Annotated in this window: 45 protein-coding genes and 1 pseudogene (1 of these 46 running past the window's edge); 20 read left to right on the top strand and 26 right to left on the bottom strand. The window is 61.8% G+C overall.

All coding sequences use genetic code 11. From position 1 onward, the window contains the following. The 4 genes from AC07YV_RS14345 to AC07YV_RS14330 form a co-directional block, all read right to left on the bottom strand. Positions 1 to 610, bottom strand: partial view of an SDR family NAD(P)-dependent oxidoreductase gene (locus AC07YV_RS14345; RefSeq protein WP_102700382.1) — the 5' portion only. 224 nt of this gene lie to the left of the window's left edge; 610 of the gene's 834 nt are visible here — the first part of the coding sequence; its start codon is at positions 608 to 610; its stop codon lies off the left edge, out of view. Positions 611 to 1121: 511 nt separating this feature from the next. Further along, a complete protein-coding gene (locus AC07YV_RS14340; protein ID WP_102700381.1) occupies positions 1122 to 1595 on the bottom strand; it encodes an FAS1-like dehydratase domain-containing protein in 474 nt (157 codons plus the stop codon). Between the two features lie 9 nt (positions 1596 to 1604). Further along, the gene (locus tag AC07YV_RS14335) at positions 1605 to 2771 is read right to left on the bottom strand and encodes an acyl-CoA dehydrogenase family protein (RefSeq protein ID WP_102700380.1); all 1167 of its coding nucleotides are present in this window, start codon (positions 2769 to 2771) and stop codon (positions 1605 to 1607) included. Positions 2772 to 2837: 66 nt separating this feature from the next. Continuing rightward, positions 2838 to 3953 carry a CaiB/BaiF CoA transferase family protein gene (locus AC07YV_RS14330; protein ID WP_102700379.1) on the bottom strand — a complete coding sequence of 372 codons (1116 nt, stop codon included), beginning with the start codon at positions 3951 to 3953 and terminating at the stop codon, positions 2838 to 2840. A gap of 473 nt (positions 3954 to 4426) precedes the next feature. Between AC07YV_RS14330 and AC07YV_RS14325 the strand changes: the two genes are divergently transcribed. After that, positions 4427 to 7096: a winged helix-turn-helix domain-containing protein gene (locus AC07YV_RS14325; protein WP_102700378.1), complete on the top strand. Its 2670-nt coding sequence runs from the start codon at positions 4427 to 4429 to the stop codon at positions 7094 to 7096. Between the two features lie 116 nt (positions 7097 to 7212). Here AC07YV_RS14325 and AC07YV_RS14320 read toward each other — a convergent pair whose 3' ends face one another. From AC07YV_RS14320 to AC07YV_RS14225, 20 genes and pseudogenes are all read right to left on the bottom strand, one after another. Next, entirely contained in the window at positions 7213 to 7893 is a 681-nt protein-coding gene (locus tag AC07YV_RS14320) for a nitroreductase (protein ID WP_102700376.1), read from the bottom strand. Beyond that, complete coding sequence (locus AC07YV_RS14315) at positions 7890 to 8897, bottom strand: MBL fold metallo-hydrolase (protein WP_102700375.1); 1008 nt, start codon at positions 8895 to 8897, stop codon at positions 7890 to 7892. The genes AC07YV_RS14320 and AC07YV_RS14315 overlap by 4 nt, the downstream gene beginning before the upstream one ends. A 167-nt stretch (positions 8898 to 9064) precedes the next feature. Beyond that, positions 9065 to 10006, bottom strand: a complete 942-nt coding sequence (locus AC07YV_RS14310) for an electron transfer flavoprotein subunit alpha/FixB family protein (protein ID WP_102700374.1) — start codon at positions 10004 to 10006, stop codon at positions 9065 to 9067. Between the two features lie 16 nt (positions 10007 to 10022). After that, on the bottom strand, positions 10023 to 10772 hold the full coding sequence (locus tag AC07YV_RS14305; protein ID WP_102700373.1) for an electron transfer flavoprotein subunit beta/FixA family protein: 750 nt from the start codon (positions 10770 to 10772) through the stop codon (positions 10023 to 10025). A gap of 326 nt (positions 10773 to 11098) precedes the next feature. Continuing rightward, the gene (locus AC07YV_RS14300; protein ID WP_102700372.1) at positions 11099 to 12241 is read right to left on the bottom strand and encodes an acyl-CoA dehydrogenase family protein; all 1143 of its coding nucleotides are present in this window, start codon (positions 12239 to 12241) and stop codon (positions 11099 to 11101) included. A gap of 12 nt (positions 12242 to 12253) precedes the next feature. After that, positions 12254 to 13447: an acyl-CoA dehydrogenase family protein gene (locus AC07YV_RS14295; protein WP_102700371.1), complete on the bottom strand. Its 1194-nt coding sequence runs from the start codon at positions 13445 to 13447 to the stop codon at positions 12254 to 12256. Between the two features lie 132 nt (positions 13448 to 13579). Beyond that, entirely contained in the window at positions 13580 to 14662 is a 1083-nt protein-coding gene (locus AC07YV_RS14290; protein WP_102700370.1) for a Zn-dependent alcohol dehydrogenase, read from the bottom strand. Positions 14663 to 14690: 28 nt separating this feature from the next. Beyond that, positions 14691 to 16043, bottom strand: a complete 1353-nt coding sequence (locus tag AC07YV_RS14285; protein ID WP_102700369.1) for a coniferyl aldehyde dehydrogenase — start codon at positions 16041 to 16043, stop codon at positions 14691 to 14693. Between the two features lie 130 nt (positions 16044 to 16173). Then, positions 16174 to 18423 carry a LuxR C-terminal-related transcriptional regulator gene (locus AC07YV_RS14280; RefSeq protein ID WP_102700368.1) on the bottom strand — a complete coding sequence of 750 codons (2250 nt, stop codon included), beginning with the start codon at positions 18421 to 18423 and terminating at the stop codon, positions 16174 to 16176. A 136-nt stretch (positions 18424 to 18559) separates the two neighbouring features. After that, complete coding sequence (locus AC07YV_RS14275; RefSeq protein ID WP_102700367.1) at positions 18560 to 19927, bottom strand: DUF1329 domain-containing protein; 1368 nt, start codon at positions 19925 to 19927, stop codon at positions 18560 to 18562. Positions 19928 to 19953: 26 nt separating this feature from the next. Continuing rightward, positions 19954 to 21786, bottom strand: coding sequence for a DUF1302 domain-containing protein (locus AC07YV_RS14270; protein ID WP_102700366.1), 1833 nt, complete (start codon positions 21784 to 21786; stop codon positions 19954 to 19956). 158 nt (positions 21787 to 21944) lie between these two features. Further along, positions 21945 to 22733 carry a crotonase/enoyl-CoA hydratase family protein gene (locus AC07YV_RS14265; RefSeq protein ID WP_102700365.1) on the bottom strand — a complete coding sequence of 263 codons (789 nt, stop codon included), beginning with the start codon at positions 22731 to 22733 and terminating at the stop codon, positions 21945 to 21947. Positions 22734 to 22742: 9 nt separating this feature from the next. Next, positions 22743 to 23744 carry an acyl-CoA dehydrogenase family protein gene (locus AC07YV_RS14260; protein WP_102700364.1) on the bottom strand — a complete coding sequence of 334 codons (1002 nt, stop codon included), beginning with the start codon at positions 23742 to 23744 and terminating at the stop codon, positions 22743 to 22745. Between the two features lie 24 nt (positions 23745 to 23768). Further along, a complete protein-coding gene (locus AC07YV_RS14255) occupies positions 23769 to 24926 on the bottom strand; it encodes an acyl-CoA dehydrogenase family protein (protein ID WP_102700363.1) in 1158 nt (385 codons plus the stop codon). After that, a complete protein-coding gene (locus tag AC07YV_RS14250) occupies positions 24923 to 26131 on the bottom strand; it encodes a lipid-transfer protein (RefSeq protein WP_102700362.1) in 1209 nt (402 codons plus the stop codon). Before AC07YV_RS14250 ends, AC07YV_RS14255 begins: the two co-directional genes overlap by 4 nt. Before the next feature lie 31 nt (positions 26132 to 26162). Beyond that, positions 26163 to 27302 (bottom strand): acyl-CoA dehydrogenase family protein, encoded by a 1140-nt coding sequence (locus AC07YV_RS14245; RefSeq protein ID WP_102700361.1) that lies wholly within the window; start codon positions 27300 to 27302, stop codon positions 26163 to 26165. 230 nt (positions 27303 to 27532) lie between these two features. Further along, positions 27533 to 29056 (bottom strand): long-chain-fatty-acid--CoA ligase, encoded by a 1524-nt coding sequence (locus AC07YV_RS14240; protein WP_102700360.1) that lies wholly within the window; start codon positions 29054 to 29056, stop codon positions 27533 to 27535. A 64-nt stretch (positions 29057 to 29120) separates the two neighbouring features. Then, positions 29121 to 30680 (bottom strand): annotated as a pseudogene (locus AC07YV_RS14235) (acyl-CoA synthetase); the annotation flags it as partial. Between the two features lie 50 nt (positions 30681 to 30730). Continuing rightward, a complete protein-coding gene (locus tag AC07YV_RS14230; RefSeq protein WP_102700358.1) occupies positions 30731 to 31534 on the bottom strand; it encodes an enoyl-CoA hydratase/isomerase family protein in 804 nt (267 codons plus the stop codon). 51 nt (positions 31535 to 31585) lie between these two features. Beyond that, a complete protein-coding gene (locus AC07YV_RS14225) occupies positions 31586 to 32740 on the bottom strand; it encodes a CaiB/BaiF CoA transferase family protein (protein ID WP_102700357.1) in 1155 nt (384 codons plus the stop codon). A gap of 196 nt (positions 32741 to 32936) precedes the next feature. Between AC07YV_RS14225 and AC07YV_RS14220 the strand changes: the two genes are divergently transcribed. From AC07YV_RS14220 to AC07YV_RS14160, 13 genes are all read left to right on the top strand, one after another. Next, positions 32937 to 35765, top strand: a complete 2829-nt coding sequence (locus AC07YV_RS14220; protein ID WP_102700356.1) for a winged helix-turn-helix domain-containing protein — start codon at positions 32937 to 32939, stop codon at positions 35763 to 35765. Positions 35766 to 35989: 224 nt separating this feature from the next. After that, positions 35990 to 37147: an acyl-CoA dehydrogenase family protein gene (locus AC07YV_RS14215; RefSeq protein ID WP_494990315.1), complete on the top strand. Its 1158-nt coding sequence runs from the start codon at positions 35990 to 35992 to the stop codon at positions 37145 to 37147. Positions 37148 to 37174: 27 nt separating this feature from the next. Continuing rightward, positions 37175 to 38359, top strand: a complete 1185-nt coding sequence (locus AC07YV_RS14210; protein WP_102700354.1) for a lipid-transfer protein — start codon at positions 37175 to 37177, stop codon at positions 38357 to 38359. Positions 38360 to 38388: 29 nt separating this feature from the next. Beyond that, entirely contained in the window at positions 38389 to 38829 is a 441-nt protein-coding gene (locus AC07YV_RS14205; protein WP_102700353.1) for a MaoC family dehydratase N-terminal domain-containing protein, read from the top strand. A gap of 14 nt (positions 38830 to 38843) precedes the next feature. Further along, on the top strand, positions 38844 to 39260 hold the full coding sequence (locus AC07YV_RS14200) for a MaoC family dehydratase (protein WP_102700352.1): 417 nt from the start codon (positions 38844 to 38846) through the stop codon (positions 39258 to 39260). Positions 39261 to 39290: 30 nt separating this feature from the next. Further along, positions 39291 to 40115: an SDR family NAD(P)-dependent oxidoreductase gene (locus AC07YV_RS14195; protein WP_102700351.1), complete on the top strand. Its 825-nt coding sequence runs from the start codon at positions 39291 to 39293 to the stop codon at positions 40113 to 40115. Positions 40116 to 40296: 181 nt separating this feature from the next. Beyond that, entirely contained in the window at positions 40297 to 40944 is a 648-nt protein-coding gene (locus AC07YV_RS14190) for a TetR/AcrR family transcriptional regulator (protein WP_102700350.1), read from the top strand. After that, the gene (locus AC07YV_RS14185) at positions 40941 to 41573 is read left to right on the top strand and encodes an SDR family NAD(P)-dependent oxidoreductase (protein ID WP_102700349.1); all 633 of its coding nucleotides are present in this window, start codon (positions 40941 to 40943) and stop codon (positions 41571 to 41573) included. Before AC07YV_RS14190 ends, AC07YV_RS14185 begins: the two co-directional genes overlap by 4 nt. A gap of 84 nt (positions 41574 to 41657) precedes the next feature. Further along, positions 41658 to 43238 (top strand): arylsulfatase, encoded by a 1581-nt coding sequence (locus tag AC07YV_RS14180; protein WP_494990314.1) that lies wholly within the window; start codon positions 41658 to 41660, stop codon positions 43236 to 43238. A gap of 151 nt (positions 43239 to 43389) precedes the next feature. Then, on the top strand, positions 43390 to 43560 hold the full coding sequence (locus AC07YV_RS14175; RefSeq protein ID WP_158248446.1) for a hypothetical protein: 171 nt from the start codon (positions 43390 to 43392) through the stop codon (positions 43558 to 43560). 239 nt (positions 43561 to 43799) lie between these two features. Then, positions 43800 to 44708 carry a peptidyl-prolyl cis-trans isomerase gene (locus AC07YV_RS14170; RefSeq protein ID WP_102700017.1) on the top strand — a complete coding sequence of 303 codons (909 nt, stop codon included), beginning with the start codon at positions 43800 to 43802 and terminating at the stop codon, positions 44706 to 44708. Further along, entirely contained in the window at positions 44708 to 45706 is a 999-nt protein-coding gene (locus AC07YV_RS14165; protein WP_102700016.1) for a HupE/UreJ family protein, read from the top strand. The genes AC07YV_RS14170 and AC07YV_RS14165 overlap by 1 nt, the downstream gene beginning before the upstream one ends. Before the next feature lie 39 nt (positions 45707 to 45745). Beyond that, positions 45746 to 47962: a DUF3604 domain-containing protein gene (locus AC07YV_RS14160; RefSeq protein WP_102700015.1), complete on the top strand. Its 2217-nt coding sequence runs from the start codon at positions 45746 to 45748 to the stop codon at positions 47960 to 47962. Between the two features lie 90 nt (positions 47963 to 48052). On the opposite strand, the gene AC07YV_RS14155 is transcribed toward AC07YV_RS14160, so the two are convergent. Then, positions 48053 to 49954 carry a potassium transporter Kup gene (locus tag AC07YV_RS14155; RefSeq protein ID WP_102700014.1) on the bottom strand — a complete coding sequence of 634 codons (1902 nt, stop codon included), beginning with the start codon at positions 49952 to 49954 and terminating at the stop codon, positions 48053 to 48055. Positions 49955 to 50136: 182 nt separating this feature from the next. Further along, positions 50137 to 51012, bottom strand: coding sequence for a LysR substrate-binding domain-containing protein (locus AC07YV_RS14150; protein WP_102700013.1), 876 nt, complete (start codon positions 51010 to 51012; stop codon positions 50137 to 50139). Positions 51013 to 51135: 123 nt separating this feature from the next. Here AC07YV_RS14150 and AC07YV_RS14145 point away from each other — a divergent pair, with 123 nt between their 5' ends. The 6 genes from AC07YV_RS14145 to AC07YV_RS14120 all read left to right on the top strand — a co-directional run. Further along, the gene (locus tag AC07YV_RS14145; RefSeq protein ID WP_102700012.1) at positions 51136 to 51486 is read left to right on the top strand and encodes a RidA family protein; all 351 of its coding nucleotides are present in this window, start codon (positions 51136 to 51138) and stop codon (positions 51484 to 51486) included. Between the two features lie 47 nt (positions 51487 to 51533). Then, positions 51534 to 52925: an FAD-dependent oxidoreductase gene (locus AC07YV_RS14140; RefSeq protein WP_102700011.1), complete on the top strand. Its 1392-nt coding sequence runs from the start codon at positions 51534 to 51536 to the stop codon at positions 52923 to 52925. A gap of 254 nt (positions 52926 to 53179) precedes the next feature. Beyond that, on the top strand, positions 53180 to 54346 hold the full coding sequence (locus AC07YV_RS14135) for a 2-aminoethylphosphonate--pyruvate transaminase (protein ID WP_102700010.1): 1167 nt from the start codon (positions 53180 to 53182) through the stop codon (positions 54344 to 54346). Positions 54347 to 54618: 272 nt separating this feature from the next. Then, positions 54619 to 55959: an MFS transporter gene (locus tag AC07YV_RS14130; RefSeq protein WP_102700009.1), complete on the top strand. Its 1341-nt coding sequence runs from the start codon at positions 54619 to 54621 to the stop codon at positions 55957 to 55959. 39 nt (positions 55960 to 55998) lie between these two features. Further along, positions 55999 to 56826, top strand: coding sequence for a phosphonoacetaldehyde hydrolase (gene phnX / locus AC07YV_RS14125; protein WP_007970212.1), 828 nt, complete (start codon positions 55999 to 56001; stop codon positions 56824 to 56826). A gap of 75 nt (positions 56827 to 56901) precedes the next feature. Continuing rightward, positions 56902 to 57671, top strand: a 770-nt coding sequence (locus AC07YV_RS14120) for an aldehyde dehydrogenase family protein (RefSeq protein ID WP_494990313.1), incomplete at its 3' end; no start/stop codon positions are given.

The following is a 57671-nucleotide window of genomic DNA, read 5'->3' as shown; positions in this document are numbered from 1 at the left end:
GCTGGGTCAGGCGGGTTTCAATGAAACCGAAAGCCACGGCGTTGACGTTGACTTTCAGACGGCCCCACTCCTTGGCCAGCGTCTTGGTCAGGCCCAGGATCCCGGACTTGGCCGATGAATAGTTGCTCTGCCCGGCATTGCCGCCCGCAGCACCGGAAGAAATATTGACGATCTTGCGGAACACTTCGCGGCCTTCGGCAGCCTCTTTCTTGGCCATGGCGCTGATGACCGGTTGAGCGGCGCGCAGAATGCGGAACGGCGCGGTCAAGTGGCAGTCGATGATCGCGTACCACTGTTCGTCGCTCATTTTCTGGATCACGTTGTCCCAGGTGTAGCCGGCGTTGTTGACGAGGATGTCGATGCCGCCGAAGTTGTCCACCGCCGTCTTGACGAAACGGTCGGCAAAATCCGGAGCCGTCACGCTACCGACGCAGGCCACCGCCTGGCCACCCGCAGCGCGGATCGCCGCAACCACTTCTTCAGCCGGTGCGGCATCCAGATCGTTGACCACCACATGAGCGCCTTCAGCGGCCAGTTGCTCTGCCACGCAGCGGCCGATGCCACGACCGGAGCCCGTTACCAGGGCGACTTTACCTTGCAGTTTTTTCATCATTTCCCACCTTGTTTTTTGTTTTCGATTGACCGTGCCGGGCTTGCCGGTTCACGGCGATTTCAGCTTCGCCGGCCCGCTACGGGCAAGCGTTGTGGAGTCTCATCCTAGGGACGCGGACCTTGGGCAGCGACCGCCGAAAGTAGGAACTGACGGAGCAAACGCAAGGCGCTCAAAGGAAGGATTCAAGGGAGTAGCGCCGGAACCAGGCCTGCACGCTGGCAGGCGGGCGTTCACCCGGCTGCCTGGCTTAGCGACAAAAACAACAGGAGAACCGCTCGATGTCGACAGTGGAACTGGCCTTGGCCGAGCTGCAGCAAAACCTGCAAGCAGGGGCTGTATTGTTGAGGGGGCCGGGGATGATTTCTGCCCGGGGGGGCGATGTTTGATCGGCCGATGTTGCCGCCGTCGATGGCATCAGCATGACGCGGGGTTCAGTCTGGTGGGCATGCTTGAAGTGAGCGCCGCAATCCTCCACACAGGAGGACTACGGCGTCGGGTGGAGTATCACTCAGTGCGCACGCACGCGCATCATCCGCAGCGGGGTGTAGGTCAGGACCGTCTCGCCACGCTGGTTGATCACCGCATTGCGCGTGCGTACCAGGCCACGGTCGGGCCTTGAAGTGATGCGGTGCTCGATCACTTCACATTCGACATGCAGCGTGTCGCCGACAAAGGTCGGGCCTTGCATGTCCAGTTCGGCATTCAGGAAAGCCATGCCACTGGCCTGGAACGAAGGCGCGACCAGCCCCTCGGCGAAGGTGTACACCAGCCCTCCGGGTACCACACGGCCGGTAATGCCCATTCGCGCGCGATCGGCGGGATCGGCGTTGGTGAACAGTTCTTCGGTGAGCCAGGTCAGGTTGGCGAAGTTGACCAGGTCGGTCTCTGTCACCGTGCGTTTGCGACTGTGGAAGCGCGTCCCCAGCGGCAGGTCGTCACAATAGATACCGACCTCGATCGAGACCGTATTATTGTCGGGCATGTTGGACCCTCAATATGACTTGGGCATGCCGAGGACTTTTTCGGCGATAAAGCACAGGATCATTTCCCGGCTGATGGGCGCGATGCGCGGGATCAGCGACTCGCGCAGATAACGCTCCACGTGATACTCCTTGGCGTAACCGTATCCACCATGGGTCATGACCGCTGTCTCGCAGGCCTTGTAGCCAGCCTCGGCCGCCAGGTATTTCGCCGCGCCCGCCTCGACCCCGCACGCCTCGCCCCGGTCGAATTTGCCGGCGGCATGAAAGGCCATCAGGTTCGCAGCTTCCAGTTCCATCCAGCGCTCGGCCAATGGGTGCTGGATCGCCTGGTTCTTGCCGATGGGGCGATCGAAGACTTCCCGTTCCAGCGCGTATTGAGTGGCGCGTGACAGTGCGACACGGCCCAGGCCGATGGCCTCGCCGGCGACCAGAATGCGCTCGGCATTCATCCCGTGCAGGATGTAGCGAAAGCCCTGGCCTTCTTCACCGATGCGGTCCTGCACCGGGACGCGCAAACCGTCGATGAATACCTGGTTGGTGTCGATGGCCTTGCGGCCCATTTTTTCGATTTCATGGACTTCGATGAAACGACGGTCGAAGTCGGTGTAGAACAGGCTCAGGCCTTCGGTTTTGTGCTTGACCTGATCGAGCGGCGTGGTGCGTGCCAGGATCAGCATCTTTTCGGCGATGCTGGCGGTGGAAATAAAGGTTTTCACGCCATGCAGTACGTAATGGTCACCCTCGCGGACAGCGCGAGTCTTCAATTGCGTCGTGTTCAAACCGGTGTTCGGTTCAGTCACTGCGAAACAGCACCGGTCCTTGCCGGCGATCAGCGGCGGCAGCATGCGTTGTTTCTGTTCTTCGCTGCCGAACACCACCACCGGGTTCAGGCCGAAGATGTTCATGTGAACCGCCGATGCACCGCTCATGCCCGCGCCGGATTCGGCAATGGCCTGCATCATCACGGTGGCTTCGGCGATACCCAATCCAGAGCCGCCGTAGGCCTCGGGGATGCAGATGCCCAGCCAGCCATCCTTGGCCAGCGCCTGATGAAAGTCAGTAGGGAAACCGCCGGTGCGGTCCTTTTCCAGCCAATAATCCGCATCGAAACGCTCGCAGATCTTGAGGATGGCATTACGAATTTCACGGTGTTCCGGGGACAGGTCCATGGTCATGCTGGATTTACTCACTCGATAGAAGGAACCCCGAGAGCGGGTCGCAGCCGCAAAGTCAGGGCAGTCTCAGGCTTTCCAGGCGGCCTCGGGATCGCCATCGCGCAGGGCGGCCATCACCTGTTCAGTGTCCGCACCGCGGGTCGGGACTTTGCCGGGCGTCACGCGCTGGCCGTCGAAGCGTGGTGCAGGCGAAACCTGCAACAGGCCGTCACGTTCGAAATAGATGCCGCGGGCTACGTTGTGCGGATGGGTGGAGGCTTCACGAGGGCTCAGCACCGGGGCGAAGCAAACGTCGGTGCCTTCTAGCAGATCACACCAGTATTGACGGGGGCGGCTGGCGAAGATGTCAGCAAAGTCGTTGCGCAGGGTTGCCCATTGCGCCATGTCCCATTGCCTGGCAAAACGCGGTTCGTCCTGCAGGCCGAGCTTTTCCAGCAGCAGCGCGTAGAACTGTGGCTCCATCGAGCCCAGGGCGATGTAATGGTCGTCGGCACAGCGGTAAGTGCCGTAGAAGTGCGAACCGTCGTGCACGCTCTTGCCGCGTTGCTCCTTGAGCAATCCCCTGCCAGTGAGGGCCATCATCAACTGCATCATGTGCGCCGAGCCATCGACGATCGATGCGTCGACTACGGTACCCTTGCCCGTGTTGCGGGCGTTGAGAATGCCCGAGAGCAGGCCAACAGCCAGATACAGTGCGCCGCCACCGATGTCACCGATCAGCGTGATGGGCGAAGACGGTGCTTCACCGTCGGTGCCGCTGTGGTAGAGCGCACCGGACAGCGCAATGTAATTGTTGTCATGGCCAGCGGCCTGAGCCATTGGCCCTTCCTGGCCCCAGCCGGTCATGCGCCCATAGACCAGTCGCGGGTTGCGAGCCAGGCAGACATCCGGTCCCAGGCCCAGCCGCTCCATGACCCCCGGACGCATGCCTTCGATCAGCGCATCGGCGCTCTCCAGCAATTTCAGTACGGTCTCTCGACCTTCCGGGGTTTTCAGGTCGGCCACTACCGAGCGCTTGCCTCGATTGAACGGGTTGGCCGCCGCGTTGGCCTGACCGGTAATCGAGGTCGAGGCTTCGCGCTCGACGGCGATCACGTCCGCCCCAAGGTCGGCCATGTGCATCGCGCAAAACGGGCCGGGGCCAATGCCGCATATTTCTACAATTCTGATACCGCTGAGCATGGTGATTCCTCGTCGTGACACGGCGATCTGCTGCCTGATGACCCGTTGGCGCAAGGCTGCGCGGCATCGGGTCATTTCACGCTAACAAAGGAATCCTCCCCTTCTCGCCTCCCCGCACCGGGGGGCGCTCTAAACCATTTCGAGTACAACCACCCCCACCCAGTGCAGGGGGGCGTTGAGACGAGCGCGCACCGTTATCGTCGAAAGTCGTATCGCTCGATAAAACCAACAAAAGAGAGACACCCATGAACAACGCCTCACTTCCACGCGGGTTCCTGCAGGTCGGATCAGCGTCCACTTCCTGGCTGGCCGCGGCGCAAAGCGCGATATCTCCGGCAAAGGAGATGGTCAAGACGGCCAACCGACGCGCCGCCTGACCGATTTCCCGTGTTGCCCTTGCGCCAGGGTCTCGCCCCGGTGCCGGGGCTGCTGCTCGACGAGCAGCGTCATTGATCAAAGTGGAGGACATTCCAATGCCTGCCAGCAAGACGATCAGCGCGCCTTTGGCCAGTTACGCTGTTGATGCTCACGCCCTGTCACCCAAGTACACCAGTGCCCATGAGTCCGAGAGCCATTTGTTGCGCAGCGGACTGCTCGAACAGATGGATAACGCCAAGTCCGCCAAACTGATCCTGATTCGCGCCGCCGCCGGCTTCGGTAAAACAACGTTGCTGCAACAGTACCGCCAGCGCTGTCTCACAGCGGGCAAGCGCGTGCTGTGGCTGAACCTGGAAAGCGCTGACAATGATCTGCAACGTTTCACCTCGTTGCTGACCAATGGCCTCAAGCCTTTGCTGGAGCCGCGTGGTGTTGCCAATCAACAGAGCCAGGACTTGTCGGGGATGGTTTCATCCTGCGAGATACCCTTGATTATCTGTCTCGACGAATTCGAAGTGATCCATGACGTCGAGGTGCTCGACTGTGTCCAGCACCTGATTGACGTTCTACCGGCCAACTGTGCGCTGGCCATCACCTCGCGGTCGACACCCGGCCTTGGCCTGGGCCGTATTCGCGCACGCGGACATATGCTGGACATCAAGCCTGGCGACCTGCGTTTTTCTCTGGAGGAGTCCACCCGATTTCTGCGTGAAAAACGCAAGATTGCCTTGCGGGACAAGGAAATCAGCATGCTCCACCGTTGTACCGAAGGCTGGATTACCGGTCTCTACCTGGCCAGTCTGTCCTTGCAGGGGCGCGATGACCATGAAGCGTTTATCGCGTCCTTCTCCGGATCGAACCTGGAGCTGGCCGAATACCTCACCGAAGACATTCTCGCCAGGCAGTCCGAGGAGTGCCGCGACTTCCTGATGCATACGAGCATCACCGGGCAGCTTTGCGCTTCCCTGTGCAATGCGCTGACCGGACGCAATGACAGCCAGGCAATGATCGAGCAACTGGAACGTACCAACCTGTTTTTGCAATCGGTCGACAGCCAACAGCAGTGGTATCGCTACCACTCGCTTTTTGCCAGTTTTTTGCGCGATGCCCTGGACCGCCTGCACCCAGGCAAGGTCAGGCAACTGCATGCAATCGCGGCGCAATGGTTTCTTGAGGCCGATCAGCCCATCCGTGCCATCGAACACTTGTTCAGCGCAGATCTTGTCGAGGAGGCCATTACTCAGTTAGCCACTCACCTCGACAGTTTGATCGACAGTGGCCGCGTTTTATTGCTGTTACGATGGCTGGATCGCGCGCCTGAATCTGTTCGTGACCGTTACCCGCATCTCAACCAGGCCTATGCGTGGCTGCTCGCGCTCAGCAATCGCCTGCAAGAAGCCAGACAAGTCGCAGAAAGACTGGAGCGATTGGCCGGCCCGGCTTTTGGCTACGTTCCTCAAGTCATTCACTGCCTGCAGTTGAGCATCAGCGATCAGGTCGATGAGTGCTGTGCGGTGGGCCGGCAAGTGCTGAGCCAAATCCCCCCAGGCGACGTTCACCTGCACGGCGCACTCGTCCACTGTGTCGCCATGAACCTGCTTTCCAGCGGGTGTCATGAACAAGTACAGGCGCTGCTTTCAGCGATGTTGCAGCGGGACAAGCGCCTCAACCCCTCTTTTTTGGGGTACACCCTCAACTTCGTTGCCGGCATCCAGGATATGATCCAGGCTCGCCCAGGCAGCGCCCTCAGCCGCTTCCAGGCCATGCGTGACGCGCCAAGGAAAGAATACCCAGGACAATCCCAGGACACTCGGGTAGCGCTGGACGTCATGTTCGCGGTGCTGCATTACGAAGCTGGCCAGCTGGATGAGTCCTCGCAGTTGCTGACCAATGCCCTGCCCTTCACCCGGTATTTCAGCTCGCCGGATATTCTGATCGCCAGCCATGTCCTGTCAGCGCGAATCGCTTACCTGCGCGGTGATCGCTCAACCTGGCAGCGCTGCCTGGTGGATCTGGAGCAACTGGGTCGGGAGGCCACCTCAGAACGGATTGGCTGCTCGGTATGGCTGGAGCGCTCACGCGTGGCCATCGTGGAAAACCGGTTGGACATGGCGGAGCAGGCGCTGCACTCGGCAGAACAAATGAGCGAGTGGGACCGCCCTGACCTGGTGAAATTCGCCAGCGACGTCGACACGCCCAGTATCGCCCGCCAACGGCTGCGCATTGCCCGGGGCGAATATGCACTGGCAGCCCGGTGCCTGCGCCAGGCCATCGACGATGCCCGTCGATATCAGCACCATCGCCGTGAACTGAAGCTGACCCTGCTGTTGGCATTGGCCCTGGACGGAATGGGCGACCAACAACAGGCATTCGACACCCTGCAGTTGGCGTTGCGAGCGGCCAGTCATGAGGGATTGCGGCGCACACTGGAGGACGAGGGTGAGTCGCTGATGCAGTTGCTGATTCGCTGGTCGAAAAGCCCTCAGGCCGCCAAAGCGGTGGGCATCGAACCCGGCTTCATCGAGTCGCTGGTCAGCCAGTACGACGTGTCTCGTGTCTCCCCGGCCCGCCAACTGCTGACGGATCGGGAGTTTCAGGTCCTGCAGCTGCTGGCCGTGGGGCACCGCAACAAAACCATCGCCGAGAAAATCTTCCTGTCGGAACTGACGGTCAAGTCGCACCTGCAAAAACTCTACGCCAAGCTCGAAGTCAGCGGGCGGACCGAGGCGCTGGCCAATGCCCGGACACGCGGGTTGATTGCCTGAACCCGCCCCCCGTAGGAGCGAGCCTGCTCGCGAAGAACGTCAGGACAACGCGCCCATTCAGACAGCCCGCGTCATCGTTGACGACCATCGCGAGCAGGCTCGCTCCTACGGGGATGTCAGCTGTCATGCCAGCGCAGCGTCTCCTGCGCGGGTGCTCGTGTCGTGTAGAAGCCATTGGCAGGTGAATCGGGGTCGGCATAGCCAAAGGAAACACCGCACACCACAAGCCGATCCTCGTCGATGCCGAAATGTCGCCGCACGAACGCCGAGTGACTGGCCAGCGCGGCCTGCGCAATGATCCCGAGGCCAAGTGCCTCGGCGGCCAGCAGCAAGTTGGCCACGTAGCCGCCGCAATCCACTGCGCCATAAGTACCCAGGGCGCGATCACTGGTAATGATCGCGACATGGGGTGCGTCAAACAGTGAAAAGTTGCGCAAGGTCTGTTGCTGGCTGGCAACCCGGTCACCCGGCGCGATGCCGATGCTTTCATACAGTTGTCGTGCGCATTCACGTCGACGCTGCTGATACACGCCCTGGTATTGATCGGGGAAAGGCAAGTCCGGTGCCGGCGCGCCCGCCTGCAGTTCGTTGACGTAAGCGGCGCGGAAGCGCTCGGTGGCGGCACCCCGGGTCACGATGACCTGCCATGGCTGGGTGTTGCACCATGACGCAGAACGCTGCGCCAGGGCGAACAGGCGCATGATCAGTGCGTGATCGACAGGTTGTGGAAGAAATGCACGGCAGCTGCGACGGCGCTGCAACAACCGCTCAAGCGTCTCAATCGCGGTCGGGTTCATGATCCTGTCTCCATTGATGCAAGCTGATACCAGGCCACGCCCATTGAATCCTCCTTCACCACGACCCTTCCCCGTTCGATCAGCCAGTTCAGATTGGCCAATGCCTCACCAGTGGCCAGCGACAGGAGGTCGTCATCGATCTTGCGCGCAAACAGCACGGGAAACACATCGACGACTCGCCTGGGTGCTTCAGCGAGCAAAACCTCCAGTCGATCCAGAGCACGACGGTGACTGCGGTCAAGGTGATCGAGTCGGGCATGCAAACGCTGGAAGGGATCGTCGTGGGCAGGCAGCACCAGCACATCATCGGGGACCTGCTGGCGGATCTTTTCCAGAGACTGCAGCCAGTCCTCCAGCGGATCGGCACGGGGCTCGGTGGCCTGTACAGAGACGTTCGAGGAGATGCGCGGCAAGACCTGATCGCCGGAAATCAACAGCCTCAAGTCCGGGCAGTAGAAACAGGCGTGTTCAGGTGAATGGCCGGAGCCGGTGATCACCTGCCATTGATGCTCGCCAATGCGCAGCGTCTGGCCGTCGCGCAGACGGCAGTACTGTTGCGGCAGCGGATGAATGATTCTTCCATAGCGGCCATAGCGACGACGGTAATCCTCCAGCGCAGCAGCGTCCCAACCGGCGCGGTGGTAGAAGTTCACATGTTCGATGGGCGCCTCGCGCCCTTCTTCGGCGACCAGTACCTGGCAGGTCATGTATTCACCGAGCGTCATCCACAGATCACATCCGTATTCACGGGTCAGCCAACCCGCCGTGCCGACGTGATCCGGGTGCATGTGAGTGACCAGGACTCGACTGAGTCCTGCGCCCCCCAGTGGAGCATCGGTGCCGATCAGCCTGCGCCAGGCTTGCAGGGTCGCCTGGGTGTGCATGCCGGTGTCAAAAATCGCCCAGCCCTGTGCATCGCGTACCGCCCACAGGTTGATGTGCGACAGCGAGAGTGGCAACGGCATGCGCAGCCACAACACGCCCGGGACAATCTCCTTGGCCATGCCGGGTGCCGGGGGCTCGCCGCAGGGGTACACCAGTGGTATCCGTGATGGCGGGCGTGGAAGGGTTCCTTTGTTCAAGGTTTCGCGCCCTCAGTCAATGGTCGGGCGGGAATGACCAGTAACAGCACCCGCCACTCCCGGCCCCGGTTATCGGTGTGAACGGTGATTTACAGAGCAGCCTGCAATTGAGGTACGGCCTCGAACAGGTCCGCTACCAGACCGTAATCGGCCACCTGGAAGATCGGCGCTTCTTCGTCCTTGTTGATCGCAACGATCACTTTGGAGTCTTTCATGCCGGCCAGGTGCTGGATCGCGCCGGAGATACCGACCGCGATGTACAGCTGTGGAGCCACGATCTTGCCGGTTTGGCCGACCTGCATGTCGTTGGGCACAAAGCCGGCATCGACCGCGGCGCGTGAAGCCCCTACCCCGGCGCCCAGCTTGTCGGCCAGGGCGTACAGGTATTTGAAGTTGTCGCCGTTCTGCATGCCACGACCACCTGAAACGACGATCTTGGCAGCGGTCAGTTCCGGACGATCGGATTTCGCCAGTTGCTCGCTGACGAAGGAGGAGGTTCCTGCGTCGAACCCGTCGGCGATGACTTCGACCGTCGCCGAACCACCAACAGCGGCAACCGGATCGAAACCGGTGGCACGCACGGTGATCACTTTCACTGCAGCGTTCGATTGCACGGTAGCGATGGCGTTACCGGCGTAGATCGGACGCTTGAACGTATCGGTGCTTTCTACCGAAATGATCTCGGAGATCTGGTCGACGTCCAGCAACGCCGCGACCCGTGGCAGGGTGTTCTTGCCGTTGGACGTGGCAGGCGCCAGGACGTGGCTGTAGATCGTGGTCTGCTCTATCACCAATCGTGCTACCAACGGCGCGACATTTTCCGGCAGTTGATGAGCAAAAGTGGCGTTGTCGGCCACCAGCACTTTCGCCACGCCAGCGATTCTGGCAGCGGCTTCAGCCACGGCGTCAACGCCAAGACCCGCAACCAGCACGTGGATGTCACTGCCTATCTTTGCGGCGGCAGCTACGGTGTTCAGCGTGGCCGGGGCCAGCACTTTGTTGTCGTGTTCGGCGATTACCAAGATAGTCATGATTCGGCTCCTTAACTCAAAGCACCTTCGCTTCGTTTTTCAGTTTCTCGACCAGTTCAGCCACCGACTTGACCTTGATACCCGCGCTGCGTGCGACGGGCGCTTCGACTTTCAAGGTTGTGTTGGTGGAGGCGGTGGAAACGCCCAAAGCGTCCGCAGTCAGCACTTCGAGAGGCTTCTTCTTGGCTTTCATGATGTTTGGCAGAGACGCGTAGCGCGGCTCGTTCAAACGCAGGTCGGTGGTGACGATGGCCGGCAGTTTCAGGGAAACTGTCTGCGCGCCGCCGTCGATTTCGCGAGTCACGGCCACGCTGTCGCCGCTGATTTCGACTTTCGAAGCGAACGTGCCCTGACCGTAGCCGCTCAATGCAGCGAGCATCTGGCCGGTCTGGTTGTTGTCGCTGTCGATGGCTTGTTTGCCAAGGATCACCAGCCGGGGCTGTTCCTTGTCGACAACGGCCTTCAACAGCTTGGCTACGGCCAGGGAAGTCAGGTCTTCGGCGATTTCTACGAGGATGGCGCGGTCGGCACCCAGGGCCAGCGCGGTGCGCAGTTGCTCTTGAGCGGTGGACGGGCCGACGGAGACGACGATGATTTCAGTCGCAATACCTTTTTCTTTCAGGCGTACGGCTTCTTCCACGGCGATCTCGCAGAACGGGTTCATCGACATCTTGACGTTGGCCAGGTCGACGCCGGAATTGTCCGCGCTGACGCGAACCTTGACGTTGAAGTCGACCACGCGCTTGACGGCTACGAGGACTTTCATTGGTCAGTGCTCCCGATCTCACGGCGGCACTGCGCGGCAGGTTTCTGGCCGCAGGAGGCTGCACCGGCATGTTTTGTCAGAACGACGTGTGGAACTGCCGTACTTGGGTGTTCGATGGGGCTCATCAGTGTGGCTCCTATTGTTCTGTAGACCCATTTTTTCATCTTATGTAGACCCTGATAGCCCCCCAAGGCAGGTGGGTTCTATCGAAAGAGCGGGTCTGCGGCATCCAGAGCATGGGAATCCGTCGACGACCAAACCACCGATAAAGGCCGATATCAGGTCTCTTGAACCTGGTGTGCCGGACTCTTCGCGAGCACAGCGAATCACGCCACCTGCATCAACTTCGCAAACGCCTGCAAATGGTGATCGTCATCGCCAAACTGACGCGCCACCATCAGCAAATGCCTGGCGTGGTGCGACAGCATGTACTCCCAGGTCAGGCCGATACCGCCGTGCAACTGGATACCCTGGTCGGCGACAAAGCGGCTGGCGCGACTGACGATGAACTTGGCGGCGGCGAGGATACGGCTGCGTTCGTCACTGTCCGCCTGGTCGGCCACGCAGGCAGCGAGCAGTGTCATGGACGTGGCCTGGTCCAGCTCGATGCGCATGTCCACCATACGGTGTTGCAGCACCTGGAACTTGCCGATGGGCTGACCGAACTGCTGGCGGGTTTTCAGGTAGTCGAGGGTCAACGCGCACGCCGCTTCCATGCTGCCGACGGCCTCGGCGCATTGCGCGGCGATGCAACGGCCCTGCTGATAACGCAGCGCCGGCAAGGCCTGCCCCACTGCGCCGAGTACCGCACTGCTTTTGACGAACACGTCGTCCAGGTACAGCTCGCAGGCCATCCGCCCATCCTGGGTGGCGAAGTCGCGTCGACCGACGCCGCTGTCTTGCGGGTCGACCAGAAACAGCGTGATGCCCTTCTCGTCCCGACCCCCGTGGCTGGTGCGCGCCGAGACAAGAATCAGCCCGGCGCTCTGACCGCCGATGATCACCGACTTGCGGCCATTGAGCTTCCAGCCGCCGCTGACCGCCTCGGCGGTCGTCTGAACGTCGTGCAACTGGTAGTGACTCTGCGGCTCATCGAGGGCCACGGCCAGTTGCAGGCTGGCGCTGCCGACCTGCGGCAACAGCGTGTCTTTCTGGGCGGTGGTGCCCAACTGGTCGACCAGGCCACCGGCGAAAATCACCGAATGCAGGAAAGGCTCCAGGCACAGGCCGCGGCCCAGCTCGGTCATGATCAGCATGTTCTCCACACCGCTGCCGCCATAGCCGCCATAGGCTTCGGCAAAGGGCACGGCGCAGAGGCCGAGGTCGCCCAGTTGCTGCATGAGCGGGTCGCTGAAGCCGTGTCTGCTCTGGCGATATTGCTCGCGCCGCTCGAAACCATACACGTCACGCACCAGGCGCGCGGCGGTTTCCTGCAGCATCAGTTGTTCTTCTGTCAGTTTGAAATCCATGATCGGGGCGCCTTACAGTTCGAGGATCATTTTCGCGATGATGTTCTTCTGGATTTCGTTGGCGCCGCCATAAATCGAGGCCTTGCGCGCATCCAGGTACTGGTAGGTGGCCGCGCTGCTGTAGTCGGTGTACAGCAAGGGTTCGCTGCCGTAACCCAGTTCATCTTCAATGAACGGCAATGCGTACGGCCCCACGGCCTTGCTGATCAGGTAGGTGATCGCCTGCCGGATCTCGGTACCCTTGATCTTCAGGAACGAGCTTTCGGCACCGGGTACTTCGCCGTTTTGTGTCGCCGCCAGGGTTCGCAGGTTGCTCATTTCGGCCGCCATCAACTGCATCTCGACTTCAGCGATCTGCGTGCGGAACAACGGGTCGTCGATCAATGGCCGACCATCGCGGACTTCCTGGCTGGCAATGCGCTTGAGCCGGGTGAGCAATGCCTTGTTCTGCGCAATCCCGCCGATGCTGGTGCGCTCGTGGGTCAGCAGGTACTTGGCGCAGGTCCAGCCCTCGTTCTCCTGCCCGACCCGATTCGCCACAGGCACCCGCACGTTGTCGAAGAACACTTCGTTGACTTCATGCTCGCCGTCGAGGGTGATGATCGGCCGCACGGTGATGCCGGGGGTTTTCATGTCGATCAGCAGGAACGAAATGCCCCGTTGCTGACGCGCCTCGGGGTCGGTGCGCACCAGGCAGAACATCCAGTCGGCGAAATGCGCCAGCGTGGTCCAGGTTTTCTGGCCGTTGACCACATAGTCATCGCCCTCGCGCACCGCACGGGTTTTCAAGGACGACAGGTCAGAACCGGCACCCGGTTCGGAGTAACCCTGGCACCACCAGTCTTCACAGGAAAGAATCCGCGGCAGGAAGTGTGCTTTCTGCTCGGCGGTGCCGAACTTGATGATCACCGGGGCAACCATTTTCAAACCGAAGGAAGATACTTTCGGCGCCCCGGCCGCAAAGCATTCCTCGTCAAAGATGTGCTTTTGCACATCGCTCCAACCGGTACCGCCGAACTCGACCGGCCAGCCCGGTGCGAGCCAGCCTTGCCGGTTGAGTGTGCGCATCCATTGCACCTGATGCGCTTTGCTCAGGCGCTTGCCCAGGGCAATCCGCTCGGACAGTTCGCCCGGCAAATTGTCGTGCAGGAAGGCCCGAACATCCTGGCGAAAGGCTTGTTCGTGCACCGAGAATTCAATGTCCATCCATCCACTCCCAAAGCATTGGGGCATGCCCACAAACATTGTGGGAGCGAGCCTGCTCGCGAATACGGTTTTAATTCCAACGAAGATGTTGGCTGACATACCGCTTTCGCGAGCAGGCTCGCTCCCACAGGGTTATTCGAAAACAATCACCGAACGCGCCAGTTCACCGCGACGCAGTTCGTCGAACGCCTCGTTGATCTGGTCCAGACGGATGCGCTGGGAAATCATTTCATCGAGCTTGAGCTTGCCGGTCATGTAGAAGTCGACCAGGCGCGGCATGTCGACCGGGAAGCGGTTGGAACCCATCAACGAACCCTGGATACGGCGTTCGTGCAGCAGTTGCAGCGGGTCCAGCTCGATTTTCAGGCCGGGCTTGAGCATGCCGATCACGGTGGCGGTACCGCCGCGCGCCAACATGGCAAAGGCTTGCTCGGCGGTCTGCTTGAGGCCGATGCATTCGAAGGCGTGGTGCACACCGCCACGGGTCAGTTCCATCACTTGCTTGGCGGCATCGCCGTCCCGGCCGTTGATCAGGTCAGTGGCACCGAATTGTTTGGCCAGTTCCAGTTTCGAGTCGAGCATGTCGATGGCGATGATCCGCCCTGCCCCGGCCAGTGCTGCGCCGTTGATGGCCGCCAGGCCGATGCCACCGCAACCGATCACGGCCACGGTCTCGCCCGGCCGCACCTTGGCAGTGTTGAACACCGCGCCGGTGCCGGTGGTCACCGCGCAACCGAGCAATGCGGCGCGGTCCAGCGGCATGTCGCGACGGATCGCCACACAGGCGTTTTCGTGCACCAGCATCTGCTCGGCGAACCCGGACAGGTTGACAAATTGCGGCATTGGTTTGTGTACGTAGGTCAGGCGCGGCTCTTCGTCCTGGTCACGTTTGGTTTCCGGCGACACGCAACGCGCCAAATGGCCGGTCACGCAGTGCTCGCAATGGCCGCAGAACACCGTCAGGCAGGTGACCACATGATCGCCCGGCTTGACCGAACGCACTTCGGATCCGACCTGTTCGACCACACCGGCAGCTTCATGACCCAGCACCATCGGGCCGGGATACGGAAACGAGCCGTCGATGACGTGCAGGTCCGAGTGGCACACCCCCACGGCCTTGGTGCGGATCAACACTTCACGCGGGCCCGGTTTGCTGATGCCCACCTCTTCAATGACCAGCGGGGCTCCAACCTGATGGAATACGGCAGCTTTCATGGCAGTTCTCTCGACAATGATGTGGGGTTCAGGCCAGGGTGGCCGCTGTACGCAAAACGGCTTTGGCATGGCTGAAGGTGCGGAAACCGTCGATGCCGTGATAGGCCCCCATGCCGCTCTGGCCGACGCCGCCGAATGGCAGGCCTTCGGTGCTGGCATGGCTCATCACGCCGTTGAGGGTCACGCCGCCGGAGCAGGTACGGCTGAGCACCAGGGCTTCTTCGGCGGCATCGTTGCCGAAGTAGTACAAGGCCAGCGGACGCGGCCGCGCATTGATCTGGGCGATGACTTCGCTGAGGGTTTCGTAGGGTTTGATCGGCAGCAGCGGACCGAAGATTTCGTCCTGCATCACCTGCAGATCGTCGCCGGGATTGCGCAGCAGCGTCGGTACGATCTTGTTCAGCGGCGACTGGCTGAAATCTTCAGCGCCGGCATTCAGTTCGATCAGCTCGACACCGGCGGCGCGGGCCTCGCTCAGGTAACCCTGCAAACGCTCGAAATGACGGGTGTTGATGATGGAGGTGTAGTCGGGGTTGTCCTTGAGCGTCGGGAAGAACTTCGACACCACGGCTTTGGCCACGGCGATGAAAGCCTCTACCGACTCCTGCGGGACAAACACGTAGTCCGGAGCCACGCACAACTGACCGGCATTGAGCAGTTTGCCGATCACGACCTTGGCCACCGCCTCGTTGAAGTTTGCCGAACGCGAGATGATCGTTGGCGACTTGCCGCCCAGCTCCAGGGTCACCGGCACCAGGTTCTCCGCCGCTGCCCGTAGCACATGCTTGCCGATGCTGGTGGCACCGGTGAACAGCAAATGGTCGAACGGCTGGCCGCAGAACGCCTGCCCGACGTCGGCACCGCCCAGGACCACCGCCACTTCGTCTTCGGCGTAGACCGAACGGATCAGCCGCGCGATCAGCGCCGACGTATGCGGGGTGAATTCCGACGGTTTGATCATCACCCGGTTGCCCGCCGCCAATGCGCCGGCCAGCCCGCTGAACACCATGTAGCCAGGGACGTTCCAGGCCGTGACGATGCCCACGACACCTAGCGGCTGGTATTGCACCCAGGCTTCGCCGGTGCGGGCCTGACGCTGTTCCGGGTGCATCCATTCGGCCAGTTCGGCTTTGGTCTGCTGCAGTGTCGCCAGTGGCGACAGCACTTCACTGCCCTTGGAGAAACCCGGGCTGCGATGACCGAAATCGGCGGTCAGGGCCTCGATGATGTCCTGTTCGTGATTGACCAGCAAACCGATGGCCCGGTCGAGCAATTCACAGCGCTCTTCAAGGGTATAGGGTTCGCGGTCCAGGAAGGCTGCGCGTTGTTTTTCCAGGATCGTGCGGATGTCACAGCTCGTCGAACTCTCGATGGCGCTCATCTCTACCTCTCTTGTTTTGTCAGGCCGCGGCCACGGCCGGGCGGCAATGCACAGGGTCTGGCTGCATGGTTGATCATCGCGGGCGCCGCGCCGCCACCCGGATCAGGTGGGTGGCGTGACGGCGATGGATTCAGGCGAGGATGCCCAAGGCCTTGGCGCTGTTGATGGCCTGGGTGCGACGGCAGGCGCCGAGCTTGACGTTGATGTTCTTGGCGTGGGTTTTTACGGTGTTTTCCGAGATGAACAAGCGGCTGCCCACTTCGCGTACCGACATGCCCTCGGCCAGCAACTTGAGCACCGACACCTCGCGGGGGGTCAGGTCATCCTGGTAATCCGGCACACCACTAGAGAGACGAGTGACCGACGCCTGGCCAGTTTCCGCTGGCTGTTCACGGGCCAGAATGCGGTTTTTCTGCCGGGCAATCGGTGCCTGATACAAGGCGCTGTCGATCTTGCCCCACTGCATGCGCCGCTCGGCCTCATGCAGCAGCAGATGAGCCTGTTCCGGGTCGTGGTTGCGCGAGGCAATCTCCGCGAGCAGCAGATAGGCATTGAGTACAAAGGGTGCGCAGCAATCGCGGACCTGTAGCAACCCCGCCTGGATCACCACTTCGGCTTCGCTGCAATGGCCTTGTTGCAGCAGCAATTCGCCGCGCAGGAACAGCAGCCGACCGAGCAACGGATAGGGCTGCGACGGGACCGGGGCCAACCGGTCCAGCTCAGTGCGCAACAGTGCCTGGGCAAAGCCCGTTTGTCCCCTGAGCATCATCAGGCGGACCCGGTCGGCATTGACCAGCACTTCCGATTCATGACTGCCCTGGCGCCGGGCCAGCTCCAGCGACTGATCGAGCAAGGTTTGCGCTTGTTCAAGATCGCCGGTATCCATGGCAACGCGCGCCAGGATGCAATGGCACAACAGCACCGACAACCAGTCCTCGCCCGCCAGATAATCAAGGGCTGCACGGCAATGCAGGCGTGCCGGCCCGGTATGTCCGCGCAAGGCCTGCAAGGTGCCAAACAACGCCTGCCAGTTCGCCAGCAGGCGTTGATTGCGTACCGGGTCGGCCAACGGTAAAAAATGCCCCAGACGCGCCAGGCACTCGGCGGCTTCATCCAGCCGCCCACTGAACAGCAAAGCCTTGGCGCACAGATAGATCAGACGCGGGCTGCTGTGCAGCAACTGCGGCTCGATGCGCTCGCGCCAGTCCATCAGTTTGTTCAAGTGCCGTCCACTGAGGATCCAGCTCAGCCACAGACGCTCCATGTAATTGGCGGCCACTTCAGGTTGATCGGCACACAGTGCCTGCTCCACGGCGTCGTCGACATGCCCGAGCACGCTGAGCAGCTGACAGGCCCGCAGGCGCAGTCGGTTCAACGGCGCACCGCTCAAGTGGCTTTGCAGGGCTTGCGCCACCGCGGGTAGCAGGCGGAACCAGCCGGGTTGTTGCTCGAGCGGGAACACAAAGGCCTGGCATTCCAACAGGCTGTTGAACACCCGGGCCGCTTGCCGGCCTTCCCATAATTGTTCGCAGAAATCCGCACTGACGCGGGACAAATGTGCCAGCCCGCCCATCACTTCACGCTGCTCGTCACTCAAGCGCGACAATAGTTCACGCTCCAGGTATTGGCCGAGCAATGGCGATGGCTGGGCGTGGTCCAGCGAAAGCGACAGACGAACACCGGCGCACCACCCGCCGGTCTCATGCCAGAGCTTTCCCCTGGCCAGCGCATCGGTGTGTGGCGCCAGGGCGTCAATCAGCGATTCGAACTCATCGGGGCGCAGGGCCAGTTGCCGGGCACCGAACTCCAGCAACTGGCCGGTCAGCATCAGACGCGGCAGGTTCCAGTCCGGACGCTGGCGGCAGGTGACCAGCACCTGCAGTTGCCGGTTGTTGAGGGACAGGAGTCGGTCGAACCAGTGGTTCAGGTCTACGGGCATCTCGACGGGAAGATCGTCGAACACCAGGCGGATCGGGGGGGATTCGTTCCTGTGTTCTGCCGACAGGAAGTCGTTGGCTGCACGGGCCTCTTCGCGGGCAAGCCCGCTCCCACAGTTGACCGCGTTGCCCTGTGGGAGCGGGCTTGCTCGCGAAAGCGATAGGTCAGTCGCCGGATTACTGGAATCAAGAAACGCCAATACCCCATCCGGCGCAGTATCCACCGGCAACCCAAGCGCCCCCGCCAACTTCGCAATAAAGCGCTCCAGCGTCTGCCGCTGTCCGCCCAAAGCCATCCAGACCACCGCCCCCGGCGGCGCAATGCCTTGCAAGTACTGCTGCACCAAGGACGTTTTTCCATACCCGGCAGGCGCACAAAGCAGTTGCAAGCGGCACGGCTTGCCCTCAAGTGCATCGATCAGATGCGGCCGTGGCACAAACATGGCGGACCTCGCTGATGGGGAGTAAGCACCATCATTGAGCCCGACGCCGGATAACGCGCCACCCGCATCAGGTGGTAGGCGCAGTACAACGCACAACGCCCTGCGAACAGGGCGTTGTCTGAAGCGGGACAAAGGGTCAGCGAATGCCGTCGTTGCGCAGCGCAGCCGGGGTGAAGTCGGTCATCTTCGCGGTCATGCCGTACGTCGTTGCATGCCTGGACTGGTTGGTCATTGCCAGGACGTTGTAGCGACCGGCGATCAGGTCGTAGATGCCGAGCATGGAGAAGTTCGACGCACCGCGCTCGTAATCATTGACCGCATAACCCTCCGCCACTCGCCACAGCTGGCCGCGGCCGTCGTAGTGATCGACCTCGGCCAGTTGCCAGGTGTCCTCGTCGAAGTACATATCGCGCTTGGCATAAACGTGGCGTTGACCGGGCTTGAGCGTGGCCTGCACGTGCCACACGCGGTGCAACTCGTAACGGGTCAGGTCCTGATTGATGTGCCCCGGCTTGATGATGTCGTCGTACTTGACCTTCGGCGACTGCAACTTGTAGTTGTTGTACGGGATGTACAGTTCCTGTTTGCCCACCAGTTTCCAGTCATAACGATCCGGCGCGCCGTTCATCATGTCCGTGTTGTCGGCGGTGCGCATGCCGTCGGAACCGTTGCCCGGGCCGTCATACGCCACTTGCGGTGCACGGCGCACACGGCGCTGCCCGGCGTTGTAGACCCATGCCAGGCGCGGCTCCTTGACCTGGTCGATGGTCTCGTGGATCAGCACCACGCTGCCGGCCATGCGCGACGGCGCGGTGATTTCCTGTTTGTAGTAGTACAAAACGTTATCGGCCTGCGCGGCATCGACGCCTTCCATCAACTGCGGAAAGGCCAGTTTGTCTTCGTACTCGACGATGGAATAGGAACCGTTGGTTTGCGGTGCCGCCTGGGCCGCGATACGTTCCATGTTGCCGCCGCGATAGCGGTTGGTGTGGTTCCAGTACACCTCCACACCGCTCTTTGGAATCGGGAACGGGTAATAGCGGGTCTGGGTGAAGTTCACCAGGCCGTTGCCATCGGGGGTCAGTTCGGTGGTCACCGCACTCTTTTTGGCGAGGTCATAGATGTCCTGTGGCGACGCCGCCGTGCGTTGGGTCTTGTACACCGGGATCCTGTAGCTGTCCGGATAACGCTTGAACATCGCCAGCTGGCCCGGGGTCAACTTGTCCTTGTACTGCTCGACGTTGGCTGCCGTGATCACGAATTGCGGTTTTTCACTGGCAAACGGATCGCCAAGAAATCCATTGTCGAGCGGCGCCGCGCCGGGTTTCAAACCACCGGTCCAGGCAGGAATGCTGCCATTGGCATTGCCCTCTTTCTGTGCTCCCAACGGCGTCAGGGTGGTGCCCAGCTGAGCCGCTTCCTGCGGGGTGACAGCGGCCATGACCCCAGTGGCCAGCAACGACAGACTCAGTGCGCCGGCGCGCAGAATTAAACGTGCGTTCATGTTCAGTTTCCTCTGGCAGGGTTGCATCAGAAATTCACGCCGAAGCTCAGCGCGGCGTAGTCGCGGTCGACGTTGGTATTGAAATCGCCACCAAAGTAGTTGGTGTAACTCAGGCTGGCGGTGTAGGTGTTCAGGTAGTCGGCATCGACACCGAGGCTGACCGCCTTGGAACCTTCATCGAAGTTCGGGCCGTAACCCTGGACGTCGTGGGACCAGGCGATGTTCGGCGACAGGTTGATACCGGCGATCACGTTCGGGTAATCGAGCTTGCCGCGCAGGCGATAGCCCCAGCTGCTGCTGGTGTAGAAGCCATCGTTGTTGCATTCCTGCGCCGGGTTGCTGGCCGTTGCAGTGCCGGCGGCGGTGCCGCGACAGGTGGCCGCGCCTGCGACGCCCGGCAGTTCACCGGAACCGAAGGCCGGGCTGCGACCGAAGCGCAGGTCCGTACCGTCCGCCTTGCCCAGGCCGTTGATCTTGTTGTAACCCACCTCGCCCACCAGGGTCAGGCGACTGGCACCGAACACCTGATCGAAGAACTGCGTCGCGGTCACCTGCGCCTGGGTCACGGGCATGCGCTTGTAGCCATTGACCTCGCCACCCAGGGTGCGTCCGGCGAAACCGGTGGTGATCAGGGGTGATGTGGCGCCGAAGGTCGCCGCAGACAACAGGTCGGCGGTGTTCAGTTGCAGCGGCATGTTCGGCCGGTAGCTGAGTTCCCCTCCCAGCGAAACGCCCGCGACGTTGGTCTGGAAGCTCAAGCCATACAGGCGAATGTCTTCCGGATAATCGACGAAGTAGCGGACACTGCGCGCCGAAGCCACGCCCCCGGCCGGGTTGCTCATCTGGTTGATGCTCAGGTACGGGTTGCGGCTGTGATAGTTCATCGCATAGGCGCCGAACTCGGTGTCGTTCGCTTCCGGCACGTACCAGCGCAGGGCCAGGCCATACTGGCCGCTGTCGCGTGCATCGTTGTCGTTGAGGCGCGGGATAAAGGCATCATCGGTGCCTGCGGCAATGGCCGCCAGACCACCGGTGTTCTTCGCCACCCCCGGTGGCAGGTCGAGGCCGGCGATCACCAGGCGGTCGTCACAGCCTTGCGGTACGCCGTCATTGCCAAAGAACGTGCCGCAGTTGTCCACCACCGACTTGTCCCATTGCAGCTGGTAAAACGCTTCGGCGGTGATGTTATCGGCCAGGCCCTGGGACACGTAGAGCAGGTTGACCGGAATCAAGCCTTCCTTCACTTCCGCACCGGGACGACGCAAGGCGGCGACGTCGATCGGGTTGATGCTGTTGATCGAGTTGCCGATGAACGTACTCTCGCCCCAGCTCACCACTTGCTTACCCAGGCGCACGTTGCCGACCTGATCGCCAATCGTGTAGTTGTGGTAGACGAAGCTGTCGAGAAACATCGCGCCGGAGGACTTGGCCGCGCGATCACGCCCCGAGTCGTCGATGTCATAGAACGGGCGGCTCTCGTCCATCAGCTCGAAGTCGTACCAGTATTTACCGCGCACGAAGGCGCCGCTGTCACCGTACTTCAGCTCCAGGTCATGCACGCCCTTGAAGATCTTCGAGAAGGTTTCACCCTTCTTGAAATTCAAGCGGTTGTCGTCGGTGGTCCGGGACGCGGACTGACCACCGGTAACGCCCTGTGAGTTGAAGTTGGAGATGAATTGCTTGTCTGGATCAGCCGTCGACCAGCTCGCCCCTATCGACAGCGACGAATCGAAATTGCCCTGAATTTCCCCGATGTTGAAATCAACAGCGTGAGCCTGATTGCTCGCGCAAGTGGCAACCATTACAGCGACGGCCAGCAGACTCGGCTGGAAGACTCCGCGCATTGTTTTTGTTGTCATGCGGTTTCTCCGGTTAAGGATTTAGTGTTGGGGAGCCCATGCTAGTGGGGCTCCGGCCCGTCCCTCACACCCGAACGGGTGATTTGAAGGGGTGTTGGTCGCGAGGTTTCGCGCGGTGTAACAACCTGGCGTTCGCCGGGCGTTACGCTCGGTGACATTCACCCGGTAAAGCTCGGCACGCGCTTGTCGATAAAGGCCGCCACGGCTTCGCGGTGGTCGGCGGTCTGGTGCGACAGCACCTGGAACGTCGCGGACATTTCCAGCAGCGTATCGAGTCGGGTATGCAAGGCTTCGCGCAGCAAGCGCTTGGCCAGACGCACGGCGTGCGGCGGGTTGGCGGCAATCGACGCGGCGATTTCCCGTGCCGTGTCCAGCAACTGTTCGGCAGGAACAACGCGGGACACCAGATTCCATTGCTCGGCCTGGCGAGCGTCGATCATTTGCCCGGTCAGGGTCAGTTCGGTGGCGCGGGACAGACCGATGATCCGTGGCAACAGCCAGGCACCGCCGTCCCCCGGAATGATCCCCAACTTGACGAAGCTCTCGGCAAACTTCGCCTGCCCGGACGCCACGCGGATGTCGCACATACAGGCCAGATCCAGCCCCGCGCCGATGGCCGGGCCATTGACCGCGGCGATCACCGGGACTTCCAGATTGAACAGCGCCAGGGGCAGGCGCTGAATGCCGGTGCGATATTCCTGACGCAATTGCATGCCCGACATTTGCCCATAGCGGTCCATGTCGCGCACGTTGCCGCCGGAGCAAAACGCTGTGCCGGCGCCAGTGATGATCACTGCACGCACGTTGCTGTCGCGCTCAATGCGCTCGATGGCTTCGAGGAACTCCGGCACGGCACTGTTGCCCGTCAACGGATTGCGTCGCTCGGGGTCATTCATCGTCAGGGTGACGACATGACCGTCCTGTTCGTACTTCAAAAACGGCTTCATGGGTGATCCTCAAGCGGTGGGAGACGGGGTGACGTGACGCACGAATTCGCAGGCCGTGACATTCGGCTGCGTCAGCAACGCCTGGCCGACTATCCCGTTCCAGTAAGTTTCCGAACCTTCGCTGACACGCCACTCGTGCAAGCGCCGGGTGAACAGTTGCAGGTCCAGTTCTTCGGTCACGCCAATGGCGCCGAACAATGCATGGGCGATGGCCGTGACTTGAGGCACCGCCATGCTGGTCCGCGCCTTGGCAATGGCCGTCGCCATCAGCGGCGGCACCTGCAAATCGCCGGCAAACGCCAGCTCAGCGGCGATGCGCGAAGCGGCAACCTGCTCCGCCATCACGCTGAGCTGGTGCTGCACCGCCTGGAACTTGCCAATGGCCTTGCCGAACTGCACGCGGTCGTTGCAGTACGCCAGCGTCATGGCGAGTGCCTGCTCCATGGCTCCGGCGATGGCGGCGGCGTGGATGGCGGCGTTGAACACCCGTACTTCCTCGCCGTTATTGCCGATGGCGCTACCGAGTGAGTCCTGCGACCAGTACAAGGTGGCGCATTGACTGCCGTGAACGCCCGTGGGCTGGCGGCGCGCCAGGCTGCAATCGAGCAGCAACAACTCGCCTTCCAGGTTGACCAGGGCGAAATCGGCCATCAAGCCAAACGCCACACGCGGCACGCACAACAGGCCATCGGGCTGGCGATGGGCTGTACCGGCCAGGGTCAACATGCCAGCCGGTGGCGCGCCCGGGCAGCCACGCAGCAACGCGCGAGCGGCCATGCTTTGCGCCGCCGGGACCGGCAGCGCGCAGCGACCGAAGGCGACAAAAATCGGCAGCAGTGCATTCAGCGCAAGGCCCGCTCCACCGGCGACTTCCGGCGTCAGCAATTCGAGAAAACCGCTGTCTTCCAGGGCGCTCCACAACGTCGCGGCGCTGTCTGCGCTTTCCACGGCACGGACCCGCGCCGGCGTGCACAAGTCGCTGAGGATCTTTTCAATGGCTTCAGTGAACATGACGTATTTCCTGTTGGAGGTGCATCAGCGCAGGCCCAGGCCGCGGGCGATCATGCCGCGCAGGATTTCCCGGGTGCCGCCGCGCAACGAGAAGGTCGGCGCGACCTGGTTCAGATAAGCGACCGTGCTGTAGAGCGCCTCATCGACCGGTACATCCGGATGGGCGCTGATCGCCCCGGCAATCGCCGTCGGGATCGCCTGCTCGAATTCGGTGCCGATGTCCTTGACCAGTGCGGCTTCCACCACCGGGCTTTCACCCCGTGCGAGCAACGCGGTCAGTGCCAGCGACAGGTTGCGCAGGCAGGTGAGCTGGCTGAGAAAACTACCGAGCAACGCAGTCTCCTGGGCCGTCGCGCCTGTGCGCCGCAGCGTCTCGGCCCACAGGTCGAGCAACACGATGCTGGAGTAGAAACGTTCCGGCCCGCTGCGCTCGAACGCCAGTTCGGCGTTGACCTGTTTCCAGCCACTGCCCTCCTCGCCCACCAACGCGTCTTCGCCGAGCAAGACGTCGTCGAAGGCCACTTCGGAGAAATGCGCGTCACCGGCCAGGTCAACGATGGGACGCACGCTGATGCCTGGCTGCCTGAGGTCGATGATGAATTGCGACAGCCCGTTTTGACGGTCCTCGGGCGCACCACTGGTGCGCACCAGGGCGATCATGTAGTCGGCGTGATGGGCGTTGGTGGTCCAGATCTTGCGCCCGCTCAGGCGCCAACCTTCGGGGCAACGGGTGGCACGGCTGCGCACGCTGGCCAGGTCCGATCCCGAGTTCGGTTCGCTCATGCCGATGCAGAAAAACGCCTGGCCGGCGCAGATGCGCGGCAGGAAGAAATCCTTCTGTGCATCGCTGCCGAACTTCAGGATCAACGGCCCGCTCTGGCGGTCGGCAATCCAGTGTGCCGCCACCGGAGCACCGGCAGACAGCAGTTCCTCCACCAGCACGAAGCGACTGAACGCATCCAGCCCGGCACCGCCGTAAGCGGCTGGCAAGGTCAGGCCGACCCAGCCGCGCTGCGCCAGTTGCCGACTGAAACCTGCATCGAAGCCGGTCCAGCTGCGCGCTCGCACATCCGCCGAAACCCTTGGCAGATGCTCGGCCAGAAAAGCTTTGACCTCTGTACGAAAGGCTTCTGCGTGTGGCGGTAGCGCGGTCAGGCGAAAGGCGTCGAGCAAGCTGCTCACTGGGCACCTCCACTGACTTTACCGTACAACGTCACCACGCATGCGCCGCCCAGCCCGAGGTTATGGGCCATGGCCAGGCGCGCCCCGTCGACCTGACGCTGCTCGGCGTTGCCGCGCAATTGCTGGGTCAGCTCGTAGCACTGCGCCAAACCGGTCGCGCCCAATGGATGCCCCTTGGAAAGCAGACCGCCGGACGGATTGATCACGATCTGCCCGCCGTAGGTGTTGTCGCCATCCATCACGAACTTCTCGGCCCCGCCCTCGGGGCAGAAACCCAGCGACTCGTAGCAGATCACTTCGTTCTGGGCGAAGCAGTCGTGCAGTTCACAGACGTCGATGTCCTGTGGACCGACGCCAGCCTTCTCGTACACCTGGCCCACGGCAGCGTGGGTCATGTGGGTGCCGACCCAATCGAGCATCGACGGTTTTTCGAAGTTGAAGGATTCTGGCGTGTCGGTGGTCATGGACTGGGCGACGATTTCCACGTCACGGCGCAGGCCATGTTTTTTGGCAAAACGCTCGGACACCAGGATCGCCGCCGCGCCGCCGCAGGTCGGCGGGCAGGCCATCAGGCGGGTCATGACGCCTGGCAGAATCACCGGGTCGTTCATCACGTCTTCGACGCTGAGCACCTTGCGAAACAATGCGAGCGGGTTGTTGGCGGCATGACGGCTGGCCTTGGCGCGCACAGCGGCAAAGGTTTCCATTTTCATACCGTATTTCTGAATGTACTCGCGCCCGGCACCACCGAAGGTACGGATGGCCTGAGCCATGCCATCCATATCGGCGGTGAGACCACGCAGGATCGGCAGGAAACGTTCGCGGGTCGGCGGGCGGTCGTCCCAATGGGACTTCAACGCACCGGCCTGCATCTGTTCGAAACCCACCGCCAGTACGCAGTCGGCCGAGCCGGACTCGATGGCCTTGCGCGCCAGGTACAACGCGGTGGAACCGGTCGAGCAGTTGTTGTTGACGTTGACCACCGGGATCCCGGTCATGCCGACTTCGTACAGCACGGTCTGGCCGCAGGTGGAGTCGCCATAGACGTAACCGGCGTAAGCCTCCTGGACCAGGCTGTAATCGATCGCCGCATCGGCCAGGGCGCGACGCACCGCTTCGGCCCCCATCTGCACATAGGTCGGGCTGTCGCTGGGCTTGCGGAACGGGATCATGCCGACGCCGGCAACCAGTACTTTTTCGCTCATGGTGTCACCTGAAAAAATGCGGGGAAAGGAATCACAACTGGCGCGCGATGAGTTCGCGCAGCACTTCACTGGTGCCACCGAAGATGCGCGTCACGCGCATGTCGACGAAGGCGCGGGCGATCGGGTACTCCATCATGTAGCCGTAGCCGCCATGCAGCTGGACCATGTCGTCGATGCACTTCCACAGCGTCTCGGTGGCGAACAGCTTGGCCAGCGCTGACTCCTGCACCGTCAGGCGACGGCGTATGTGTTCGCCGATGTAGTGGTCGATCATCAGACGTACGGCGGTGGCCTGGGCCTTGATGTCGGCGAGCTTGAATTTGGTGTTCTGGAAGTCCCAGACGGTCTGGTTGAAGGCCTTGCGGTCCTTCACGTACTCGACGGTCTGCTCCAGCAGGCGCTCGAGTTTGGCGGCGCTGTACAGCGCGATCACCAGGCGCTCCTGTGGCAGCTCTTCCATCAGGTGCATGAAGCCCTTGTTTTCCTCACCGAGCAGGTTGCCCACTGGCACACGCACGTTGTCGAAGAAAAGTTCTGCGGTGTCGGCGGCATGCTGGCCGACTTTTTCCAGCTTGCGCCCGCGACGGAAACCTTCACGGTTGCACTCGACCATGATCAGGCTGCAACCCTTGGCCCCGGCGCTCGGGTCGGTCTTGCACACCACCACGACCATGTCGCAGGTCAGGCCGTTGCTGATGAAGGTCTTGCTGCCGTTGATCACCCATTCGTCGCCGTCACGCACGGCGGTGGTACGGATTGCCTTGAGGTCGGAGCCGGTGCCCGGCTCGGTCATGGCGATGGCCAGCACGGTTTCACCGGTGCAAATTTTCGGCAGCCATTTGTGTTTCTGCTCTTCGGTGCCCAGACGCACGATGTAAGGCGCGGTAATGTCGGAGTGAACCCCCAGGCTCCAGCCCGAAACACCGGCGCGATACAACTCTTCGATCAACACCGCCGAATGCCCGAAATCACCGCCACCGCCGCCGTACTCGGTCGGTACGGTGAGGCACAGCAGGTTATGGCGACCGGCCTTGAGCCAGGTCTCCCGGTCGACCTGGCCCGCGGCATCCCACTGCGCCTGCTTGGGCAGGCATTCACGCTCGAAGAAACGGCGCGCGGTTTCACGCAGCATTTCGTGGTCTTCACGGTAGACAGTACGGTTGATGTGCATCGGGATCTCCAGTGGGTTGCCAGGCGAGGCTTACGCCTGGTTCGTGGAACCACTGTATTGGCGGGGGGCGGGTCGTGAAGCCACCCGGATCGGGTAGCGATCAGCGCCGGCTTCAATAAGCCCCAGGCACAAAAAAACCCTGTAGGAGCTGCCGAAGGCTGCGATCTTTTGATCTTGATTTTTTAAAAGATCGCAGCCTGCGGCAGCTCCTACAGGGGCGGTTACGGGGGTTATTGGCGCAGTTCGCGCTTGAGGACTTTGCCGGCGGCCGACAGCGGCAGTTCGTCGTGGAACTCAACGGTTTTCGGGCATTTGTAGGGGGCGATGAACTCGCGGCAGTACCTGCGCAATTGCTCGGCATCGACCTGGGTACCGGGTTTGCGCACCACCACCGCGTGCACCGCCTCGCCCCACTGTTCATGGGGAACGCCGATCACCGCGCACAGCGCCACGGCCGGGTGCCGCGCCAGGACGTTTTCGACTTCCGCCGAGTAAACATTTTCGCCACCGCTGACGATCATGTCCTTCAAGCGGTCGACGATGAACAGGTATCCCTGCTCATCCATCCACGCGGCATCGCCGGTGTACAACCAGCCATCTCGCAATGCCTTGGCCGTTTCCTCGGGCTTGTTCCAGTAACCCTGCATGATGTTCGGCCCGCGCACGATGATCTGGCCCACCGTGCCACGCGCAACTTCCTGACCTTGCGGGTCGACGATCTTCACGTTGACCCCCAACCCGCCGCGCCCGACTGAACGCGACAGGCCACTCTTGCGTGCCTGCGGCGTGTGATTGCACGGCAGATTGCTCGACACTACCGGACAGGCTTCGGTGAGCCCGTAGGAATGAGAAAGCTCGAGATCCGGAAGCCGGACCAACACCTGTTCCACCATTTCGCCCGCGCTGGGTGATGCACCGTAGGTCAGGCGTTTCAGGCTACTGAGGTCATGACGATCGAAGTCCGGATGGGCCAGCAGCGCGAGGATCATGGTCGGCACCAGCAGCGTCTCGGTGATCCGTTCCCGCTCGATCACCTGCAGCACTTGAGCCGAGTCGAAACTCGACAGCAGCACATGGCTTTCACCGGCCATGAACTGAATCAGTGCCCGAGCCATGCCCGCGACGTGGAACAGCGGTGCCACGTGCAACAGTCGACCTTCACGGATCGGCGGCATGTCGACCATGCGCGGCATGCACGCCGACCACAGGTTCAAGTGCGACTGCATCACGCCCTTGGGAAACCCGGTGGTGCCGCCGGTGTACATGATGCAGGCGAGGTCTTCACCACCACGCCCGGCGTCTTCGACCGGCGCTGCCTGGGCAATCAGTTGCTCGAAACCCAGCATGCCCACCGGCACTTCGCCCTCGCCTGCATAGATAAACCGTGGCGCATGGCGGGCACTCCTGCGGATCTGCTCGGCCAGTGGTGCAAAGTGTTCATCGACGATAAGGATGCCGGTACTGCAATCGTCCAGCGAATAGACGATCTCCGGCACGCTCCAGCGGATGTTCACCGGGTTGAGCACCCCACCGCCCCACCACACGCCCATGATGTATTCCAGGTAGCGGTCGGAATTGAGCGCCAGCATGCCGACCCGGTCGCCGGCCGCCATGCCCAGTTTCTGCAAGGCCCCCGCCAGACGTGCGACGCGGTCGCCAAACTCGCGATAGGTGTGGCGCCGTGGACCGAAAATCGTCGCAATGTGCTCCGGGTTCTGTTGCAACGTCCGTTGCAGGCATTGGGTCATGTACATGACGTCATGCCTTTCCACGGTGTGAATACCCCGTTGGTGCCCACCACGCCTGTGATCGACGCCATCAGCTCACACTCCTGTCCTTGCCACGCCAGAACGGCTCGCGCAGATCACGCTTGAGTACCTTGCCGGCGCCGGACATTGGCAACGCCGTACGGAACTCCACGGATTTGGGGGTCTTGTAGCTGGCGATCTGGCGACGGCAATGTTCGATGATCTGGGCGCTCGCAACGTCGTTATCCGGCTTGAGCACCACCACCGCGTGCACGGCTTCGCCCCACTGCGGGCAAGGAATGCCGATCACCGCGCAGGCGGCGACGGCAGGGTGGCTGGCGATGGCGCTTTCCACTTCGCCGGAATACACGTTCTCGCCACCGCTGACGATCATGTCCTTGAAGCGATCGACGATGTAGATAAAGCCATCCTTGTCCATGTAGGCACCGTCGCCGGTGTGCATCCAGCCGCCGCGCAAGGCCTTGGCGGTTTCTTCGGGGTTGTTCCAGTAGCCGAGCATGATGTTCGGACCACGCACGACCACTTCGCCCACGGTGCCGCGTGGCACTTCGTTGTCATTTTCGTCGACGATGCGCACCGTAACGCCCAGCCCTGGCCGCCCGGCCGAACGCAGGCGACCATTGGCAATGCCTTCGGCGCTGTGGTTTTCCGGGCCATTGGCGCAAACCGGCGGCGCCGCTTCGGTCATGCCGTACCCTTGGGTGAACTCGACATTCGGCAACGCCTTGAGCGCCAGCTCCAGCAAGGGCACGGCAATCGGCGAGGCGCCGTAAGTGAGACTGCGCAGGCAGCTCAGGTCATGTCTGGCGAATTCCGGGTGCATGATCAATACCTGAAGCATGGTCGGCACGATCAGGATGTCGGTGATGCGCTCGCGCTCGATGGTACGCATCACGTCCAGGGCATCGAAGGCCGGGACGAAAATGCTCGGCAGACCCAGCAGCGAGATCAGGATCACCCGCGACAGCGCCGCCAGGTGGAACATCGGCGCGATGTGCAGGGTCAGGGCATCCGCCGGCACCGGCACATCGGCCGCACGGGCCACGGCAGCGGTCCACAGGTTCATGTGCGACTGCATCACGCCCTTCGGCCGGCCGGTCGTGCCGCCGGTGTACATGATGCTCGCCAGGTCATCACCGCCGCGAAAGGCGTCGTCCACCGGCGTAGCGTCACGAATCAGTTGCTCATAGGGCAGCATGCCCTGCGGCAATGGACCGTCGCCGATGTGAATCAGCAATGGCCGTACCTTGGCGCTGCCGGCGATGTCTTCGGCCATGGGCAGGAAGGTGTCGTCGATCAGCAGGATGCGCGTGTCACAGTCGTCCAGCGAATAGACGATTTCCGCCACGCTCCAGCGAATATTCACCGGGTTGACCACGCCGCCGCCCCACCAGGTCGCCAGGAAATACTCAAGGAACCGGTCGGAGTTCAGGCCCAGCAGGCCGACGCGGTCGCCGGTCTGCATCCCCAGTTGCTGCAAGGCCCCGGCCAGACGAGCCACCCGCTCGACCAGTTCGGCATAGGTGCGGCGGCGGTCGCGAAAGACCGTCGCCACGGCATGGGGACGTTGCTGCAACACACGGTGCAGGCCTTGGGTCAAATACATGGGGTTCTCCTGTGAATTATTGTTGTCAGGTCAGGACGAATGCGCCTGTCGCGTCAGGTGCCGGTGTACTTCGGTGAGCGCTGCTCGACTTGGGCCAGGCGCCCTTCGGCGTGATCTTCGCTGTCGCGCAGCAAACCCCAGTGCAGATGGGCCTGGGTGACGAAATCCCGGGGTGCGAGGTGGGCGGTCTGCAAGGCCAGGCGCTTGATCGACTGCACCGCCAGCGGGCCATTGGCGGCAATGCGTCCGGCCAGGTCCAGCGCCGCTGGCAGCAGACGGTCCTTGGGCAGCAGCTCTATGATCAAACCGATGTCCAAGGCTTCCTGCGCACCGATCGACTCCCCGGTCAGGGCCATTTTCATCGCGTGTGCCGCCGGGATCGCACGCAGCAGGTACTGCACGCCACCGGCCGCCGGAATGGTCGCCTCGCACACTTCAGGCAAGCCGAACGTAGCGCCGGCCGAAGCGATGCGCAGATCGCATTGCAGCGCCAGCTCAAGACCGCCTCCCAGGCAGGCACCATTGATGGCGGCAACCACCGGTTTCCAGATGTCCAGGTCGCTGAGGTCGAACAGTCGGCTGTAGCCGCCCTCCTCGGCTTCGGTCTCGCGACTCTTGAGGGCGCCGGCGACGAAACCCGAAGCGGCCAGCAGCGACTCCTTGTGGCTCGCGCCGCTGCAAAATGCACGCTCACCGGCACCGGTCAGGACGATGACCCGCACCTGTTCGTCATCCTGGCAGGCGCCCAGGGTCTTGCGCAGGTGCATCAAATCGCTGAGGGTCAGCGCGTTGTTCGACTGTTGCGCATCGAGCGTGACAAGTGCCACGTGATCGATGATCTTGAACTGAATGGCCATGGGTGACTCCTGCGTTGCGCGGATCTATATGTTTTTTCGGGGCGAACGCGCTCAGGCGCGCCACCCCAGACCCAACTCACGCAAGCGCTCGATGGCCGGCATATCGAAGCCCCAGTCGCGCAGTGCGTCGCCGCCGTGTTCGCCACGCTCGGGTGCGGGCAGCGGTTGCGCCGATGGCGTGCCAAGGAAACGCGGAGCCGGGACCGGCTGCACCACCCCGTCGACCTCGATGAAGCTGCCACGGGCAACGCCGTGGGGATGGCGGGCGGCTTCGACAAGCCCCAGCACCGGTGCAACGCAAGCGTCGCTGCCTTCGAACGCGGCCACCCACTGCTCGCGGGTGCGGCCGAGGAACGCAGCGGTGAAGGCCTCACGCAGCCGCGGCCAGCCAGCCCGGTCGTGCTGATTGGGCAGGCCGGCGTTGGAGAGTCCGAGAATTTCCAGCATCTGTGCATAGAAGCGCGACTCGATCGGCCCGATTGCCATGTGCTGGCCGTCGCGGGTTTCGTAGGTGTCGTACCAGGGCGCGCCGCCGTCGAGCAGGTTGCTGCCGCGCTGCTCTTTCCAGTGCCCGCCGGCGAGCAGACCCCAGATCACCGAGCCCAGTTGCGCCGCACCTTCGGTCATGGCCGCGTCGACCACCTGGCCGGCGCCGCCGCGCTGCACATTGACCAGTGCCGCCAGCACGCCCATCGCCAGCAGCATGCCGCCACCGCCGTAGTCGCCCACCAGGTTCAGCGGCGGCACCGGTCGCCCACCGGCCGGGCCGATGCTCGACAACACACCTGACAAGGCGATGTAGTTCAGGTCATGGCCGGCGCGGTCGGCCATCGGGCCGGTCTGGCCCCAACCGGTCATCCGCGCATAGACCAGGCGCGGATTGCGTTCGAGCGCGATGTCAGGGCCAAGCCCCAGGCGCTCCATCGTGCCGGGGCGAAACCCTTCAATCACCACATCGGCACGTTCGATCAGTTCCAGTGCAGCGGCGACACTGTCCGGGCGCTTCAAGTCGAGGGTGACCGAACGACGATTGCGCCCGGTAATGTCGGCACGCTTGCCTTCCAGCTTCGGCCCCAGGTCACTGGCCTTCTGCGGGCGGTCGATGCGCACCACGTCGGCGCCCATATCGGCCAACAGCATGGTGCCAAACGGCGCCGGCCCGATTGCCTCAAACTCCACCACCCGAATGCCACTCAGTACACCCATTGCCAACGCTCCCCTGTTCTGACGGAGCGCCACAGCACCCCTATTGTTGTGCCTTCCAGTAGATCAATCCGTTGATCGGCAACCACCCCCCACATCGGGTGGTGGTCGCCAAAGACAGGGTCATGCCACCCATGCTCTGGGTTACACTCGATGAGATCCAACGCACTCACAAAACAAGAAAGAATCGGACAGCCCCATGGATAAACACCGCAAGTCCAATGCATCGGACACCCATGCCAGCCAGGCCTTCAATCCGGTTCAGTCCCCGATCGTCAGCACCAAACTGATTCCGCCGCGCAGCACCGGGCGCCTGATTTCCCGCGAACGCCTGCAGGATCAAATGCTCAAGGCCCGACGCCTGCGCTGCATCGTGCTCAAGGGGCCGGCCGGCTGCGGCAAGACCTCGACCCTGATCGCCTGGCGCCAGGCGCTGTTGCCGTTGGGGTTCGACGTGGCGTGGCTGACGTTGTCGGCGGATGACAACGAACTGACGCGCGTTCTTGACTATCTGCTGGCGAGCCTCGGCCAGATCGACCCGGCGCTGGTGCGGGACGCGACTCAACTGGAAGGTCGCGGCATCGACAGCGAGGCCGTGGAGCGCACCGTCATCACCCTGGTGCGCAGCATTGCCAGCCGTGGCCGTGAACTGGTGCTGGTACTCGACGACCTGCACCACCTGACCGACGTGGGCATTCACCAGGCCCTGCAATGGCTGATCGACTACGCCCCGGCCAACCTGCACCTGGCGCTGGTATCGCGCAGTGCCGTGCCGTTGTCCCTGGCGCGTTTGCGCAGCCAGGAACTGGTGCTCGAGTTGAACCTGCGGGACTTGCGCTTCACGGCGGTCGAGTCCGAACAGTTCCTCAAGGCGCAGCTGGGCGAGATCAATGCCCGCGACGCCAGGATGATGCATGAGCTGACCGATGGCTGGGTCGCCGGCCTGCAACTGCTCGCCGTCAGCCGCAAAAAGAACCGCCCGCCTGCCACCCCTGATGCCACGTCAGTGCACACGCAACTGCGGGACGATCAAGCCTTCGCCAGATTTTTCGAAGTCGAAGTGTTGTCTCACCTGTCGCCGACCGACCTCGACCTGCTGCTGCTCATGGCCGTGTGCAATCGATTCTGCGCCTCGTTGTGCGCCGCACTCAGCGGCCACCCGCAGGCCGTTGCCGAAGCGAATGCGTTACTGACGCGCATGGAGCGGGACAACCTGTTCCTGATCCCGGTGGACAGCGCCGAACGTGAAACCTGGTATCGCCTGCACCCGCTGTTGCGCGAAACCCTGCTCAAGTATTTCGACTCCCGCAGCAAGGACGAGCAACACGCGGTGCACGTACGGGCGTGGCACTGGTTCCGTGACCACAATCACCTGAATGAAGCGGTGCACCATGCGGTCATGGGCGGCGACCCGGCTGCCGCCGCCGATCTTGTGGAGCAACACGCCGAGGCGCTGTACGCCCATGGCGACCTGCGCATGTTGATCGAGCTGGTACGGCTGTTGCCGGTCGAACAGGTACAGGCCCGGGTCAAGCTGCGCATCCTCAAGGCGCGGATGCAGCTGTATGCCAGGGATTTCGTGGCCTGCACCGCCAGCCTCGAACAACTGTTTCGCGACGTTCCCGAGAGCGAAGTCCATGACCACTTCATGATTTCGCTGCTGCGCGCCTCCCTGGCCCTGCAACGGGATGACACCGACGCGGCCATGACGGTCCTGCCGCAACTGCTCAACCCGCCGCCGGAAAGCAACAGCGTGGCCATCGGTTCCTGCGCCAACATCCTGTCGTGGCTGTACATGCACCGCGGCGAGTACGAAAAGGCCCGGCAAGTACAACTCGACCGGCCGAACCTGCTGATCAATGGCGAACCGCTGCTGGGGACCACCGCGGGCAGCCTTCAGGGTCGTTGCATGATTGGCTTGAGCCTGGCCCTTGAAGGCCAGATGACTCAGGCGGAAAGGGTTTACCGCGACGTGCTGCATGAGGCCAGCCAATGCGGCAAGGCCGGTGCCGACGCGACTTATCTCTCCGCCGCGCTGCTCGGTGAGGTGCTGTACGAAACCAACGATGTCGACGCCGCTTTCAAAATGCTCTCGGGCTGGATCGACATTCTCGAACGCATTTCGATTCCCGATTCCGTCCTGCGTGTGCTGCAAGTGTTATGGAACGTGCAATGGCTGGCAGGTAACCATCAAGAAGCCCTGGCGTTTGTCGAACGGCTGGATGAGTACGCGATCAAACTCGGTCTGGAACGCCTGCAAGCCTACTGCCTGACCTGGCAAGTGCGCTGGTTGCTGATTCTCGGGGAGACGGCACAAGCCCAGGCCAAACTGGCGCGCCTGGAAGCCATTGACGCGCGTCACCCGGATGCCGGGCACACGGCCCTGAAGGAAATCCACATCCTGGCCGAGAACGCCCGTGCTCGCTGGCAACTGGTCCAGGGTGATCTGGACGGGGCTTGCGATCGCATAGAACGATTGATCGAAACCTGCGACCGGCATCGTCGCCAACTCGGGGCAACGCGCCTGCTGGTGCTCAGCGCCGTGATCGAGTCCGAACGCGGCAACCATGAACGGGCACGGAACAAAGTCATCGAAGCCTTGCGCCGAGGTCAACGCTTTGGCCTGGTGCGCAGCCTCCTCGATGCCCATCCGGATGGCTTGAAACTGATCTGCGATATCGCCGCCCGCGAAGACCTGGACCCGGTGCTGGCGTTTTATGTCGAGCGCTTGCAGGCGGCCGAGGCCACGCCCCCGGCGATCTCGAAGGCCAAACCTGCGACAACGGCCACCAGCAAACCGTTGACGGCCGGGATCGAGCCGTTGAGCGAGCGGGAAATCGAAGTCGTGCGCCTGCTGGCCCAGGCCCTGCCCAACAAGAAAATCGCCCGCGCCCTGGGCCTGTCCCCGGAAACCGTGAAATGGCACCTGAGCCATATCTACAGCAAGCTCGGGGTCAACAGCCGCGACGAAGCGGTGGCCCGGGTGCGGGATCTGGAATCCCAGGATGACAGCAACGTCCACCCCTGAAACCCTGTAGGAGCTGCCGCAGGCTGCGATCTTTTAAGAACAAGATCAAAAGATCGCAGCCTGCGGCAGCTCCTACATGGATTGTGGGGCACCCCTCGGTCGTGTTTTTTTCCCTGCCACCCGGCTCGGGTGGCGTTCGGGCCACGGGCCCCACCTATCGTAACCCTCAGATCACAGGCGCAGTCCGCGCCTTGCGTAAGCGCTCGGCTCAAGGCCGGCCTGCCATGTTTGAGGAGTCTTGCGTGCATATCGCCCGAACCGTTTTCCGCGACGACCATGAGATGTTTCGCACCACCGCGCGCCGTTTTTTCGAACGCGAATGCCTGCCACGCCAGGCCGCCTGGGACAAGGCCGGCCAGGTCGACCGCGAAACCTGGCTCAAGGCCGGCCGCGAAGGCTTGCTCGGCATCACCCTGCCCACCGAATACGGTGGCGGTGGCGGTGATTTCGGTCACTGCGCGGTGTTCAACGAGGAGTTCGCCCGGGCCGGCGTGAGTGGCGCCTACTTCGGCATGCATTCGGACGTCATCGCTCCGTACATCAATCGCTGCGGTAATGAAGAACAGAAACAGAAGTGGCTGCCGGGCATTTGCTCGGGCGAGACCATCCTGGCCATCGCCATGACCGAGCCCGGCACCGGCAGCGACCTCAAGGCCGTGCGCACCACCGCCGTGCGCGATGGCGACGAATACGTGATCAACGGCAGCAAGACCTTCATCAGCAACGGCCTGACCGCCGACCTGGTCATTGTCGTGTGCAAGACCGACCCGGCCGCCGGCGCCAAGGGCATCAGCCTGATCGCCGTGGAAGCCAGCCGCGCCGGCTTCAAGCGCGGGCGCAAACTGGAGAAAGTCGGCCAGGCCGCCGCCGACACCGCCGAGCTGTTCTTCGACAACGTGCGCGTGCCGGTCGGCAACCGCCTCGGCGAGGAAGGCCTGGGGTTTACCTACCTGATGGGCGAACTGCCCCAGGAGCGCTTCTCCATCGCCGTGTCCGCCGCCGCGAAGCTGGAGCGCCTGCTGGAGCAGACCCTCGAGTACGTGAAGGACCGCAAGGCCTTCAACCAGACCGTCTGGGACTTCCAGAACAGCAAATTCAAGCTCGCCGACATCAAGGCCCAGGCCACCGCCATGCGGGTGATGGTCGACTACTACCTGGGCGAGCACATGCGCCGGCGCCTGACCCTGGAAGAAGCGGCCATCGCCAAGCTCTTCACCACCGAGACCCTGTGGAAATGCATCGACGACATGGTCCAACTGCACGGTGGCTACGGCTACATGATGGAGTACCCGATCGCCCGCGCTTTCGTCGACTCACGGGTCAATCGCATCTACGGCGGCACCAGTGAAGTCATGCGCGAAATGATCGCGCGCAAGCTCTGAACCTCTCAAACAACAAGGAAAACAACGATGAGCAATAAAGTGTTCGTTGCTGGCGTCGGCATGATCCAGTTCAAGAAACCGGGGACCAACGAGCCCTACGACGTCATGGGTGAACAGGCGATCCGCCAGGCCCTGGCCGATTCGGGTGTGGATTTCAATGACATCCAGCAGGCCTACGCCGGTTATGTCTACGGCGACTCCACCTGCGGCCAGAAAGCCCTGTACCGCGTCGGCATGACCGGCATCCCGCTGATCAACGTCAACAACAACTGCGCCACCGGTTCCAGCGCCCTGTTCCTCGCTCGCCAGGCGGTACAAAGCGGCGCGGTGGACTGTGCCCTGGCGTTTGGCTTCGAACACATGAACCCGGGCGCCTTGAAATCCGCCTGGACCGATCGCGCACCGGCCACCGAACGTGCCCTGGTGCTGGCCAACGAACTGATCGGCATGCCTGACCTGCCCAATGCCATCCGCCAGTTCGGCGGCGCCGGCTACGCGCACATGCAGAAGTACGGCACCCGACTGGAAACCTTCGCCAGGATCCGCGCCAAGGCCAGCCGTCACGCCGCCAACAACCCGCTGGCGGTGTTCCGCAACGTGGTGAGCAGCGAAGAAGTCATGGCCGCCCCGATGTTGTGGGAAGGCGTGATGACCCGACTGATGGCCTGCCCGCCGACCTGTGGCGCTGCCGCGGCCATCGTGGTGTCCGAGGCGTTCGCGAAGAAGCACGGCCTGCGCACCGACGTATTGATGGCCGGCCAGGCGCTGACCACTGACCTGCCGAGCACCTACGACGCCAGGGACATGATCCGCGTGGTCGGTTTCGACATGACGCGCATGGCCGCGGATATCGCTTACAACCAGGCCGGCATCGGCCCGCAAGACATCGACGTCATCGAGTTGCACGACTGCTTCGCGCAGAACGAATTGCTGACCTACGAAGGCCTGGGCCTGTGCGCCGAGGGCGGCGGCGAGCAACTGGTCAACGATGGCGACAACACCTATGGCGGTAAATGGGTGACCAACCCGTCCGGCGGCCTGCTTTCCAAGGGCCACCCGCTGGGTGCCACCGGCCTGGCCCAGTGCTTTGAACTGACCCACCAATTGCGCGGTACCGCCGAACAACGCCAGGTGCAGGACGCACGCATTGCAGTGCAGCACAACCTCGGCCTGGGCGGCGCCTGCGTGGTCACCGTTTACCAGAAAAACTGACGCGCCCGCAGAGCTCAGGAGCCATTCAGATGATCGACAAGAAACACATCGGCAGACAGCTGCCTGCTTTCCTCGTGACCGCCGAAGCCGGGCAACTGCGCTTCTTCGCCAAGGCCACCGGGGAAACCAACCCGATTTACTTTGACGAGCAGGCCGCGCGCGATGCCGGGTATCCCAACCTGCCGCTGCCACCGACCTTTCTGTTCTCGCTGGAGTTCCAGATTCCTTCGAACGCCTGGCGTGACGAACTGGGCATCGTCACCGCGCGCATTTTGCACGGCGAAGAATCCTTCCGTTATCACCGTATGGCCCATGCCGGCGACACCTTGCGCTTCGATGTGCGCATCGCCGACATCTACGACAAGAAAGGCGGCGCCCTGGAATTCGTGGTGCGCGAAACCCGGGTCACCAATCAGCACGGTGAGCACGTTGCGGACCTGCGCAGCGTGCTTGTGCAGCGCAACAGCTGAAGCGGAGAACACTGATGAACGCGATTAGCCTGGAAAAAATCAACGTCGGCGACACCCTGCCACCACTGGCCTTGCCGCCGATCAACCGCACCACCCTGGCCCTGTTCGCCGGTGCATCGGGTGACCACAACGCCATCCACATCGACACCGATTACGCCCGCCGGGCCGGCATGCCCGACGTGTTTGCCCACGGCATGCTGTCGATGGCCTACCTCGGTCGCCTGCTGACCCAATGGGTCGATCAGCGCCAGTTGCGCGAGTTCGGCGTGCGCTTTCTTGGCATCACTCACCTGGGTCACCAGATTACCTGCACCGGCACTGTCGTCGACCGCTTCGAGGTCGAGGGCGAGCAACGGATCAAGGTCGAAGTGCGTACCACCAATCAATACGGCGAGACCAAGATCGTTGGCGACGCCGTGATCGCTCTGTAAACAAAACTGATCACTGAGGAGCAACACCCCATGGCAAAACTCGAAGGCAAAGTCGCACTGGTCACCGGTTCCGGTCGTGGCATCGGTCAGCAGATCGCCCTGAAACTGGCGAGCGAAGGCGCGCGCATCGTGATCAACGACCTGGACGCCGACCCGGCCCACGAGACCGCTGAAATGATCCGCAAGCTGGGTGGCGAAGCCGCCGTCTGCCACGGCAACGTCAGCGCCCCGGACTTCGGCGACCGCTACGTCAAGACCGCGATGGACAACTTCGGCGCCATCGACATCATCGTCAACAACGCCGGCTACACCTGGGACGACGTGATCCAGAAGATGAGCGACGAGCAGTGGTACGCCATTCTCGACTGCCACATGACCGCGCCGTTCCGCATCCTGCGTGCCGCCTACCCGATCATGAAAGCCCAGGCCCAGGCCGATGCAGCGGCAGAGCGCGAGGTGTTCCGCAAAGTGGTGAACATTTCTTCGGTGTCGGCCCTCAACGGCAACGCCGGGCAGATGAACTACTCCTCGGCCAAGGCCGGCGTGATCGGCATGACCCGTGCGCTGGCTCGTGAATGGGGCCGTTTCAAGGTCAACGTCAACGCCGTGGCCTTCGGTTTCATCGAAACCCGCATGACCATGGCTGACGCCCACGCAGGCGCTACGGTGAACATCGAAGGTCGTGACATCCGTGTCGGCATCAGCCCGGAAGCCGCCAAGTCGTTCGCCCAACGCAACCCGCTGGGTCGTCCGGGCACCGTGCAGGAAGCGGCGGACGCGGTGTACCTGTTCTGCTCGCCGGAGTCGAACTACATCACGGCGCAGACCATCGCGGTGGCCGGCAATCTGCAATAACCAAAACCGTAGGAGCGAGCTTGTTGTGGGAGCGAGCCTGCTCGCGATGGACGTCAACGATAACGCGCTTCATCTGATTGACCGCGGCTGTCCGGGCATTTTTCGCGAGCAGGCTCGCTCCCACAACAGCTCCCTCGCCACACAATCCGTGTTTGAGTTTTGATGACCGCAGGACCACCCCATGAACATGACTGAAAGCAACATCCGCCTGGCCGCCATCAAACTGATCTCGCGCAACGGCTTCGGCTCGATGAGCCTGCGTCAGCTCGCCACTGAAGCTGGCATCAACGCTTCGACGCTGTACCTCTACTACAAAGGCAAAAACGAACTACTGCTGGAGCTGGTTCTCGAGTATTTCCAGGGGGTGTCTCGGGAGTGGGCACGGTGTTGCCCCAAAAAGTCCGCGACCGCCGATATCAAACTGCTCGCCTTCATCGCCTGCCACGTGCGTTATCACCTGGAACACCAGGACGAGGCCATGCTGGGCAATCTGGAGTTCAGAAGCCTCGCCGAAGAGGATCTGGAGCAGGTCCGCCAAGCCCGGCGCCAGTATCTGAACGCCCTGCAGGAACTGCTGGAACAAGGGGTCAAGGAAGGTTCGCTGAGCTGCGCCGAACCCAAATTGATGGCCCGCACCCTGTTCAACATGCTCACCCATGCCTGCGTCTGGTACCAGGCCGATGGCCGCTGGAGCATCGATGCCGTCATCCGCCATTACTCGGAACTGGTGTTGAAAATGCTCGGCGCCGCGCCTGTTCCATCGCCCGGGATACCCGCCCCACGAGCCCTGGTCACCCGCCGCCCGATGCCCGCGGAGGTACGTCCATGAGCGATCCCATGCAGCCGTTTTCCATGGCCGGCAAGACCGTTCTGGTGGCCGATGCCAGCACTCGACTGGGCGCGCATTTCGCCCGTCTGATCAGCCGCGCCGGCGCCCGTGTAGCCCTCGGTGGCCAGCACCCTTCGCAGCTGGAGCAACTGGCGGCCGACCTGCATTGGGAAGGTGGCGAAGTCCTGGTCGTCAGCCTCGACAGCGCCCGCAGACCGAGCATCGAAGCCGCCCTGGACACCGTGCAGGCGCGATTCGGTAGCGTCGATGTGCTGATCAACAACAGCGCCGAGCGCGAGCATGTTGCCCAGAACAATCACATCGTCCACTGCACCAGCCTGCACATGATCAGGGCCGAACGCGGTGGCAGCATCGTCAACATCGACCCGCCGCCGCGCCCCATCAGCGAGCCAAACCCGTGCCTGCGTGCCAATAGCAGCCTGATCCGCATGAGCCGCGCCATGGCCCAGTCGCTGACGCCGCACCGCATTCGCGTCAACGTCATCGCGGCCGGTCGAGGCAAGGACGCCGGCCTGCAAGAACTCAACGGCCCCTTGTTACTGCTGGCCAGCGGTGCCGGCGCCAGCGTCACCGGCGCGGTGTTGCATATCGACGGCCACGCCACCTGATACGGGTGGCGCGAACCTTTTGACGACGTTCGAACATGGCCGCTGGTCGCCCTGCGCGACGCCCGTCAACAAGGAGCCAGTTAGATGACTCGCATAAAAAAGTGGCTGCCGAAACTCGCCCTGGTGGCGACAACGGTCATGGCAATGGCGGCGAATGCCGCTGACAAACCCAACATTCTGGTGATTTTCGGCGATGACATCGGCCAGACCAACATCAGCGCCTATTCCATGGGCGTGGTCGGCTACAAGACGCCCAACATCGACCGTATCGCCCACGAAGGCATGCTGTTCACCGACTACTACGCGGAGAACAGCTGCACCGCCGGGCGCTCGTCGTTCATCACCGGCCAGTCACCGCTGCGCACCGGCCTGACCAAGGTGGGCGTGCCAGGCGCGCCGATCGGCCTGCAAAAACGCGACATCACCATCGCCCAGGCGCTCAAGTCCCAGGGCTACGCTACTGGCCAGTTCGGCAAGAACCACCTGGGCGACAAGGACGAGTTCCTGCCGACCAACCACGGTTTCGACGAGTTCTTCGGCAACCTCTATCACCTCAACGCCGAAGAAGAACCCGAGCGCCCTTACTGGCCCAAGGATGACCCGGACTTCGTCAAATCCCGAACCCCACGCGGCGTGATCCACAGCTACGCCGACGGCAAGATCGAAGACACCGGCGCGCTGACCGCCAAGCGCATGGAAACCATCGACGATGAAACCACGGCGGCGGCGCAGGCGTTCATCGAGAAGCAGGCCAAGGCGGACAAACCGTTCTTCGTGTGGATGAACACCACGCGCATGCATCTGTTCACCCACGTACGCGAGTCGATGAAGGGCCAGAGCGGCATGCCCGGCAACGATTACGCCGATGGCATGCTCGAGCACGACGGCGATGTCGGCAAACTGCTGAAGACCCTCGACGATCTGAAAATCGCCGACAACACCATCGTCGTCTACACCACCGACAACGGCCCGAACCAGTTCTCCTGGCCGGACGCGGCAACCACGCCGTTCCGTAACGAGAAGAACTCCAACTGGGAAGGCGCCTACCGTGTGCCGGCCATTGTGCGTTGGCCGGGCAAGATCAAGGCCGGTGAAGTCTCCAACGAGCTGTTCTCGGGCATGGACTGGTTCCCGACCTTGCTGGCAGCCGCGGGCGAAACCGACGTGAAGGAAAAGCTGCTCAAGGGTTGGGCACCGACCTCGGGTGGCAACAACTTCAAAGTGCATCTGGACGGTTTCAACCAGCTGCCCTACCTGACCGGCCAACAGCCTAAAGGCGAGCGCAAGGAGTTCTACTACTTCAACGACGACGGCGTGCTGGTGTCGATGCGCTTCGACCACTGGAAAGTGGTCTTCGCCGAACAGCGCGAACCCGGTGGCTTTGCGGTGTGGAGCAGCCCGTTCGTGCCGCTGCGCGTGCCCAAGCTGTTCAACTTGCGGATGGACCCTTATGAGCGGGCGGATGTCGTGTCCGACCAGTATTACGACTGGACCGTGAAGAACACTTACCTGCTGGCAGCGGGCGTGGCCAAGGCGGCGAGATTCCTGCAGACCTTCGTCGAGTACCCTCCGAGCCAGAAACCGGCCAGCTTCAGCATCGACCAGATCCGGGCGGCGGTAGATGCGAAGATCGAAGAAAAAAACAAGGCACAGCCCAAGCCATGACGTGAGGCCGTCGCCGACTGACGAATAGGCGGCGGTATTTTATGGCAAGCACTGCCCCCCCACGTTGGGGGGGGGCCGCAAAACCCCGGCTGCATTATTTTCAACACATGACAATCCGTTGCGCCCTTCACGTTCGCGAACAGGTGAGCCTATGAAAATAATAATAATGCTGTGTGTCATTGCATCGCTGACCGCGATGCTGGTAACCATCACCCCGATCAAGGAAGTCTGGCTGCAATCGCGTTATCTGCCCGCCGATCCGTGCAAATCCCATCCATACACCTGTTTTCGGCCTGCGGTGAGTTTCGCCTCGCTGCACTGACCGCACTCAGCCGCTTTTTCCACAACGACCAAGGCTGCGCGCCCAAAGCCTACCGGGCGCAGGCTGCGGACACGAACCCGCGGTTCACTTCGCCTTAGGGGCCCCCGGGAAACGGGTTAATCCGATTGCGACTAATGCTTAGTGCTTATCGTGATTAACCTCGCTGGAAAGTTCCGGCCCAGCAGCAATACTCCACTCTGTTTCGAAAACCATTCGAGAATAGCGTGGGGCAATAAGTCATGAACTTGAGCGTCTGCGAAGCGAAAGAATCTCGACTTTCGTTAATCAAACGATGCCTGCGCCAGCCGTTACTGCACTTTTTAGTTGCCGGTTTTGCACTCTTCGTACTGTACGGAGGTTTGCACCGTTCAACGGTCAATCAAGATCCGCAACGCATCGAAATCACTCCTGAAGTTGTTCAGCGGATCGCGATTTCCTGGCTGGCACGTTGGCAACGCCCCGCCTCGGAGCAACAGTTGCAGGCCCTGATTGATGACTATGTGAAAGAGGAAATCCTCTATCGCGAAGCACTGAAACTTGGCCTGGACAAAGACGACACCATCATTCGCCGCCGACTGGCGCAAAAAATGGATTTCCTCGCCGAAGATGTCGCCTCACTTCGCGAACCGGCCCCGGGTGTACTGGAGGCCTGGTACAACCAGCATCAGGACCAATATGCCCCGCCGCCCCTCGCGACCTTTCATCATGTGTTCTTCGCCCTGGACAAACGCGGCGCGGATGCGCAGGCCCAGGCTCAAGCCGCGCTGAGGGGGCTGACGGACAGGAACAGCGGTGAAGGCGATGCGTTCATGTTTAACAGCGCCTACACAGAGCAATCACAGGATCAAGTGGCGCGGGTCTTCGGTTCAAAGTTCGCCGTTTCGTTGTTCCAGCAAACGCCGGGACGTTGGGTGGGGCCTGCGGAATCAGGTTTTGGCTGGCATCTGGTGTGGATCGATACGCTGGCCAAACCACCGGCACCGGCTTTCGAGACCGTGGCCCAACAGGTCAAGTCCGATTGGTTGTCCGAGCAACGCAGCGAATCGAAACGCGCGAATTTCGATGCACTCAAAGCACGCTATGAAGTCGTGGTGATAATGCCAGCCTCCGCCGCTGACGTTGCCGCTATCCAGACGGAGCGGCCGTGATGAGGCGCAGGGTCTGGCTGCTGTTGCTGCTCGGGCTCATGGCATTGAGCGCCATGGCCCATGAATCACGTCCCGCGTACCTGGAACTCAACGAAACGGCTGCCGGGCGCTATGACGTACTGTGGCGCACGCCAGTGCTGTCAGGCATGCGCTTGCCGATTGCGCTGCGGTTTGCCGAAGGTGTGCGCACTGTCGTTGAGCCGGTGGAAAGCCAACTGAACGATTCGCTGATCGAACGCCGGGTCATTGAAGCCGGTCCCGCCGGCCTGGTCGGGCAGCGCATCGAGTTTGTCGGCCTGCAAGCGAGCATCACCGATGTGCTGGTGCGTGTCTCGCGCCTGGACGGCAGCCTGACCACCACCCTCGTCCACCCCGCGCAACCCTGGATGGAAATCGCTGCCACGCCGGGAATGTTCTCGGTGGCCGGTGCGTTTCTGGTCCATGGCGTCCAGCACATCCTGGGGGGCTTCGATCACTTGCTGTTCGTCTTCGGTCTCCTGCTGCTGGTGGGTAATGGCTGGATGCTGGTGAAGACCATCACCGCGTTCACCCTCGCCCACTCCATTACCCTGGCGCTCGCAGCATTGGGGGCGGTGCAGCTTCCCGGCCCGCCTGTGGAGGCCACGATTGCCCTGAGCATCCTCTTGCTGGCGGTGGAAATCACCCGCAAGAACCGCGGCGACGTCAGCTTCACCATCCAATGGCCATGGGTGGTGGCGTTCTGTTTTGGCCTGTTGCACGGCTTTGGTTTTGCCGGGGCGCTGGCGCAAATCGGCTTGCCCCAGCGCGACCTGCCGCTGGCGCTGTTCACGTTCAATGTCGGCGTCGAGATCGGTCAGTTGATGTTCGTCGCCGCCGTGCTGTGCCTGCGAGCGCTGTTGCTGCGTTGTCGGCTGCCACGGTCCGCGCTCCTGTATGCCCGACCGGTTGCGGCCTACGGGTTGGGAACCCTGGCGGCCTTCTGGTTTTTCGAACGAGTCTCGAGCTTCTGGGCCTGAACTTCACCTTGTCACTGCCGTATTCCGGAGACGTGGAATATGAAAACCCCTACACACTTCACCACGCCGTCACTGCTCGGTTGCGCCGTGCTCACTGTCAGCTCGTTGGCATTGGCAGAGGGCAACCCGGACCGCGAGGTTTACTTTGGCCAGACGCACTCGCACAGCTCCTGGTCGATCGATGCCTACCTGATCGGCAACCATCAGGTCGATCCCGAGCAGGCCTACCAATACTCGCTTGGCATGCCGGTCAAGCATCCGATGGGGTTTGAAGTGCAGCTCAAAGGCCGACCGCTGGATTTCCATGGCGTGACCGATCACTCGGAATACGTGGGCGTGATCGCCCTGGCCAACGATCCGAAGTCAGACTTCAGCAAACTGCCCATCGCGCAAAAACTGATCGCCAAGACGCCGGCGGATTTCAACCGGGTGTTCAAGTGGATCGCCGGCAGCTTGAACAACCCCATCAAGGAACTGATTGATCCGAAGGTGGCCGGCAACATCTGGCAGCAGAACATCGCCATCGCCGACAAGTACTACAAGCCCGGCAAGTTCACCACCTTCGTCGCCTATGAATGGACCTCGGCACCGAACAATCAGAACATGCACCGCAACGTGTTTTTCCGTGATTCGAAGAAGGTGCCGGACCTGCCCTTCACGGCCCTCGACTCGAGCAAACCCGAGGACTTGTGGAGCTGGATGGACGATCAACGGAAAAAGGGCAACGAAATACTGGCGATCTCCCACAATGCCAACCTCAGCAACGGCCTGATGTTTCCAGTGGACGTCGATGACCGTGGCCGCCCCATCGATGCGGCGTGGGCCGAAACGCGGATGCGCAATGAATCGCTCACGGAGATTCACCAGGTCAAGGGCACTTCCGAAACCCACCCCGAGCTGTCGCCAACCGACGAATTTGCCAATTATGAAATCATGAGTTTCCTGATCGGCATCGACAACAGCACCTCCAAACTCAACGGCAGCTACATCAGGCAAGCCTGGCAAAACGGCATGGCCATGCAGGAAGCCCGCGGCTACAACCCGTACAAGATGGGCGTGGTCGGCGCCAGCGATTCGCACAACGGGGTGATTCCCTATTCGCAGAGCAACAACTTCGGCTCCCACGGATTTACCGACAGCACCCCGGCGGCGCGGCTTTCCGGCAAACAGAACTCGGGCATGATAGCCCTGCAAACCAGCACCTCCGGTCTTGCCGGTGTCTGGGCGGAAGAAAACACCCGTGAATCGATCTTCGATGCCATGAAGCGTAAAGAGGTCTACGGCACCAGCGGCGTGCGCATCCCCGTACGCATGTTTGGTGGCTGGGGCTTCGACAGCAGTCTGTGGAACGAAAAAGACTGGGTGCATGCCGCCTACGCCAAGGGCGTTCCCATGGGCGGCGACTTGCCGGCAAAACCGGGTAAACAGGCACCGTCCTTCGTGGTATGGGCGGTCAAGGATGCCGACGATGGCAACCTCGACCGCATCCAGATCATCAAGGGCTGGACCAAAAACGGCCAGACCTTCGAGAAGGTCTACGACGTCGCCTGGGCCGGTGATCGCCAACCGGATCCGGTCACCGGCAAAGTCCCTCCAGTGGGCTCGACAGTCGATGTGTCCAAGGCGACCTACACCAATACCATCGGTGCCACCGAGCTGAAAAAAGTCTGGGTCGATCCGGACTTCGATCCGGCCCAGCACGCGTTCTACTACGCCCGCGCACTACAGATCCCGACACCGCGCTGGAGCACCTATGACGCGGCCAAGCTGCAAGTACCGCCACCGGGCGACGTCTCGCCCACCGTCCAGGAACGCGCGTGGACCTCACCGATCTGGTACACGCCGACAGCCGAAGACAGCAAGACGGTCGCTGCCGGCAAAACCATCGATCAACTGAAAACCGAAGGCGCCAAAGCGCTCACCAACGAGCAGTTGCAAACCTTCGTGGTGGGCAAAACCATCAAGGTGCGCAACACCGTCACCGGCCAGACATTCGAAATCGTCTATGGCACTGACGGCCAACGCCTGGTCGCCAGCGTCGATGGCAAGCCGCCCGCTGAGGGGGAATACCTGAACATGCTGCATGGCGGTCAGTTCGGCGTACCGGCCAAGTATGAAATCAAGGACGGGCACCTGCTGACAACACTCGGCGGCTCGCCTTTCGAGGCCACGGTGTTCGAGCAGAACGGCAAGTACGTGGCGGCTCGCAGCAACGAATTCGGTTATGTGAATTATGAGGTTGAAGCGGTCAAGTAGCGCCGGGGCCGGCACCGATGCTCTGCACGCATCGGTGCCAGCAGATTGTCGCGAAAGGACCGCAGCCCCAAAAGGCCATCCGATGACTCTTTACATCTCAACCTGTGTGCCCAGTTCTATTACCCGATTCAGTGGCAACTTGAAGTACTTCAGATTGCTATTGGCATTTTTCAGCAAAAATGCGAACAGGCTTTCTCGCCAACGGGCCATACCGATTCGTTTGGTCGGGATCACCGTTTCCCGGCTGAGGAAATAGGTCGTGCGCATCGGACTGAAGTCCAGTTCGGTCAAATGACAGAGACTCAAGGCCAAGGGCACATCAGGCTCCTCGATAAAACCAAAGTGCAGACTGACCCGGAAGAAGCCTTCACCATAGGCTTCAACCTCGAACCGCCGTTCCGCACTCACACGAGGGCTGTCTTCAGACACTACTGTCAGCAATACCACTTGCTCATGCAAAACCTGGTTATGCAGCAGGTTGTGCAGCAGCGCATGAGGAACAGCATCGGTCCTGGCCGTCAGGAACACCGCCGTGCCTTGTACGCGATGGGGGGGTTGCGTACGGATGCTGCTGATGAACAGCGGTAGTGGCAGCGCCGTTTCATCCAGCCGCTCGACAATAATTTTTCTGCCGCGCTTCCAGGTCGTCATCAAAATGAACAGACCAATCCCGGCGATCACCGGGAACGCACCGCCCTGGAAGATCTTCGGCGCATTGGCCGCGAAATACAGACTGTCTACGAGCAAGAAGCCGAGCAGCATGGGAATGGCCAGCCAGCGCGGCGTTTTCCATAGGAGCAGGACGACTGCCGAAGACAGGATCGTGGTGATCAGCATGGTCCCCGTCACCGCGACGCCATAGGCTGCGGCCAATGCACTGGACGACTCGAAACCGATGACCAGCAGAACGACACCGACCATCAGTGCCCAGTTAACCGTGCCGATGTAAATCTGCCCCTGCTCCTGACTGGAGGTGTGCTGGATAAACATGCGCGGAATGTAGCCCAACTGAATGGCCTGGCGAGTCAGGGAGAAAGCCCCGGAAATCACGGCTTGTGAAGCGATGATGGTGGCCAGTGTGGAGAGCGCGACCATCGGCAGCAGTGCCCAGTCAGGCGCCAGCAAATAGAACGGGTTACGCACCGCCTCCGGGTTTCCCAGGATCAACGCGCCCTGGCCAAAGTAATTGAGCGCCAAACCGGGCAGTACGAGCATGAACCAGGCACGGGAAATCGGCTTTCGACCAAAGTGGCCCATGTCGGCATACAGTGCTTCAGCACCGGTCAATGCCAACACGACAGCCCCCAGAATCGCCACACCCATTCCCGGATGAACCACGAAGAACCGTACGGCCCAAACAGGGTTGAGCGCTTGCAAAACTTCCGGGCGCTGCAAAATCCCGTAGATCCCCAGCGCACCCAACACCACGAACCACAGCACCATGACCGGACCGAACAGGATGCCGATTCGAGCCGTGCCATGTTTTTGTATCAAGAACAGCGCCACCAGCACGATCACTGACAAGGGCACGACCCAGTGCTCGATCCCGTCAAACGCCAACTGTAGTCCTTCAACCGCAGAGAGCACCGAAATGGCCGGGGTAATCATGCTGTCCCCGTAAAAAAGTGCCGCACCAAACAGGCCGAGCAGTACCAGTACCTTGCTCATGTACGGATAAGGTGCTGCCGCGCGGCGAGCTAACGCCGTCAACGCCATGATGCCGCCTTCGCCCTGATTGTTGGCACGCAGGATGAACAACACGTATTTGATCGAGACCACCCAGATCAGCGACCAGAAGATCAACGACAGAATGCCAAGCACCCCGTCGTGATTGACCTGAACCCCGTAGTGGCCGGAAAAGACTTCTTTCAGCGTGTAGAGGGGGCTGGTGCCAATGTCCCCGTAGACCACACCAACGGCGGCGACGAGCAAGCCCGCTCCTGAGGTTTTGGATCGGGAATCTGCATGCACGCCGGTTACATTTTCACTCAAGGGTCGCTTCTCTCAAATTGCGGGGGAGACAGTTCACGCCATCCTTGGGCAATCCAGTGCCAGCGTCATTGGAAATGCAGACGCATGGATGGTCTGAAAAAACGCGGCCAGTATCGTTGGGGGCAAAACCGCCTACCGTAAAGAAAGCGTAAAAATTAAACGGCGCGATCGAACGATAAACCTCACTCGCCCAGCCCTTCTCGAACCATGTCGAAAAAGGTCGTCAAGATGCGCCGCGTGCTCTGCGCTCGCAGGCACACCAATGTCTCGGTGAAATGCCGCTGACAGTCAACGATCGGCAAGCCGCGAACCCGAGAATCCGAGCCCAGTTCGGCGGCCGAGACGACCCCGACCCCCATGCCGATCGCCACCGCCTCGCGCGCGGCTTCACGCCCCTCCACTTCGATGGCCTTGCGGATGTGCAGGCCCGCCGCTGCCATCTCCTCTTCCAGGGATAAGCGCGTGACCGAGCCCTGCTCGCGCAGGACCATGGGCGTGTCGTGCAGGTCGGCCAGGCAGATAGACGCTCGTTGCGCCCAGGGATGGTCCTGGGCGACGAAAGCGAGCATGGGATCGCTGCGAAGGTGCAGTGTCATCAAGCGATCGTCTTCGATGTCGCGCCCCAGCAGAGCGATGTCGGCCTGGTGACTGAACAACCGCTGCAGGACCTCATCGGTATTGGCGGTTTCGATCTTCACATCGATGCCGGGATAACGGCTGCAGAAGCGTGAGACATAGGGCAGGACGTGCACCGGCGCATCCACGGCAAGGTTCAGGGTCCCGGTCGACAGGGTGCGGTAGTCCGTGAGCATGTCGTGGGCATCGACACTGATATCGAACAGGCGCTGGGTCAGGCCGAACAGGCGCTCGCCCACTTCCGTCAGGCGCACCAGGCGCTTGTCGCGGTAGAACACCATCACCCCGTAATAATCCTCGAGCTTGCGCACCTGGTCGGATACCGCAGGTTGCGACAGGCAGAGTTGCTCGGCCGCCCGGGTGAAGCTGCCATTCATGGCGACGGCGTGAAACGCCTTGAGTTGGGTATGGGAAATCGTCATTGGCGCACCTTGCTATAGGTTCAGCTTATTCGTACATACGATAAATCGATTTTATTTATGAACAGTGAACTGCAAGCATGATTTTCACAAGTGCCGTCCCTCGTATCCCTCCAGGAATGCCCTATGGAAATTGAACGTTTCGCTGCGACAAAACGCCGTTCGGACATGGTCCGCTACGACAACCATCTGTACATCGGTGGCCAGGTTGCCACCGATCTCAGTGGCGATATCGAGGCGCAGACCCGCGAGGTGTTGGTCGCTATCGAGCAACTTTTGCTCAGTGCCGGCAGCCACCGCGAGCAGGTGCTTTCGGTGCGCATCCTGCTCGCCCATCGCGAAGACTATGAAGGGTTGAACCGGGTCTGGGACGAGTTTTTCCCTGAAGGCCATGCCCCCACGCGCGCTTGCACTCTGGCTGATCTGATCGACCCCGGTTGGCGGGTCGAAATGATCGTGGTCGCTGCCTGCGGCTGATCGTGCCCTCAACCCTGCCCTCGAACCGTTCCAACGGAGATCACCCAATGCGCCCTTTCTGGCTGGACCAGGCCCTGAAGAATCAACCCGCTGCGCCCTGCCCTGCGCTGCAACAGAACACCCGCGCCGACGTCTGCATCGTCGGCGGCGGCTATACCGGTCTGTGGACCGCCATCATGCTCAAGGAACAGAATCCCGAGCTGGACGTGGTCATCGTCGAAGCCGACATCTGCGGTGCCGGCGCCAGTGGGCGCAATGGCGGCTGCGCGCTGTCATGGTCGGCCAAGTACTTCACCCTGGAGCGCTTGTTCGGCGTCAAGGAGGCGATACGCCTGGTCAAGGAGTCGGAGCAGAGCATCTACGCCATCGGCACCTTTTGCGAAAAGTACGCGGTGGATGCCGATTACCGTCTCGACGGCACGCTCTATACGGCGACCAACCGTGCCCAGGTCGGCTCGACCGACGGGGTGATCGCGGCGCTGGAGCGCCATGGCATCAACTCTTTTGCCAAATGTGCGCTACCTGACGTGCAACGCATGGCCGGCTCGGCCCGGCACATCGAGGGCTGGTTCTCCCCGGCGGCTGCCAGTGTGCAGCCGGGCAAGCTGGTCCGTGGACTGCGCCGGGTGGCGCTGGAACTGGGCGTACGGATTTACGAGGGCACGCCGATGACCGGTCTGGAAGAAGGCATGCCCGCCAGCGTCAACACGCCGAACGGCAAAGTGACCTGCGACCGGGTCGTGCTGGCGATGAACGCCTGGATGGCTCGTGCCTTTCCACAGTTCTCGCGTTCGGTGGCCATTGTCTCCAGCGACATGATCATCACCGAGCCGCGACCGGACTTGCTCGAGCGGATCGGCCTGACCAGCGGGGTCACCGTACTCGACTCGCGGATTTTCGTGCACTACTACCACAACACCCCGGACGGCCGGATCATGCTCGGCAAAGGGGGGAACACCTTTGCCTACGGCGGTCGCATCCTGCCCGTGTTCGACCAGCCATCGCCCTACGCAGGGCTGTTGCGCAACACGCTGACGGAGTTCTTTCCGGACTTTGCCGACGTCGGTATCGCCGCCACCTGGAACGGCCCTTCCGATCGCTCGGTCACCGGCCTGCCTTTCTTCGGTCGCATGGGCGCGAGCGGCAACGTCTTCTATGGCTTCGGCTATTCCGGCAGCGGCGTAGGTCCGTGCCATATGGGTGGGCAGATCCTGTCGTCGCTGGTGCTCGGGGTGGACAACCCCTGGACGCGCTCGCCACTGGTCCAAGGTCCGCTTGGGCATTTTCCGCCGGAGCCGGTCCGCTACCTGGGCTCATTGATGGTGCGTAACGCCATTCGCCGCAAGGAGCATGCTGAAGACCACAACCGGCCTCCCCGTCGACTTGACGTGCGCCTGGCGAAATTCGCGGCAGCCGCCGGCAAGGCGGACAAGGGGTAAATCGCCTCGCCCTCCAGGCGAAATTTCACGTTGCCCCACACAAAACCCCGCCCGGTCATGCACCGCGCGGGGTTAATCCGCTTCCTGTCAATTCATGCGTGCAGCGAACTGCACCAGCTCCAGACAAGTGCATTGCCACTTATAAGCTCAGCTTGTTTGTGACATGTGATAAATCGATTTCAGTTATTTCTTGCCAGATGTTTTTATCAACCCATGCATCACTCCCCACAAAAACAACACCGCCGGAGAAGATCATGACCAAAGCCGAATTCCCGACTACCCAGCCACTGGCAACCCCAGCCCTGGGTGAACCCTACCTGCTGACCCCGGGCCCGCTGACCACTTCCAAAGCCACCAAGGAAGCCATGCTGCGCGACTGGGGATCATGGGACGGTGCCTTCAATCAGGTCACCGCTGAAGTTCGCCAGAAACTGCTGGGCATGGCCGGCGTAGAGGATGACAGCTTCGCCTGCGTGCCACTGCAAGGCAGCGGCAGCTACTCGGTCGAGGCCGCCCTGGCCACCGCCATCCCGCGTGACGGCAAAGCCCTGGTGCTGATGAACGGCGCCTACGGTCAGCGCGCCACCAAGACCCTGGAATACCTCGGTCGCGCGTTCATTACCCTGGACAAGGGCGATTACCTGCCGCCCCAGCCCGAAGAAGTGGACGCCCTGCTCAAGGCCAACCCTGACATCACCAACGTCTTCGTCGTCCATTGCGAAACCAGCTCCGGGATCCTCAACCCGCTGCGTGAAATCGCCGATGTGGTGAAGGCCCACGGCAAGAGCCTGATCATCGATGCCATGAGTTCCTTCGGGGCCGTGCCGCTGACGGTGAACGAAATAGCCTTCGACGTGGTGGTGTCCTCCGCCAACAAGTGTATCGAGGGTATCCCGGGCTTCGGTTTCGTGATCATCCGCCGTTCCGTGCTGGAAGCCGCCAAAGGCCGCGCCAACTCGCTGTCCCTCGATCTCTTCGAGCAATGGGCCTACATGGAGCGCACCGGCCAATGGCGCTTCACACCGCCGACCCACAGTGTGGTGGCGTTCCACAAGGCACTGGAACAGCACAGCGACGAAGGTGGCGTGCACGGCCGGTTGGCACGCTACACCCGCAACCGCGACGTGCTGGTTGCCGGCATGCGCGAACTGGGTTTCAAGACGCTGCTGGAAGACCGTTGGCTGTCGCCGATCATCACCACGTTCTTCAGCCCTGAACATCCCAACTTCGATTTCACGCGCTTCTACGAAGAACTCAAGGCCCGGCAGTTCATCATCTACCCCGGCAAGTTGACCGTTGCCGAGAGTTTCCGCATCGGCTGCATCGGCCAGATCGACGAATACATCGTCCATCAGTTGCTCCGCGCAATCGCGGACAGCCTGGTCGCCATGGACGTGGACATGTTCAAGCCCGCGGCCTGATCGACCCCTTTAAAGGTCTCTGCCGATTCGAGCGAAGGTGCAATGGGTAGCACCTTTGGGCAGGGATCTTTTTTTAAACCATGGATTCGATGACGTACCGCTCGGCAGCGCCGGGCAGGAGTCAGCGATCGCGTAATTCATGAATAAAAGCCTGATGCCATTCGCATGTTCATCTGTCGATGTCGTGCGAATGGACAGACTTGTGCACCGAAAACAAAAACAAAAACCGACCAATTTGCGCTGTCTGGCACCACATACGGGATCAGTACACCATGAACAACACGACAAGCCCTCTCGCCACCGGCTGGAAATCCCTCCAGCGTTGGCGCGTGCAGATCTTCCTCATCACTTGGGTGGCATACGCCGCCTTCTACTTCACCCGCAAAGCGTTTTCCGTGGCCAAGCTTGGCATTGGCGAAGACCCGGACTTCATGCTCGAAAAGGCCGTGATGGCCAACCTCGATGCCCTGTACCTGACGGCCTATGCCGTGGGCCAGTTCCTGTGGGGCAACTTCTCCGACCGTTTCGGCCCAAGGGTGGTGGTCCTCAGCGGCCTGGTCATTTCGGCGGCGGCGGCGCTCCTGATGGGGACCTACGCCACGCTACCGATCTTCGTCTCCTGCATGCTGGTGCAGGGCTTCGCCCAATCCACCGGTTGGTCGGGCCTGTGCAAGAACGTCGGGAGTTTCTTCAGTACCAGTGAGCGTGGCCGCGTACTCGGTTACTGGAGCACCTCGTACGCCTTTGGCGGTCTGGTGGCCACGCCGTTTGCCGGCTGGTGGGCTTACCAGGCCTATCACGACTGGCGCATCGCGTTCATCAGCAGTGCCGTTGTCGTGCTGGTGGTGGCGGTGTTGTTCTATTTCCTGCAACGCAACCGTCCGGAAGACGTAGGCCTGCCTGCTGTCGAAATCGAGATCGAACCGGTCAGCAACGTCGTGGTTCCCCGCGAAAGCATGTGGGCCGGCATACGGACCGTGATGAAAAATCGCACCGTGCTGATTCTCGGCCTGGCCTATTTCATGCTCAAGCCGGCGCGCTACGCCATCCTGCTGTGGGGCCCGGTGATCATCTACGAACGCATGCCCGAGATCGGCAAGGTAGCGTCCGCCATCGTCCCCACCTCGTTTGAACTGGCAGGTCTGGTAGGCCCCATCCTCATCGGTATCGCCTCGGACAAATACTTCGGCGCTCGCCGCATACCAGCCTGCGTGCTCAGCCTGGTGGTCCTCACTGTCTGCCTGGGACTGTTCGTTCCCGCCATGCAAAGCGGCAGCCTGTACATGGTGGTCGGCCTGCTGTTCATGATGGGCCTGACGCTTTACGGGCCGGACTCGATGATCAGCGGCTCGGCGGCCATCGACTTCGGCAGCAAGGACGGGGCTGCCTCCGCCGCGGGCTTCGTCAACGGCTGCGGTTCGGTGGGTGCAGTCCTTGGCGGCCTGCTGCCGGGTTACTTCGACACCATCACCGTGTTCCTGGTGTTCACCGGCGCCGCACTCCTGGCCAGCCTGATGCTGGTGCCCTTCTGGAACAGCCGGCCGAAAACACTGGAAAACCCGCTGTTGGTATCGACCCCGGTACAACCGGTCATTGTCGGCACCACGCCTTGAATTCGTACTACCCACTCACCTTTCCCTGGAGCAATCATCATGCAATACAAACAACCTTCCCAACTGCAAGCCGTGGTTCTGGACTGGGCGGGCACCGTCGTTGATTTCGGTTCCTTTGCACCCACGCAGATTTTTGTCGAAGCCTTCGCCGAGTTTGGCGTAGCGGTCTCCCTGGCAGAGGCCCGGGGTCCGATGGGCATGGGCAAGTGGGACCACATCCGCACGTTGTGCAACGAGCCGCAGATCGCCGCACGTTACCAGGCAGCCTTCGGACGCCTGCCGACGGATGACGATGTCACCGCCCTCTATGAGCGCTTCATGCCCTTGCAGATCGAGAAGATCGCCCTGCACTCGGCGCTGATTCCAGGGGCCCTGGATACGATCGATGCCTTGCGCGACAAGGGTCTGAAAATCGGTTCGTGCTCGGGTTACCCGGCGGTGGTCATGGAGAAAGTCGTCGAGCTGGCGCGCAAGAACGGCTACGTTGCCGACCACGTCGTGGCCACTGACGAAGTACCCAATGGCCGTCCGCACCCGGCCCAGGCCCTGGCCAACGTGATCGCTCTGGGCATCAGCGATGTGGCCGCCTGCGTCAAGGTCGACGACACCTGGCCAGGCATCCTTGAAGGCCGCAGTGCCGGCATGTGGACGGTCGCATTGACCTGCTCCGGCAACGCACTGGGGCTGACCTATGACCAGTTCAGGGACTTGCCTTCGGACAAGCTGGCCGAAGAGCGTGCCCGCATCACCAGGATGTTCGAAGGTTCGCGCCCGCACTACCTGATCGACACCATCGTCGATCTACCGGCCGTCATTGAAGACATCAATGCGCGCCTGGCTCGTGGCGAAACCCCTCAGGGTTCCTGACCCTGCACGGCTTGTGCACCTGACAGTGACCGTCCTGTGGGCGGTCACACCCCAAAACAACAAGAGAACCCGATCATGAACTACGCCCACCCAGGCACTGCCGGTGCCATCGTTTCCTTCAAGTCCCGCTACGGCAACTACATCGGCGGCGAGTTCGTCGCGCCGGTCAAAGGTCAGTACTTCACCACCACCTCGCCGGTGAATGGCCAACCGATTGCCGAATTCCCCCGCTCCACGGCCGAAGACATCGACAAGGCCCTGGACGCTGCCCACGCCGCTGCCGATGCCTGGGGCAAGACCTCGGTGCAGGACCGCTCCCTGGCGCTGCTGAAGATCGCCGACCGCATCGAGCAGAACCTCGAACTGCTGGCCGTCACCGAAACCTGGGACAACGGCAAGGCCGTGCGTGAAACGTTGAACGCCGACATCCCGCTGGCGGTGGACCACTTCCGCTACTACGCCGGTTGCATCCGCGCCCAGGAAGGCAGCTCCGCCGAAATCAACGAACACACCGCGGCCTATCACTTCCATGAGCCGTTGGGCGTGGTCGGCCAGATCATCCCGTGGAACTTCCCGATCCTGATGGCCGCGTGGAAACTCGCCCCGGCCCTGGCTGCCGGTAACTGCATCGTGCTCAAGCCCGCCGAGCAGACCCCGCTGGGCATCACCGTGCTGGTCGAACTGATCGGCGACCTGCTGCCACCAGGCGTGCTGAACATCGTGCAAGGCTTCGGCAAAGAAGCCGGGGAAGCCCTGGCCACCAGCAAACGCATCGCCAAGATCGCCTTCACCGGCTCGACCCCGGTTGGCTCGCACATCATGAAATGCGCGGCGGAAAACATCAT

The sequence above is a fragment of the Pseudomonas sp. GW456-E7 genome (assembly GCF_059424105.1).
Note: the sequence above shows the minus strand (reverse complement) of the source record. Positions and strands in the feature narration are given on the sequence as shown.

Bases quoted from the DNA above. Each gene is read 5' to 3' on its own strand.
- AC07YV_RS14330 (WP_102700379.1), bottom strand. From the start codon at position 3,953: ATGCTCAGCGGTATCAGAATTGTAGAAATATGCGGCATTGGCCCCGGC.
- AC07YV_RS14285 (WP_102700369.1), bottom strand. From the start codon at position 16,043: ATGAGCGCCATCGAGAGTTCGACGAGCTGTGACATCCGCACGATCCTG.
- AC07YV_RS14160 (WP_102700015.1), top strand. From the start codon at position 45,746: ATGAAAACCCCTACACACTTCACCACGCCGTCACTGCTCGGTTGCGCC.
- AC07YV_RS14300 (WP_102700372.1), bottom strand. From the start codon at position 12,241: ATGGATTTCAAACTGACAGAAGAACAACTGATGCTGCAGGAAACCGCC.
- AC07YV_RS14225 (WP_102700357.1), bottom strand. From the start codon at position 32,740: ATGGGTGTACTGAGTGGCATTCGGGTGGTGGAGTTTGAGGCAATCGGG.
- AC07YV_RS14240 (WP_102700360.1), bottom strand. From the start codon at position 29,056: ATGTACATGACCCAATGCCTGCAACGGACGTTGCAACAGAACCCGGAG.
- AC07YV_RS14195 (WP_102700351.1), top strand. From the start codon at position 39,291: ATGGCAAAACTCGAAGGCAAAGTCGCACTGGTCACCGGTTCCGGTCGT.
- AC07YV_RS14325 (WP_102700378.1), top strand. From the start codon at position 4,427: ATGCCTGCCAGCAAGACGATCAGCGCGCCTTTGGCCAGTTACGCTGTT.
- AC07YV_RS14205 (WP_102700353.1), top strand. From the start codon at position 38,389: ATGATCGACAAGAAACACATCGGCAGACAGCTGCCTGCTTTCCTCGTG.
- AC07YV_RS14315 (WP_102700375.1), bottom strand. From the start codon at position 8,897: ATGGCCAAGGAGATTGTCCCGGGCGTGTTGTGGCTGCGCATGCCGTTG.
- AC07YV_RS14175 (WP_158248446.1), top strand. From the start codon at position 43,390: ATGAAAATAATAATAATGCTGTGTGTCATTGCATCGCTGACCGCGATG.
- AC07YV_RS14140 (WP_102700011.1), top strand. From the start codon at position 51,534: ATGCGCCCTTTCTGGCTGGACCAGGCCCTGAAGAATCAACCCGCTGCG.
- AC07YV_RS14275 (WP_102700367.1), bottom strand. From the start codon at position 19,927: ATGAACGCACGTTTAATTCTGCGCGCCGGCGCACTGAGTCTGTCGTTG.
- phnX (WP_007970212.1), top strand. From the start codon at position 55,999: ATGCAATACAAACAACCTTCCCAACTGCAAGCCGTGGTTCTGGACTGG.
- AC07YV_RS14260 (WP_102700364.1), bottom strand. From the start codon at position 23,744: ATGTTCACTGAAGCCATTGAAAAGATCCTCAGCGACTTGTGCACGCCG.
- AC07YV_RS14210 (WP_102700354.1), top strand. From the start codon at position 37,175: ATGAGCAATAAAGTGTTCGTTGCTGGCGTCGGCATGATCCAGTTCAAG.
- AC07YV_RS14165 (WP_102700016.1), top strand. From the start codon at position 44,708: ATGAGGCGCAGGGTCTGGCTGCTGTTGCTGCTCGGGCTCATGGCATTG.
- AC07YV_RS14230 (WP_102700358.1), bottom strand. From the start codon at position 31,534: ATGGCCATTCAGTTCAAGATCATCGATCACGTGGCACTTGTCACGCTC.
- AC07YV_RS14135 (WP_102700010.1), top strand. From the start codon at position 53,180: ATGACCAAAGCCGAATTCCCGACTACCCAGCCACTGGCAACCCCAGCC.
- AC07YV_RS14170 (WP_102700017.1), top strand. From the start codon at position 43,800: ATGAACTTGAGCGTCTGCGAAGCGAAAGAATCTCGACTTTCGTTAATC.
- AC07YV_RS14340 (WP_102700381.1), bottom strand. From the start codon at position 1,595: ATGCCCGACAATAATACGGTCTCGATCGAGGTCGGTATCTATTGTGAC.
- AC07YV_RS14270 (WP_102700366.1), bottom strand. From the start codon at position 21,786: ATGACAACAAAAACAATGCGCGGAGTCTTCCAGCCGAGTCTGCTGGCC.
- AC07YV_RS14180 (WP_494990314.1), top strand. From the start codon at position 41,658: ATGACTCGCATAAAAAAGTGGCTGCCGAAACTCGCCCTGGTGGCGACA.
- AC07YV_RS14130 (WP_102700009.1), top strand. From the start codon at position 54,619: ATGAACAACACGACAAGCCCTCTCGCCACCGGCTGGAAATCCCTCCAG.
- AC07YV_RS14310 (WP_102700374.1), bottom strand. From the start codon at position 10,006: ATGACTATCTTGGTAATCGCCGAACACGACAACAAAGTGCTGGCCCCG.
- AC07YV_RS14185 (WP_102700349.1), top strand. From the start codon at position 40,941: ATGAGCGATCCCATGCAGCCGTTTTCCATGGCCGGCAAGACCGTTCTG.
- AC07YV_RS14320 (WP_102700376.1), bottom strand. From the start codon at position 7,893: ATGAACCCGACCGCGATTGAGACGCTTGAGCGGTTGTTGCAGCGCCGT.
- AC07YV_RS14150 (WP_102700013.1), bottom strand. From the start codon at position 51,012: ATGACGATTTCCCATACCCAACTCAAGGCGTTTCACGCCGTCGCCATG.
- AC07YV_RS14335 (WP_102700380.1), bottom strand. From the start codon at position 2,771: ATGACCATGGACCTGTCCCCGGAACACCGTGAAATTCGTAATGCCATC.
- AC07YV_RS14190 (WP_102700350.1), top strand. From the start codon at position 40,297: ATGAACATGACTGAAAGCAACATCCGCCTGGCCGCCATCAAACTGATC.
- AC07YV_RS14215 (WP_494990315.1), top strand. From the start codon at position 35,990: ATGTTTGAGGAGTCTTGCGTGCATATCGCCCGAACCGTTTTCCGCGAC.
- AC07YV_RS14245 (WP_102700361.1), bottom strand. From the start codon at position 27,302: ATGCACATCAACCGTACTGTCTACCGTGAAGACCACGAAATGCTGCGT.
- AC07YV_RS14220 (WP_102700356.1), top strand. From the start codon at position 32,937: ATGGATAAACACCGCAAGTCCAATGCATCGGACACCCATGCCAGCCAG.
- AC07YV_RS14145 (WP_102700012.1), top strand. From the start codon at position 51,136: ATGGAAATTGAACGTTTCGCTGCGACAAAACGCCGTTCGGACATGGTC.
- AC07YV_RS14305 (WP_102700373.1), bottom strand. From the start codon at position 10,772: ATGAAAGTCCTCGTAGCCGTCAAGCGCGTGGTCGACTTCAACGTCAAG.
- AC07YV_RS14290 (WP_102700370.1), bottom strand. From the start codon at position 14,662: ATGAAAGCTGCCGTATTCCATCAGGTTGGAGCCCCGCTGGTCATTGAA.
- AC07YV_RS14295 (WP_102700371.1), bottom strand. From the start codon at position 13,447: ATGGACATTGAATTCTCGGTGCACGAACAAGCCTTTCGCCAGGATGTT.
- AC07YV_RS14280 (WP_102700368.1), bottom strand. From the start codon at position 18,423: ATGTTTGTGCCACGGCCGCATCTGATCGATGCACTTGAGGGCAAGCCG.
- AC07YV_RS14265 (WP_102700365.1), bottom strand. From the start codon at position 22,733: ATGAAGCCGTTTTTGAAGTACGAACAGGACGGTCATGTCGTCACCCTG.
- AC07YV_RS14200 (WP_102700352.1), top strand. From the start codon at position 38,844: ATGAACGCGATTAGCCTGGAAAAAATCAACGTCGGCGACACCCTGCCA.
- AC07YV_RS14250 (WP_102700362.1), bottom strand. From the start codon at position 26,131: ATGAGCGAAAAAGTACTGGTTGCCGGCGTCGGCATGATCCCGTTCCGC.